Annotated in this window: 42 protein-coding genes (2 of these 42 running past the window's edge); 27 read left to right on the top strand and 15 right to left on the bottom strand. The window is 63.3% G+C overall.

Annotation, left to right across the window (positions count from 1 at the left end; genetic code table 11):
- Positions 1 to 31, bottom strand: partial view of a hypothetical protein gene (locus tag DM806_RS01690; protein ID WP_179041533.1) — the 5' portion only. The gene continues 1,520 nt to the left of window position 1, outside the view; the window shows 31 of its 1,551 coding nt (coding positions 1-31); it begins with the start codon at positions 29 to 31; the stop codon falls past the left edge of the window.
- Between the two features lie 715 nt (positions 32 to 746).
- On the opposite strand from DM806_RS01690, the gene DM806_RS01685 reads away from it, so the two are divergent.
- From DM806_RS01685 to DM806_RS01640, 10 genes are all read left to right on the top strand, one after another.
- The gene (locus DM806_RS01685; protein WP_179041532.1) at positions 747 to 1,688 is read left to right on the top strand and encodes an NAD-dependent epimerase/dehydratase family protein; all 942 of its coding nucleotides are present in this window, start codon (positions 747 to 749) and stop codon (positions 1,686 to 1,688) included.
- A 71-nt stretch (positions 1,689 to 1,759) separates the two neighbouring features.
- Positions 1,760 to 2,356 carry a hypothetical protein gene (locus DM806_RS01680; protein WP_179041531.1) on the top strand — a complete coding sequence of 199 codons (597 nt, stop codon included), beginning with the start codon at positions 1,760 to 1,762 and terminating at the stop codon, positions 2,354 to 2,356.
- 63 nt (positions 2,357 to 2,419) lie between these two features.
- Complete coding sequence (locus tag DM806_RS01675) at positions 2,420 to 3,565, top strand: Vgb family protein (RefSeq protein ID WP_179041530.1); 1,146 nt, start codon at positions 2,420 to 2,422, stop codon at positions 3,563 to 3,565.
- 313 nt (positions 3,566 to 3,878) lie between these two features.
- Positions 3,879 to 4,616, top strand: a complete 738-nt coding sequence (gene cofE / locus DM806_RS01670; protein WP_179041529.1) for a coenzyme F420-0:L-glutamate ligase — start codon at positions 3,879 to 3,881, stop codon at positions 4,614 to 4,616.
- Positions 4,613 to 5,539, top strand: a complete 927-nt coding sequence (cofD, locus tag DM806_RS01665) for a 2-phospho-L-lactate transferase (protein WP_179041528.1) — start codon at positions 4,613 to 4,615, stop codon at positions 5,537 to 5,539. The genes cofE and cofD overlap by 4 nt, the downstream gene beginning before the upstream one ends.
- A complete protein-coding gene (gene cofC, locus DM806_RS01660; RefSeq protein ID WP_179041527.1) occupies positions 5,536 to 6,084 on the top strand; it encodes a 2-phospho-L-lactate guanylyltransferase in 549 nt (182 codons plus the stop codon). Before cofD ends, cofC begins: the two co-directional genes overlap by 4 nt.
- Before the next feature lie 497 nt (positions 6,085 to 6,581).
- A complete protein-coding gene (locus DM806_RS01655) occupies positions 6,582 to 8,861 on the top strand; it encodes a S9 family peptidase (RefSeq protein ID WP_218647287.1) in 2,280 nt (759 codons plus the stop codon).
- A gap of 11 nt (positions 8,862 to 8,872) precedes the next feature.
- Positions 8,873 to 11,614 (top strand): DUF5695 domain-containing protein, encoded by a 2,742-nt coding sequence (locus DM806_RS01650; RefSeq protein ID WP_179041526.1) that lies wholly within the window; start codon positions 8,873 to 8,875, stop codon positions 11,612 to 11,614.
- Complete coding sequence (locus DM806_RS01645; protein ID WP_218647286.1) at positions 11,614 to 13,563, top strand: Svx/AvrXca family virulence/avirulence protein; 1,950 nt, start codon at positions 11,614 to 11,616, stop codon at positions 13,561 to 13,563. The genes DM806_RS01650 and DM806_RS01645 overlap by 1 nt, the downstream gene beginning before the upstream one ends.
- The gene (locus DM806_RS01640) at positions 13,563 to 15,062 is read left to right on the top strand and encodes a peptide MFS transporter (protein WP_179041525.1); all 1,500 of its coding nucleotides are present in this window, start codon (positions 13,563 to 13,565) and stop codon (positions 15,060 to 15,062) included. The genes DM806_RS01645 and DM806_RS01640 overlap by 1 nt, the downstream gene beginning before the upstream one ends.
- On the opposite strand, the gene DM806_RS01635 is transcribed toward DM806_RS01640, so the two are convergent.
- Both DM806_RS01635 and DM806_RS01630 read right to left on the bottom strand, forming a co-directional pair.
- The gene (locus DM806_RS01635) at positions 15,063 to 16,253 is read right to left on the bottom strand and encodes a M24 family metallopeptidase (RefSeq protein WP_179041524.1); all 1,191 of its coding nucleotides are present in this window, start codon (positions 16,251 to 16,253) and stop codon (positions 15,063 to 15,065) included.
- A gap of 9 nt (positions 16,254 to 16,262) precedes the next feature.
- Entirely contained in the window at positions 16,263 to 17,483 is a 1,221-nt protein-coding gene (locus tag DM806_RS01630) for an NAD(P)/FAD-dependent oxidoreductase (protein ID WP_179041523.1), read from the bottom strand.
- A gap of 267 nt (positions 17,484 to 17,750) precedes the next feature.
- Here DM806_RS01630 and DM806_RS01625 point away from each other — a divergent pair, with 267 nt between their 5' ends.
- Genes DM806_RS01625 through DM806_RS01615 form a run of 3 tightly spaced genes read left to right on the top strand, consistent with a single transcriptional unit; the run spans position 17,751 to position 21,412 of the window.
- Positions 17,751 to 18,419, top strand: coding sequence for a GntR family transcriptional regulator (locus DM806_RS01625; RefSeq protein ID WP_179041522.1), 669 nt, complete (start codon positions 17,751 to 17,753; stop codon positions 18,417 to 18,419).
- Between the two features lie 10 nt (positions 18,420 to 18,429).
- Positions 18,430 to 19,845 (top strand): amino acid permease, encoded by a 1,416-nt coding sequence (locus DM806_RS01620; protein ID WP_179041521.1) that lies wholly within the window; start codon positions 18,430 to 18,432, stop codon positions 19,843 to 19,845.
- Positions 19,846 to 19,894: 49 nt separating this feature from the next.
- Positions 19,895 to 21,412 (top strand): glycoside hydrolase family 27 protein, encoded by a 1,518-nt coding sequence (locus tag DM806_RS01615; protein ID WP_218647284.1) that lies wholly within the window; start codon positions 19,895 to 19,897, stop codon positions 21,410 to 21,412.
- A gap of 104 nt (positions 21,413 to 21,516) precedes the next feature.
- Here DM806_RS01615 and DM806_RS01610 read toward each other — a convergent pair whose 3' ends face one another.
- Positions 21,517 to 22,629, bottom strand: a complete 1,113-nt coding sequence (locus tag DM806_RS01610) for a TetR/AcrR family transcriptional regulator (protein WP_372859167.1) — start codon at positions 22,627 to 22,629, stop codon at positions 21,517 to 21,519.
- Positions 22,630 to 22,880: 251 nt separating this feature from the next.
- On the opposite strand from DM806_RS01610, the gene DM806_RS01605 reads away from it, so the two are divergent.
- Together DM806_RS01605 and DM806_RS01600 are read left to right on the top strand one after the other, a co-directional pair.
- On the top strand, positions 22,881 to 25,451 hold the full coding sequence (locus DM806_RS01605; RefSeq protein ID WP_179041519.1) for a TonB-dependent receptor: 2,571 nt from the start codon (positions 22,881 to 22,883) through the stop codon (positions 25,449 to 25,451).
- 14 nt (positions 25,452 to 25,465) lie between these two features.
- Complete coding sequence (locus tag DM806_RS01600) at positions 25,466 to 26,530, top strand: tyrosine-protein phosphatase (RefSeq protein ID WP_179041518.1); 1,065 nt, start codon at positions 25,466 to 25,468, stop codon at positions 26,528 to 26,530.
- Positions 26,531 to 26,631: 101 nt separating this feature from the next.
- Here DM806_RS01600 and DM806_RS01595 read toward each other — a convergent pair whose 3' ends face one another.
- Positions 26,632 to 26,778, bottom strand: a complete 147-nt coding sequence (locus DM806_RS01595; RefSeq protein WP_179041517.1) for a lmo0937 family membrane protein — start codon at positions 26,776 to 26,778, stop codon at positions 26,632 to 26,634.
- A gap of 238 nt (positions 26,779 to 27,016) precedes the next feature.
- On the opposite strand from DM806_RS01595, the gene katG reads away from it, so the two are divergent.
- Entirely contained in the window at positions 27,017 to 29,221 is a 2,205-nt protein-coding gene (gene katG / locus DM806_RS01590) for a catalase/peroxidase HPI (RefSeq protein ID WP_179041516.1), read from the top strand.
- A 55-nt stretch (positions 29,222 to 29,276) separates the two neighbouring features.
- Here katG and DM806_RS01585 read toward each other — a convergent pair whose 3' ends face one another.
- The 5 genes from DM806_RS01585 to DM806_RS01565 form a co-directional block, all read right to left on the bottom strand.
- The gene (locus DM806_RS01585) at positions 29,277 to 32,249 is read right to left on the bottom strand and encodes an amidohydrolase family protein (protein WP_179041515.1); all 2,973 of its coding nucleotides are present in this window, start codon (positions 32,247 to 32,249) and stop codon (positions 29,277 to 29,279) included.
- A gap of 247 nt (positions 32,250 to 32,496) precedes the next feature.
- Entirely contained in the window at positions 32,497 to 33,129 is a 633-nt protein-coding gene (locus tag DM806_RS01580; RefSeq protein ID WP_179041514.1) for a DUF4198 domain-containing protein, read from the bottom strand.
- 15 nt (positions 33,130 to 33,144) lie between these two features.
- Positions 33,145 to 35,217, bottom strand: a complete 2,073-nt coding sequence (locus tag DM806_RS01575; RefSeq protein ID WP_179041513.1) for a TonB-dependent siderophore receptor — start codon at positions 35,215 to 35,217, stop codon at positions 33,145 to 33,147.
- Positions 35,218 to 35,432: 215 nt separating this feature from the next.
- A complete protein-coding gene (locus DM806_RS01570; protein WP_372859164.1) occupies positions 35,433 to 36,170 on the bottom strand; it encodes a DUF3142 domain-containing protein in 738 nt (245 codons plus the stop codon).
- Positions 36,167 to 38,302, bottom strand: a complete 2,136-nt coding sequence (locus DM806_RS01565; protein WP_179041511.1) for a hypothetical protein — start codon at positions 38,300 to 38,302, stop codon at positions 36,167 to 36,169. The genes DM806_RS01570 and DM806_RS01565 overlap by 4 nt, the downstream gene beginning before the upstream one ends.
- Positions 38,303 to 38,626: 324 nt before the next feature.
- Here DM806_RS01565 and DM806_RS01560 point away from each other — a divergent pair, with 324 nt between their 5' ends.
- Together DM806_RS01560 and DM806_RS01555 are read left to right on the top strand one after the other, a co-directional pair.
- The gene (locus DM806_RS01560; RefSeq protein WP_218647283.1) at positions 38,627 to 40,096 is read left to right on the top strand and encodes an ATPase domain-containing protein; all 1,470 of its coding nucleotides are present in this window, start codon (positions 38,627 to 38,629) and stop codon (positions 40,094 to 40,096) included.
- Positions 40,093 to 42,105 carry a hybrid sensor histidine kinase/response regulator gene (locus DM806_RS01555; RefSeq protein WP_179041509.1) on the top strand — a complete coding sequence of 671 codons (2,013 nt, stop codon included), beginning with the start codon at positions 40,093 to 40,095 and terminating at the stop codon, positions 42,103 to 42,105. Before DM806_RS01560 ends, DM806_RS01555 begins: the two co-directional genes overlap by 4 nt.
- A gap of 88 nt (positions 42,106 to 42,193) precedes the next feature.
- On the opposite strand, the gene DM806_RS01550 is transcribed toward DM806_RS01555, so the two are convergent.
- Positions 42,194 to 44,347 carry a TonB-dependent siderophore receptor gene (locus DM806_RS01550; protein ID WP_179041508.1) on the bottom strand — a complete coding sequence of 718 codons (2,154 nt, stop codon included), beginning with the start codon at positions 44,345 to 44,347 and terminating at the stop codon, positions 42,194 to 42,196.
- A 242-nt stretch (positions 44,348 to 44,589) separates the two neighbouring features.
- On the opposite strand from DM806_RS01550, the gene DM806_RS01545 reads away from it, so the two are divergent.
- From DM806_RS01545 to DM806_RS01500, 9 genes are all read left to right on the top strand, one after another.
- Positions 44,590 to 45,111: an RNA polymerase sigma factor gene (locus tag DM806_RS01545; RefSeq protein ID WP_218647282.1), complete on the top strand. Its 522-nt coding sequence runs from the start codon at positions 44,590 to 44,592 to the stop codon at positions 45,109 to 45,111.
- 154 nt (positions 45,112 to 45,265) lie between these two features.
- Positions 45,266 to 46,264, top strand: coding sequence for a FecR family protein (locus DM806_RS01535; RefSeq protein ID WP_218647281.1), 999 nt, complete (start codon positions 45,266 to 45,268; stop codon positions 46,262 to 46,264).
- Between the two features lie 139 nt (positions 46,265 to 46,403).
- The gene (locus DM806_RS01530; protein ID WP_256869037.1) at positions 46,404 to 48,911 is read left to right on the top strand and encodes a TonB-dependent siderophore receptor; all 2,508 of its coding nucleotides are present in this window, start codon (positions 46,404 to 46,406) and stop codon (positions 48,909 to 48,911) included.
- 37 nt (positions 48,912 to 48,948) lie between these two features.
- Positions 48,949 to 50,505 carry a PepSY-associated TM helix domain-containing protein gene (locus DM806_RS01525; protein ID WP_179041507.1) on the top strand — a complete coding sequence of 519 codons (1,557 nt, stop codon included), beginning with the start codon at positions 48,949 to 48,951 and terminating at the stop codon, positions 50,503 to 50,505.
- Positions 50,502 to 50,792, top strand: coding sequence for a DUF3325 domain-containing protein (locus DM806_RS01520; RefSeq protein WP_179041506.1), 291 nt, complete (start codon positions 50,502 to 50,504; stop codon positions 50,790 to 50,792). The genes DM806_RS01525 and DM806_RS01520 overlap by 4 nt, the downstream gene beginning before the upstream one ends.
- A 127-nt stretch (positions 50,793 to 50,919) precedes the next feature.
- Positions 50,920 to 51,222: a hypothetical protein gene (locus DM806_RS01515; RefSeq protein ID WP_256869036.1), complete on the top strand. Its 303-nt coding sequence runs from the start codon at positions 50,920 to 50,922 to the stop codon at positions 51,220 to 51,222.
- A gap of 5 nt (positions 51,223 to 51,227) precedes the next feature.
- Positions 51,228 to 52,019 carry an energy transducer TonB family protein gene (locus tag DM806_RS01510; RefSeq protein WP_179041505.1) on the top strand — a complete coding sequence of 264 codons (792 nt, stop codon included), beginning with the start codon at positions 51,228 to 51,230 and terminating at the stop codon, positions 52,017 to 52,019.
- Positions 52,016 to 54,073 carry a TonB-dependent receptor domain-containing protein gene (locus DM806_RS01505; RefSeq protein WP_179041504.1) on the top strand — a complete coding sequence of 686 codons (2,058 nt, stop codon included), beginning with the start codon at positions 52,016 to 52,018 and terminating at the stop codon, positions 54,071 to 54,073. The genes DM806_RS01510 and DM806_RS01505 overlap by 4 nt, the downstream gene beginning before the upstream one ends.
- Entirely contained in the window at positions 54,070 to 54,435 is a 366-nt protein-coding gene (locus DM806_RS01500) for a hypothetical protein (RefSeq protein ID WP_179041503.1), read from the top strand. Before DM806_RS01505 ends, DM806_RS01500 begins: the two co-directional genes overlap by 4 nt.
- On the opposite strand, the gene DM806_RS01495 is transcribed toward DM806_RS01500, so the two are convergent.
- The 4 genes in view from DM806_RS01495 to DM806_RS01480 are tightly spaced (at most 57 nt apart) and all read right to left on the bottom strand, a layout consistent with a single transcriptional unit that may run on beyond the window.
- Complete coding sequence (locus tag DM806_RS01495) at positions 54,391 to 55,656, bottom strand: hypothetical protein (protein ID WP_179041502.1); 1,266 nt, start codon at positions 55,654 to 55,656, stop codon at positions 54,391 to 54,393. The genes DM806_RS01500 and DM806_RS01495 overlap by 45 nt on opposite strands.
- Before the next feature lie 57 nt (positions 55,657 to 55,713).
- Positions 55,714 to 56,466 (bottom strand): TorF family putative porin, encoded by a 753-nt coding sequence (locus tag DM806_RS01490; protein WP_179041501.1) that lies wholly within the window; start codon positions 56,464 to 56,466, stop codon positions 55,714 to 55,716.
- Positions 56,423 to 57,649, bottom strand: coding sequence for a S8 family peptidase (locus tag DM806_RS01485; protein ID WP_179041500.1), 1,227 nt, complete (start codon positions 57,647 to 57,649; stop codon positions 56,423 to 56,425). Before DM806_RS01485 ends, DM806_RS01490 begins: the two co-directional genes overlap by 44 nt.
- A protein-coding gene (locus DM806_RS01480; protein WP_179041499.1) for an anti-sigma factor family protein crosses the window boundary here: on the bottom strand, positions 57,646 to 57,671 show its 3' end. The gene runs 616 nt beyond the window's last position; 26 of the gene's 642 nt are visible here — the last part of the coding sequence; its start codon lies off the right edge, out of view; the stop codon is at positions 57,646 to 57,648. Before DM806_RS01480 ends, DM806_RS01485 begins: the two co-directional genes overlap by 4 nt.

Raw genomic sequence — 57,671 nt, 5'->3', positions numbered from 1 at the left:
CCTCCAGCAGCCGCACATAATCCAGCGTCATTTATCCACCGGTCCCTGGCCTGCGGCGACAGACATGATGCTCTCCTCTCCATGGTCTTCTTGATTCGTACAGACTTTATAGTCGATCAATATCGTCTGACAATCCTAAAGATGGATGGATTTGCGTCTCTTGCCTGCCGAAGGTACGAGGCGGGTCAGAAGTCGCGGATAATCTTGTTGAAAGGCGCGCCGCACCGGACAGTTGTTCCGGCAGGACATGACGGTCGATGGCTCGTCCACATTCGCATATGGGATCAGCGGCGCCATCGGGACGAACGCCTCATTCTGCGCGACGCGCGGTTCATGGCCGGCTCAAATCAGCAATTGCGTCAGCTCGGGCGCATCGCGCTCGTGCGCACATATCCAGGTCCATCCCGACCGCTCCCCATTGCGATCCATAGCCGGCATTACGTCTTCACCAATGGAGCCATCCCGGCAGAGAGATGGGACCACGAGCGCCTCACCAAAGGAAATATATTGCATTTTTAGTTCGCATACATATCATGTTGACCGATAACGATTCGACATGGAGGGTCAGGCAGCCAAGCAGGCATTTGCCCATTTTGCACATGCGAACGAAAGTTTCCGGGTCAATTCGCGCTTATCTTCCGACATGATCGGAGCAGTACAGCCTTGATACCCGATTGGCGAAGGCATTCCTCGCGGGATGAATCTTCATGCATTCATGTTGCGCGACCGATTAAGAAAGAAACAAAATGAAAGTTCTTGTTTTTGGCGCATCTGGTTACATCGGCAGTCATATAGCCAAACATCTCGTGCAACATGGTCATATCGTGAACGGCTTTGTGCGCAATGAGAGTTCGGCCATAACCGTTTCTGACCTTGGCGCCGGCATAATTTCAGGAGATCTTTCCGATACGGGATCCATCTCTGATATGGTCGGGGATCATGATGCGGTCATCTGGGCTGCCCAACTCATGCTCGAAGAGGAACTTCGCGTCACTTCCGCGTTGATCGACGCGTTGGCGGATACGGATCGTCCATTGATATTTACGAGCGGCACCAGTCTCATGTCGATACCGACAAATGGCGATTGGGACGAGCGCAGTTTTGCCGAAGATGAACCATTCGAGCCTCGCCGCCAGATCGCGCCACGTCTGGAAGCTGAACAACTCGTCCGAAGTTCGGTCGAACGTGGCGTCAAAGCCATGGTCATCCGTCCGCCCATGATCTGGGGCAATGGCGGCTGCCGATTGATATCGGACTTCTATCATTCCGCCCGTGCCACCGGATCGGTTTGCTATATTGGACGTGGCCTCAACGTCTATTCCAACGTCCATGTCGAGGATCTGGCCGAGCTTTACCGATTGGCGCTGGAAAAGGGCCAGGGTGGCGCCCTTTACTTTGCCGTCAGTGGGGAAGTGTCTTACGGCGTTATCGCCCGCACCATTGCCGATACTTTGGGCGTCGGGACACGCAGCATAACCGTGGAGGAGGGCTGCGAGATATGGGATCGCTTCATGGGCCGGATCGTGATGTGCTCCTGTTCGCGGCAGCGCTCGCCCCGTGCCCGCGAGGAACTGGGCTGGAAACCCCGCGAAGACAGGCTGGATATCCTGGATGAGTGCAGCAATCCTGCCTATGCGCTGGAAAGTGAACGCGCATTGCCTTCCTGGGTTCGGCCCGGAACCGGCTGATTTTTCGGGGGAACATGATCGATGATTGGCCGGGTCCGCCATACGGATTTGGGACGATGGAGTTTGGGCGCATGCACGACTGGGTCGAACAGAATATTGTCGGGCGGAGCTTGCACAAGTGGATCGTCGCTGCGCTTTTGACCGCCTCAATGGCGATGTGGATCGGCTGGAAAGTCATCGCACCGGGAGAATCGACGGATAAGGAACCGATCACCATTGCCGACGCGCCCGGTGATTTGCCCAACGCGTCAGCCGGGCCGGAAAATGCGGGCGGTTCATCCAATCCCCTGCCCTCCTCTCTCTCTGCACCCGCCGCGCTTCGGCAGCATTTGGCTTCTGAACCACGCGATCCGTCATGGTCGCCTCAAGCCGAAAGGGCCTTGGACGCCTATTTCAACGATAGCGACAACAGATCGGCTGTCAGGACAGCAGTATATTGCTCTAACGCGCACTGCGTTGCCGCGGGCACGATTGCGGGTTCGAACCAGCCAGCCGCGCTCCGCAATTCCATGCAAACCATTCAGGACAAGGCGACGAATGCGACAAAAGCCTGGTTAGGCTTTGCGCCGGGCGCCACCGTTTCATTTTCGGCAGCCCCTTCCACACCCGGCATCCTCCTGTTCACGGCCTATGTCGCGCGCAAGGAGGAACGGCCAGCCGGTCAGTAGGGCGCGCAAACTTTCAGTCCCTTTCCAATCTTTATTCAAACACAACAAGTGAGGGAGAAGAGCATGAAAGACATTGATGTAATCAACCGCCGACCGGGATCACGCACCGGGAGAAAATGGAAGCTGAAGGCCCTGCTCGTAACATTTACGACAATGATGGGCATAGGGGTCAGCGAACAGGCCTCGATTGCCCAGCTACTTCCCGGACCATCATCGCAAATCACCGATTATGCGCTGCCCAATGTCCTTTCCGGACCTTGCGAAATCGAATTTGATCGACGAGGCAAAGCCTGGATCGAAGAAGTGGTCGGTAATGCGATAACCCGTTATGATCCGTCGAGCGGACAGTTCACCCGCTATCCCTTGTCGCAGCCCGGCGCCTTGCCCGGCGGTATCGAGATCGGTCCCGATGACGGCATATGGTTTCCGGAACTGACGGCCAATCGGATCACCCGCATCGATGCGGTGACGGGTACCAGTGAAAGCTACCCCATTCCCTTCGGACAGATCGTCAGCGGAACGCTCAACATCGGCGCAGCCGTCGCGACGGATATGGCCGCCGGTCCCGACAATGGCATCTGGTTCAGCATGTCGGGCATGGGCGCGATCGGACGGATCGACATTACGACCAAGCAGGTCGAGGTCATCACCCTGCCCACACCGCTGTCGACGGTCAGTGCCCTGACCCAGATCATCCAGCGCGGCCCCGGCAATCTCATGGTCATCTCGCTGGCCGCCGCCAACAAGATCGCCACCATCGATGTGTTCACACGCCAGATCAAGGAGTATACCATACCGACACCCGCCGCACTGCCTCAGGGCGTGACGACCGACCGTGACGGGATGATCTGGTTCACGGAAACCGGCGCACAAAAATTCGGCAAACTCGACGTCAATACCGGCCAGATCCAGGAATTCTCGATATTGGCGTTGCGCGCGCAGATTGGGCTGCAATTGTCGCTGGGCAATCCCTTGCCCTTCCCCGGACCGATCCGCCAAGGATCGGATGGCAAGATATATTTCGCGCAGGGCGGTTTCGAAGCCGGCAACAAGATCGGCCAATATGATCCCCTCACGGGCACCTACAAGGAATTCATCGTGCCCACGGCCGCCGCAGGCATATGCGACATCAACAACAGTCAGGATGGCGCGATCTGGTTCGGTGAATTCACCGGGAACAAGATTGGGAAATTGCGCATCACCAGTTGAAGCCCAGCCTCTTCAGGCCGCCGTTCCCCCAAATGGACGGCGGTCTACTCTTTCTCTTGTCGGACGGCATGTTGATAGGCCAGGCGGCTTTGCACCTCGCCTGCCGGATCCATATGTGACCAAGCTCGTCGACGCCGCTTCTGATGCACAAGAGGCGATGTCGTCTTTCAGGGCGCTAGCAGACGATCATTCCGTCGATCTGAGCATGTGCGATCGCAACCGGGATCGATCCGGCGGGCTTGATTTATTCTTGGCATTATGCCGGGGTGAAGTATGCCATCCCCGAACAGGAGACAGCTATGGCGGCACGGGCATGATCGAGATAATTACGCTTGGCGGTATCCCCGAAGTGCAGGAGGGCGCGCATCTCGACCTGCTGCTGGCCGATGCGCTCCAGGCGGCCGGGCTGGAACGGCGTGACGGTGACATATTGGTCGTGACGCAGAAAATTCTGTCCAAGGCGGAAGGGCGGATGATCCGCCTCGATACGGTCGAGCCGGGGGCCGAGGCGCTGGAACTGGCGGAACTGACATATAAGGATCCTCGTCTGGTTGAACTGGTGCTGGCGGAATCCACTGCTATCGTGCGCGCCGCCCCCCATGTGCTGATCGCCCGGCATCGGCTGGGCCATGTCATGGCGAATGCAGGGATCGACCGATCGAACATAGGCGAGGGTGATACGGAGCGCGCCTTGCTGCTGCCTGTCGATCCTGACGCATCGGCGGCCGAACTGGCGCAGGCGTTGGGGATGCCGGTCGTCATATCCGACAGTTTCGGGCGCCCCTGGCGCATGGGCGTGGTTGCGGTGGCGATCGGCGCTGCCGGGCTTCCTGCGCTGCTCGACCGGCGGGGCGAGCGGGACCGCGACGGCCGGGCGCTGGAAGTGACGCAGATTGCCGTCGCCGACATGATCGCAACCGCCGCCTGCCTGGTCATGGGCGAAGGGGCGGAGGGCGTGCCCGCCGCACTGGTGCGCGGCTATCATGTCGAAGGACCGGATGCGCCCGCCGCCGCGCTGGTGCGCTCCGAAGCGGAGGACCTGTTCCGGTGACGCGCGCCGTCGTCCTGACCGGGGGTGTGGGCGGCGCCAAGCTGGTCCATGGCCTGATCGATGTCCTGCCTGCGCAGGATGTGACCGCGATCGTCAATACCGGCGATGATTTCCGACATCTGGGTCTACATGTCTCGCCCGACATCGACACGCTGATCTATACATTGTCGGGCAAGGCCAATCGCACGCTTGGCTGGGGGCGGGAAGGCGAAAGCTGGGCCTTCATGCAGGTGCTGCGCGAACTGGGCGGGCCGGACTGGTTCCAACTGGGGGACGGCGATCTGGCGCTTCATGTTCTGCGATCGCTGGCTCTGGCGGAAGGCAGGACGCTTTCTGCGGTGACGGCGGACCTTGCGGACCGTTTCGGCATCGGCTGCACCATATTGCCCATGTCCGACGCATCCGTACCGACCATCATTGACAGCGACGAGGGGCGGCTGGAATTCCAGCGCTATTTCGTGGAGCGGCAATGCAGGCCATCCGTGCGCGCCATCCATTTCGAAGGCGCTGTCGACGCCGCGCCCGCGCCCGGCGTTCTGGAGGCGATCGCCGAAGCGAATATGATATTGATCGCACCGTCCAATCCTTTCCTCAGCGTCGATCCGATCCTGGCGATCCCGGCCATCCGCAAGGCTTTGCGGGAACGGCGCGCCCCGGTGGTCGCCGTATCGCCGCTGATCGGCGGGCAGGCGGTCAAGGGGCCGACCGCCAAACTGATGGCCGAACTGGGGCTGGCGGTCAGCAACCAGAGCATCGCGCGCCATTATGACGGGCTGATCGACGGCTTGCTGATCGATACGGGGGATCAGAGGGACGATCCGGGCGTCGCCGTCAGCGCCTGCGCCACGCTGATGAAGGACCGGGAGGACAAGGCGCGGGTGGCCAGCCAGGCTATCTCCTTTGCCACGCGTCTCGCGCAATGAACGGATGGACGGCCATCGTCCCGCTGAAGATGGGCGCGATGAGCAAGTCGCGCCTGACATCGCTATCCGAACCTGGCGCGCGCGAGGCGCTCGCGGCCGAGATGGCACGCCGGGTTATCAGTTGCCTGTCGACCCTATCCGCGATCGACCGGACCGTCCTGCTCTCGCCCGCACCGCTGGCAGACTGCAACGCCATATGGATGCGGGATGAGGGCCGGGGGCTGAACGCGGAAATTGCATCGGCCCGCGACGCCCTGGCCCCCGCCAGCATCGCCATCATCTTTGCCGATTTGCCCATGCTGACCAGCGCCGATGTCGATGCCCTGCTAAAGAGCGCCGCGGATGGCGGAGCGATCGCGCCCGATCGCCATGGCAGCGGAACCAATGCCCTGGCGCTGGTCGATCCTGCCGGCTTTGATTTCCATTTCGGTACGGACAGTTTCGCCCGCCATCGGGCGCAAAGGGCAAGGCTTGCGGTGGTGCGCATGCCGGGGCTGGCCAATGATCTCGACACGCCCCAGGATCTGCGGCTCTTTACCCAATGACGTGTTTGCAATCAACACACCGCCAATAGCGCCGTCTGCGATGCTCTGGGCGCCCTTTTGCATCCTGGCCATGTCGGCCAAGCTTCACGATCATGGCATGACCATGGAATATTACATGTCCAGCTCCTCCGAACATGCTCTGCGAGGTCACACGAGAACGACCGTTTCACTACGTGGGCGACCCGTTTGCATTGTCCAAGCCGAGCAGTTCCATTGGCGCCCGTCGGGTGCGCGTCCAATCATAGCAATCCATCCAGAAGATGAATCTCTTTTCACACCACATGTGAATCCTCACGGGTCTTAACGACACGCGAAAGATGGAAGAAGGTCGATCATATATCGTATAATTTTATTGACGACCCGCATCGTTGCGGTCATGACTGCGGCCTCTTTCCTGAAATGATAGGTGGCGCGCGGTCGTGGGCATGTTCCGTTTCCCAGTATCGAAAAACATCAGCCTACTGGCCTTGGTTTGCGCTCCAGGTCTTCCGGCAACCGTGCTGGCGCGCCCAGCGCACCCGGTCGCGGCTACCTCGCCGGACATCGGCGCACGCTATGCCCTGTCGGACAAGTTCAATGGCCAGAATCTGAGCGACCTGATCGACAATGGAGATGTCGCACCGCGCTTCGTGGGTGGGGGCAAAGGATTGCTCTACCGCACAGGCAATCGGCTGAACCAGAGTTACACCTATGTCGACCTCGCCACGCTGGTGAAGGCGCAGGTGACAACAACCGCACAACTGCTCGCTGCTCTGATCGCTGCCACGGGCAAGCCGGTGGATGCCGACACCGCAAAAATCGCCGAAGTCGATTATGATCCGGCTACCAAAACCCTGCGCTTCGCTGCCCTCGACGGCCGCTGGACCCTGGCCGCAACCGGCAAGGCGGAGCGGATCGTGGAGGACAGGAAGGACGACCTCTCCCTTCGCTCCCCCGATGGCCGCTTGCGCATCGTCGCCCGCAATTTCAACCTGATCGCGATCGATACCAAGTCCGGTCGCGAAGTCGCGCTCACCAGCGACGGCACGCGCGAGCAGCCCTATGGCCGCTCCATTCCGCAACTCGCCGACATATTGCGCGAAGGCACCGAGGAACCGGACATGCCGGTATCGGGCGCATGGTCCCCCGACGGCCGCTATCTGCTCAGCTGGCGGCTCGACACGCGCGACGTGAAGAAACTCTCCATCACCCAGCAGAACCCGCCGGGCAGCCTCTATCCGCGCAGCTTCTCCTATGTCTACCCGCTCGCTGGCGCGGAGAAGCTGCCGCAGGCGACCCGCTTCGTCATCGACATCGAACAGGCGATGAAGGCGGGCAAGGCGAAGATCGTGCCGCTCGCCATCCCATCGGAATCCATTCTTTTCCCTTCGCCGCCCGACATGGGCTGGGTGGGCGGCAAGCCGCGCATCCTCTGGACCGAACGCGGCTACAAGCAGCAGGCCGTCTATCAGGCCGATCCCGACACCGGCGCCGCGCGCATCGTCGCGCATGAAGCGGTGACGCCGCTCGTCACCGTTACTTCCAGCATGATCCTGCCTGCGCCGGACCTGGGCGGAGAACTCTCCATCTCCGAACGGTCCGGCTGGGCGCAGCTCTATCTCGTCACCCCTGATGCGCCTGAAGGCGGGAAACCGCTTACTCGGGGGGAATGGGAAGTGCTGTCGGTCGACCATGTCGCCGGGGACAAATCTTCTCTGGTCGTAACCGGCGTCGGCCGGGAAAAGGCGCGCAATCCCTATTGGCGTGCGCTCTACCGCGTATCGCTCAGCGGCGGCGACCCGACCGAACTGACCCCTGAACCGCTCGATCATGACACAAGCCTGTCAGACGACGGCAGATGGATCGTGGATCAGATGTCCAGTCCGACCAGCCCCACCCGCGCCGTCCTGCGCGATGCGCAGACCGGCCGCATCGTCATGGACCTCGCCACCGCCGACGACAGCCGCCTGCGCGCGGCGGGCTATACGTCGCCCGAACCCTTCAAGGGTGTCGCGGCGGACGGCCACACGCCGATCTACGGCATGATCTTCCGCCCGGCGCATTTCGATCCGAAGCGCAGCTATCCGGTCATCGACAATGTCTATACCGGCCCGACCACGACCGACGTCCCCGCCACCTGGAACGATGCGCATCGCGTGTCGGGCAATGCCGTGGCGCAGATCGGCGCGATCGTGGTGATGATCGACGGCACCGGCACATCCCGCCGGGGACAGGCCTTCCGCCTGCCCGCCTATCAGAATCTGGGCGAAGTGGGGCTTGACGACCATATCGCCCTCATCCGTCAGATGGCCGCCAAATATCCCTATATGGACGTCAACCGCGTGGGCGTGTTCGGCGGATCGGCGGGCGGCTACGACACCGCCCGCTTCGTGCTGCGGCGACCGAATTTCTTCAAGGTCGGCGTCTCCTCCTCCGGCAATCACGACCTGCGGCTCGACAAGACATGGTGGCCCGAAGTGTCCATGGGCAACCCGGACGAAGCCACATGGGAGCGCAACAGCAACATGTCGGTCGCAGGCAATTTGATGGGCAAGCTGCTGCTGATCCATGGCGACATCGACGACAATGTGCCGGTGACGGAAAGCTTCCGCCTCGCCAAAGCCTTGATGGACGCCGGGCGCGACGTCGATCTGGTCGTCCTGCCCAATACCACCCACCGGGTCTATCAGCCCTTCTTCTGGAAGAAGCTGCGCGACTATTTCACGCTCAACCTGCTGGGCGAAACGCCGCCCGCCCTGTCGGCGCCGCAAGTCGCCCGCACCCCCGCCGCGAAATGACGAGGACGACCATGATCAAGAAACTCCCCCTGATCGCCCTGCTGCTGGCGTCGGTGCCCGCGCTCATCCCGGCACAGGCCGCCTCCGCCGAAGCCCAGCCCGTAAAGAAGGTCTTCCCGCCGATCGCGAAGACCGCGTTCAAGACGCCGACCTTCGACCTGGCGCTGCGCACCGACACGCAGACGCTGGCGCATCTCTCGCCGATCGGCGACGCCGCGTTCGACTTCGTCCCTGCCGCACGCGAGGCGGAACGCGCAGGTGACGGCTATGTCCATATCGGCGATATCCACATCCGCCTGAAGAGCGGCGACAGCGCATGGCAGGACTTTTCCTCCGCCCATGCCCGCAAGCCGATCGTGAAGCTCGCCGTGCGAGGCAATGTGCTGGCATCCGCCGACATTACGGCGTCGATGGGCGCCGGCATCCCGCTGCGCGTCGAGCGGCAATGGATCAACGACAATGGCGTCCTCGCCCTGCGCTTCACGCTGGTCAACACCAGCAACGCCCCCGTCGAGATCGGCGCGCTCGGCATGCCGATGGTGTTCGACAATATCATCCTCGACCGCGATCTGGATCAGGCGCATGCGCAGGCCAGCTTCGTAGATCCTTATATCGGTCGCGACGCCGGCTACTTGCAGGTGACGCGCCTCAACGGTCAGGGTCCGGCGCTGCTGGTCCTGCCCGAAAACAACAGCCCGCTCGAAGCCTATCGTCCGGTATTGGAGGCCCGCGCCGCGCCCAAGGATGATATCTTCACCGACCGCAGCCCGCGCACGCAGGTATCCGAAGGCTTCTACGACTGGACCGTCGCCAGCAAGGGCTTCGTCGAGAAGGAATGGGCCAAGGCCGGCCCGCAATGGAATGACGCGACCAGCATCATGCTGGCGCCCGGCCAGAGCCGCACCATCGGCCTGCGCTTCGTCACCTCGCCCAGCATCCGCGCGATCGAGGATACGCTGGTCGCCAACAAGCGCCCCGTCGCGGTCGGCATCCCCGGCTATGTCGTGCCCACCGACCAGTCGGCCAGGCTTTACCTAAAATCCGCCAGCCCGGTCGCGAAGATCGAAAGCTTCCCCGCCGGCGCGCTCACCGCGACGCCGGCCGAGAACGGCACCGGCTGGGCGCGCTATGACGTGAAGGCATCGGGCTGGGGACAGGCGCGCCTCACCGTCACCTATGCCAACGGGCAGGCCCAGACCGTCAGCTATTATATCACCAAGCCGCTGGAACAGGTGATGGCCGATATCGGCCATTTCACCACCACCAATCAGTGGTTTGAGGGCAAGGACGATCCCTTCCATCGCTCCCCCGCCATCCTCTCCTATGACCGGGAAGAGAACAAGATCCTGACGCAGGACGGCCGCGTCTGGGTCGCCGGGATGAGCGACGAGGGCGGCGCGGGCAGTTGGGTCGCGGCCGCGATCAAGCAGCTCGACAATCCCAATGCGGAGGAAGTCGCCAAGCTCGAACGCATGGTCAACGAAACCGTGCTAGGCCATCTTCAGGTCGCCGAAGGGCCACAGGCCGGCGCGGTCAAAAAGAGCCTCTTCTATTACGACCCAAAAGAGTTCCCGGACTATTACGACCCGGCGATCAACTGGAAGAACTGGACCGCCTGGTCGAAGAAGGATTCGGACGATCTCGGCCGCTCCTATAACTACCCCCATGTCGCGATCGGCCATTGGGTGCTCTATCGCCTTGCCCGCGACAGTCAGGGTCTGGTGAAGCAGCATGACTGGCGCTTCTATCTCGACTGGGCCTATCGCACTTCGGTCGCGATGATGCGCGACGCGCCCTATTATGCCCAGTTCGGCCAAATGGAAGGCGACATCTTCCTCGACATCCTCAAGGACCTGAAGCGCGAAGGCCTGACCGCCGAAGCGATCGAAATGGAGAAACTGATGAAGGGCCGCGCCGATCACTGGCGCACGCTCAAATATCCATTCGGCAGCGAAATGGCCTGGGATTCCACCGGCCAGCCCGAAGTCTATGCCTGGATGCGCTATTTCGGCTATCAGCCGCAGGCGGACGTCACCAAGGAAGTGATCCTTGGCTATGATCCGACCATCCCGAGCTGGGGCTATAATGGCAATGCCCGCCGCTATTGGGATTTCCTCTATGGCGGGAAGGTGTCCCGCATCGAGCGGCAGATTCACCATTATGGTTCGGCGCTCAACGCCGTGCCTTTGTTCGACGCCTATCGCCAGAACCCGGACGACCTGCATCTGCTGCGCGTCGCCTATGGCGGCATGATGGGCGGCATCACCAATATCGACCAGCAGGGCTTCGGCTCCGCCGCCTTCCATAGCTGGCCCGACATGATGAAGTGGGACGCGCTGACCGGCGATTATGGCATGGGCTTTTACGGCCATGCGATCGCGTCCGCCACCTATGCAGTCAAGGACAAGGATCTGGGCTGGTTGGGCTTTGGCGGCAAGGTCACGGACGACGCCGGCAAGATCCATATCGCGCCGCAGGATGGCGCGCGCCGCCGCCTGTTCATTGCGCCCGCTGGCCTGTGGATCACGCTGGAGGCCGGCCGCATCGCCAGCGCCGATTATGACGCCGCTTCCGGCAACGTCGTGCTGACGCTAGACGCCGCTGATGCGGCGACAGCCGAGGCCCGCCTGCTGTTCGAAACCACGACGAAGGACGGCAAGCCCTACGCCATTGACGGCGGCACGGCGGATCGGGGTGGCTATGCCATCCCGCTCACCACCGGCGCCACCCGCATCACGCTGACGCCGCGCTGATGAAGATGCACCGCGCCCTCCTCGCTTCGGCTCTTGGTCTGACGATGGGGGGCGCGGCGCTGGCCGCCCTGCCCCGGCCGGCAGCCGATCGCTGTCCTACTAACGGTCCGGCTGCTATGCTGGCCCGCAACTGCTCATCGGCACTTGCCGATAGGATCAGCCCGGCGCAACAAAATGTCGAAACAAGCGGGAAACATGCGAAGTTAAGCCCCGGAAATCCTATTTGCGCCACTGCCCCCTGGACCGTGGCGGCAACTGATCCCAGCGACAAAGCGAACGGTGCGCTCCCCCTCCAGATGGAAAGCGCGCATGTCGCCTTCCACTGGAAGCCCGGCACCGTCGATCCCGCCGACGCCAAAGCAGCGGCCGCGCATCTGGAATATGTCTGGGCCTATTTCATCGACACGCTGGGCTTCCCGATGCCCCATTGCGGCGATGCCACCAAGTACAAGGTCAATGCCTATATCGGCGTCGATTATGGCCTGACCGGCGGCACGGATTCGCTCGGCCATATGGGCATGTGGATCGGGCCGGGCGCGTTGAAAGACCGGTTCGGCCTCGCCCATGAACTGACCCACGCCCTTCAGGCCGCGACCGGCCGGCTGATGGACTCGCCTTACACCGGCTGGATGTTCGAAAGTCATGCCAACTGGATGACCACCCAGTTGCCGGAATTTCGCGACAACACCCATTGTTCGGTGCTGCTCAAACAATATCCGCATCTCTATTATGGCTCGACCCGGTCGCGCTACTGCAACTGGCAATGGTTCGAATATCTGAAAGACCGCCACGGCTATGACGCGGTTAATGCCCTCTGGCGCACCGCACCGGGCAAGGACGATCCCGCGCGCCTGACCGCCGATCCCTTCACCGTCCTGAAAAGCAATATGGGCTGGACGCAGGATCAGTTGAACGACGCCTTCGGCGACTGGGCGCTGCACAACGCGAACTGGGACTATGCCAATGGTGCGGCCTATCGCCGCAGCTATGGCGGCTACGACCAGTCCACCGGGCCGGACATATTGGCCGCAACCGTGCTGGACCCGATCGACGCCGCCAAGCGCCGCTACGCCGTGCCTGACATGTGGGCGCCGCAGCGCTGGGGCTATAATATCGTCAAGCTGAACCCCGATGCCGGCCAGTCGCGCGTTAGCCTCACCTTCCGCGGCATCGTGCAGCAGGCGTCCGCCGTTACCAAGCTCCCTGGCCTCGCCGACGAACCCGACACCATCCCGCCGCCTGCCTCCGACTGGCGCTGGGGCGTGGTCGCCGTCGGCGCGGACGGCAAGAGCCGCTATAGTCCGCTCCAACGCGGCGCACGCGCGCAGACGGCGATCGCCATCCGTCCCGATGACAAGGGCCTCTATCTCGTCGTCATGGCGACCCCGTCACAGATGCAGAAAATCCGCTGGGACCAGCCCTATTATTCCATCTACCGCTATCCCTGGATGGTCGAACTGGACGGCGCACGACCCGACGCGCCCGCGCCCATCCCTGGCGGCCACCGCCATCCCAATGGCGGCGGCTGGGTCGGCCCGGACGCAAAGGTCGCACCAACGGCCTATGTCGGCCCCTATGCCCGCGTCCTGTCCGGCACCGTCGCCGACCGGGCACGGGTCGAAGATCATGCCGTCGTCACACGTCAGGCACAGCTACAGGATGATGCCGTGATCGCCGGCCTCACCGTCCTGCGGGGCGACACCATATTGCGCGACCATGCCCGCGCGGCGACCTCGATGCTGGGCATCGGCGAATATGAGAAGGGCATCATCCTGTCCGGCACGGCGCAGACGATCGGCGACGTCGAACATCGCGGCGGCCAGTTCGACAAGGGCGTCTCCTATGGCTTCGTCGATCAGGCAGCGGCGACTGACCCGAAGCGCGGCGCGGCCCTGACCGCACCCGTCACCGAAGTCACCGCCAAGCCCGACTATCGCTGGATACCCTGATGACGACGCCCGTTGCGCCCACCGACGCCGAGACGCTCTGGGGCCATCCCAAGGGGCTATACGTCCTCTTCTTCACTGAATTGTGGGAGCGTTTCTCCTTCTACGGAATGCGCGCGCTGCTGATCTTCTATCTGACGCGCCACTTCCTTTATTCGGGCGAGCAGTCGGGCCTGCTCTACGGCTCCTATCTCGCGCTGGTTTTCCTCTCGCCGATGATCGGCGGCTATCTGGCCGACCGCTGGCTGGGGCAACGCAAAGCGGTGCTGTTCGGCGGGCTGGTGATCGCCAGCGGCCATATCATCCTGGGGGTCGAAGACTTTCTCGGCACATCGGCACAGGCCATCTTCTGGATCGGCCTGTCGCTGATCGTCGTCGGCACCGGCTTCCTGAAAGCCAATATCTCCGCGCTCGTGGGCAAGCTCTACGCCCAGCATGATCCGCGCCGGGACAGCGCCTACACGCTCTTCTACATGGGCATCAATATCGGCGGCGCGGTCGGCCCGATCATCTGCGGGCTGCTGGGCGAGACTTTGGGCTGGGGCTATGGCTTTGGCGCGGCGGCGATCGGCATGATCGCGGGCGTCATCGTCTTCGCCCGCGGCAAGCGCCATCTGCTGGGCGGCGGTGAAGCGCCCGATCCGGCCGCGCTGGCCAAACCAATCGTTGGGGTGAAGCGCGAATGGCTGATCTATGGCAGCACAATCCCACTGACCTTGCTGAGTTGGGTGCTGTTGGTCTCGCCCAAACTAACCGGCACCCTGCTTGCGGTCGGCGGCGTGCTGATCGGCTTGCTTCTGGTCTGGATCGCGCTCGCCCGACTGGAGGGCGAGGAGCGGCGCAAGCTGCTCTATGCTCTGGCGCTGGTCGTCATCCAGCCGGTCTTCTGGGGTCTGTACGAACAGAGCGGATCGTCACTCAGCCTGTTCATCGATCATCATGTCGACCGCATGATCCTTGGCTATGAGGTCCCCGCCTCGGTGTTCCAGGCGCTGCCGCCATTCTTCGTCTGCCTGATCGCCCTGCCCTTCGCGGCGCTCTGGCTGCGTCTTGCGAAGGCGGACCGCATGCCCACCCCGCTCAGCAGCTTCGCATTCGGCATCATCATGGTCGGCGGCGGCTTCGTGCTGATGACGCTGGCGCAGTTGGTGCCGGCGGACCAGAAAGTGCCGCTCACCTTCATCTTCCTGCTCTTCCTTTGCCACGCGATCGGGGAAATGTGCCTGTCGCCCGTTGGCCTCTCCGCCATGTCCCGCTTCGCTCCGCGCCACATGGTGAGTTTCCTGATGGGCACCTGGTTTCTGGCGACGGCGGCGGGCAATTTCAGCGCGGGGGTGATCGCATCGGTGATCGAGGCGATGGGCGGCGGCGCCGATGGCGGCGACCGGGCGATCATCCTTGATGCCTATCTGCGTATCGGCCTGGTCGCCGCGGCGATCGGCGCGCTGGTGCTGGTGGCGAATATCGGGGCGCAGCGCGTGCTGCGCCCGGCTACCCGATAGTCAGGCTGCAAAAGGCCGGTCGATCGCCGCCTGCGGCTGGGTGAACCATTGCGCGCCGGTGGCGGTGACGTGGAAATGATCCTCCAGCCGGATGCCGAAGCGCTGCGGCACCACGATCATCGGTTCGTTGGAAAAACACATGCCCGGTTGCAGCACCGTCTTGTCGCCGCGCACCAGATAGGCCGGTTCATGGATCGACAGGCCGATGCCATGGCCAGTCCGATGCGGCAGGCCGGGCAGGCGATAGTCGGGGCCAAGGCCGGCCTTCTCCAGCACCGCGCGCGCCGCCGCATCCACGCTCTCGCACGGCGCGCCGGGCACGACCGCATCGAAGGCCGCCTGCTGCGCTTCCTTTTCCAGCGCCCAGATGTCGCGCGCCTGCTGGTCCACAGGCCCGAAGGCATAGGTGCGCGTGATGTCGGAATGATAGCCCTCGATCGTGCAGCCAGTGTCGATCAGTACCAGTTGCCCCTCCTCCAGCGCCCGGTCGCCGGGCAGGCCGTGGGGGTAGGCCGTCGCCTCACCGAACTGGACGATGCAGAAGCTGGAGCCTTTCGCGCCCAGCCGGCGATGCGCCTCGTCGATGAAGCGGGTCACTTCGCTGGCACGGATGCCGGGACGCAATATCCGCGCTGCCGCGGTGTGAACGAGGAGCGTCATAGACTTGGCCTGCTGCATCAGCGCCAGTTCGGCGGCGGACTTGACCATGCGGCATCCGCTAATGACCGGGCTGGCGTCCACCAAAGTCGCGCTGCTCCCCTGCCGCAGCCGCTCGGCGAAGTGGAAGGGCAGTTCCGGGTCGATCGCCACCGTCCGCACCCCAGCCTCGGCCAGCGCATCGATCACCAGCGCCACCGGATCTTCATCCTCCTGCCACGACCGGATGTCGGCGCTGACGGCCAGGTCCGCCTCCAGCGTGCCGATCTCGAAATGCGGGCAGATGATGATCGGCGTGCGCCCGGGCAGCAGCAGCATCGCCACCAGCCGCTCGCTCTGTCCCCAGGGCACGGCCGAAAAATAGCGCAGCGACGCCCCGGCATTGACCAGCAGCGCCTGTGCGCCGATGCCGTCGGTCAGCGCCTGCGCCCTGGCGATGCGGTCCAGCCGCTCGTCCGCCGCTATGGATGCGGCGCGGTCGGCCCAAGGGTGCAGGCGATCCAGTTCGATCTCTGCGGTTGATCCACCAATCATATGATATCCTTATGCGAAACGCCGAATGTCGAACAACGAAATAGACAATCGCGGCGCCTTTTCCATGATCAGCGCTGTCATCAACTGCGCCGTGATGGGCGCCAGTGTAAGCCCCAGATGCTGATGGCCAAAGGCATAATAGAGATTGTCCGCCTTGTCCGAACGACCGATCGCCGGCAGATAGTCGGGCAGGGTCGGACGACATCCCATCCAGCGCGTGAACGGCCCACGGATCGGCAGGCCCAGTTCGGCGACATGGCGTTCCAGCCGATCCCATTTGCGCGGATCGGCTGGCGCATCGACCCGCCCCAGTTCCACGAAGCTGGCCGCCTGAACGCAGTCGCGATAGCGGGTGACGATCATCGACCGTTCTTCGAACACGACCGGCGGCAGGTCCGCAGGCCAGTCCGCCGCATCGGCGCGGATATGATAACCGCGCTCGGCGATCATCGGCACCTTGTGACCCAGCGCCTCCATCAACGGACGGGAACGGACGCCTGCGCAGAGGACCACCCGCTCGGCGTCGATGCCGGGCACTTCGATCCGGCCGCCGACGCGATGCAGGGTGGCGCGGCGCGCGACGATCTCGCCACCCTGCGCGGCGAAGGTCAGGCGCAAGGCATGACGAAGCGCGGCAAGGTCCGCAACCTGGCCGCTGCCGACAAAATGGATCGCACCCGCCGCCGGTCGGGCGCACAGTCCGGACAGGCGCGCCAGCTCCGCCCGGGTAGCGTCACGAAGCTGCGCGGTGCCTGTGTCCGCCCCTTGCCAGGCCGATCGTCCGGCAACAGCGGCCTCCGTCTGCTGCCACAGGACATAGTGCCCGTCCTGCCGTAACAGGCCCGGCTCGCCAATCCGCTTCACCAGCGATTCCCAGGCGGGCATGGCCTGCGCCATCAGCCCGCGCAGCGCCGCCCTGCCCTGTCGAAAGCGTGCCGGCCGCGCGGCCGCCATCAGCCGCAGGCCGAAGGGCAACCATGAAGGGATGGCCGACAGCGGAAAGTCCAGCGCTCCGCCGCGCCAGAACAACCGTCGCGGGACGCTGCGCAACAGGGCAAGCGACGCCAGCGGCTCCACCTGCTCCACGGCGATATGCCCGGCATTGCCCCAGGATGCCGCCAGCCCCGCCTCATCATCATCCACCAGCACGACCGACTGCCCGGCATCCATCAAGGCGATGCCCGTGGCCAGGCCCACCACGCCGCCGCCCACTATCGCTATACGCCCCACAAAAACTCCATTGCATCATCCCGCCGATATCGTATACCGTATATCAACTGAGCAAATTGCGCACAAGGCCCGACTCTATATGGACCCATTTCGTCTTCTCTCACCTGTGCGGCAGGCCCAGCCTTCGCCGCGCGCAGGAGAGATGACATTATTGGACAGACCGACAACAGGCGCGATTTTGCGGTGCAATAGGCGATTATCTACCGTATACGGTCGAGATATGACGCATTTTTCATGCGTCGCAGCGATCTATATGGAGACAGACAGGTGACAATCGTCGTCCGCACGCTTTCCGAACGTATTTTCGAGGTGATCCGGGAGCGGATCATCGAGGGGAAGCTGCCCGACCGCGAGCCGGTGCGGCAGGATGCGCTCGCAGCGGAACTGGGCGTCAGCAAGATTCCGCTGCGCGAAGCGCTGGCCCGGCTCGAGCATGAAGGGCTGCTGACCAGCCAGGCCAATAGAGGCTGGTTCGTGCGGCCCATGTCCGCCGATCAGGCGGAGGAAATCTACCTGCTGCGTCTTGCAACCGAGCCGGCTGCCGCCGCCTTTGCCTGTAGCCGCACGACGGAAGAGGACAGGCAAGCGGCGATCAAAGCGTTCGATCTGCTGGATCATGCCGCCAATGACGACCTGAATGCGGTTGCCGTGCGCAATCGGGAATTTCATGTCGCGCTGGTGCGTCCGGGCGAGCGGCTGCTGACGACGCAACTGGTCGAGCGGCTGGAAGTGCTGGCCGAACGCTATGTGCTGGCGCATCTGGCACCCGCTGGCCGCGGTGATCGCGCCCATCTGGAGCATCAGGCGCTGCTCGACGCCTGGCTCGCGGGCAAGGCCGATGATGTCCAGGCGCTGCTGACCAGCCATATCGCCAGCACGCTGGACGATCTGCGCGCGCAATTCGCCGCCAGCCACACAATGATCCGAAAGCCATAAAGGGGAAAATATGCTCGGACCACGCAAATCCATCGAGTCACTCGCCAGGCGCGAGTCCGGGCATAGTCTGGCCAAGACGTTAAGCTGGCCGCATCTGATCGCATTGGGCGTCGGCGCGATCGTCGGCACCGGCATCTACACACTGACGGGCGTGGGGGCCGAGCGCGCCGGGCCGGCCGTCATCCTCGCCTTCGCTATTGCCGGCGCGGTCTGCGCCTGCGCCGCACTCGCCTATGCCGAAATGGCGACCTTGATCCCGGCAGCGGGCAGCGCTTACACATTCAGCTATGCCGCAATGGGCGAAACCGTCGCCTGGATCGTCGGCTGGAGCCTGATCCTGGAATATTCGCTGGCCTGCTCCACCGTGGCGGTCGGCTGGTCGGGCTATCTGGTCGGCTGGCTGCAATCGGCGGGCATCCATCTGCCTATGATGCTGCTGGTCGGGCCACATGGCGGCGGCCTCATCAACTTGCCCGCCGTGCTGGTCGCGCTGGGCGTGATGGGCATGCTGGTCGCCGGCACGCGCGAAAGCGCGACGCTCAACATCATCCTCGTCATCATCAAGCTGGTCGCGCTGTCGATCTTCGTCGCCATGGCGCTGCCTGCCTTCCAGTCGGCCAACCTCGATCCCTTCATGCCCTATGGCTTTGCCAGCACTGAGATCGGCGGCGAGAAGCGCGGGGTGATGGCGGCAGCGGCGATCGTCTTCTTCGCCTTTTACGGGTTCGACGCGGTCGCCACATCGGCCGAGGAAGCCAAGAATCCGGGCCGCGACCTCACCATCGGCATCATCGGGTCGATGCTGGTCTGCACCGTGATCTACATGGGCGTCGCCATTGCCGCCGTGGGCGCCCTGCCCTTCCAGCAGCTTGCCAATTCACCCGAGCCGCTGGCCCTGGTGCTGCGCCAGCTAGGCCAGCCGGTCGCGGCGCATCTGATCGCGCTTGCCGCCGTCATTGCCCTGCCCTCCGTCATCCTGGTGATGATGTACGGCCAGAGTCGCGTCTTCTTCGTCATGGCACGCGACGGTCTGCTGCCGCGCAGCCTGGCCAAGATCAGCCCGCGCACCGGAGCGCCGACCCGTATCACCTTGCTGACCGGCATATCGATCGCACTGGTCGCCGGCATCTTCCGCCTCGACGAGATCGCCGAACTCGCCAATGCCGGCACGCTGATCGCCTTCATGGCGGTGGGGGCCTGTCTGATGATCCTGCGCCGACGCTCGCCCGAACTGCCACGCCTGTTCCGCTGCCCGCAACCCTATGTCGTTGGCACGCTGACGATCCTGGGATGCGCCTATCTGCTGTTCAGCCTGCCGGACACCACCCTCGTCCGCTTCGGCGCCTGGAACGTGATCGGCCTGCTCTTCTATGGCCTCTACAGCCGTAGTCGCAGCGGCGCCCGGCGGGATGCCGCCACCGCCTGACGGTGGCGTCTTTCCCTTTTCGTTCAACATTGTCCCAAAGGAAATCGCGATGACGCGCGCCCTTTTTGCTGCCACTGCCCTTGCCACTATCACCCTCTGCACGACCATGCCCGCATCCGCAAAAACCGCCTTCGACGGCGTCTGGCTGTTCGACAAGGCTCCCCCGACGCCCGGCGTCACGATGATGGAGGTGAAGAGCAAGGGCGCCAAGATCGAGGGGCGCGTCACCACATTCTGGTATGGTCCGGTCGAGATGATGAACCCTCGCGTCGAGGACGGGAAGCTGCTGTTCGAAGCGCGCAACATCAATGATCGCAACCATCCGACCCGGAGCTGGAGCGTCACGCTGAAGGACGGGAAGCCGCATCTGGAAGGCCAGATCTGGGAGAGCAAGATCGCGATCGACGGCTATCGCGGGACCGCGAAGGACGCCAAGGCCCGCGCTTTCCGCTTCACGGCGCTGCCGCCGCTGGGCCAGCCCATTCCAGCCAAGCTGGCCGCGACGCCGCCGATGGGCTGGAGCAGCTGGAACAAGTTCGCCGAGCATATCGACGACAGGACCGTGCGCGCCATGGCGGATGCGATGGTGTCGAGCGGCCTGCGCGATGCCGGTTACACCTACATCAATATCGACGATGGCTGGCAGGGGAAGCGCGACGCCGATGGCGTGCTGCAGCCCAACGACAAGTTCCCGGACATGAAGGCGCTGACCGACTATGTCCATGCCAAGGGGCTGAAGATCGGCATCTACAGTTCGCAGGGGCCGCGCACCTGCGCCGGCTATGAAGGCAGCTATGGCCATGTCGCGCAGGATGCGAAAAGCTTTGCCGACTGGGGTTTCGACTATCTGAAATATGATCTCTGCTCGGGCGAATGGTTCTACGCCGACGCCGATACGGTCAAGCGCAGCTATCATGAAATGGGTGCGGCACTGCAGGCGACCGGACGGGAGATGATCTTCTCGCTGTGCGAATATGGTCGTTTCGACGTTGGCAGCTGGGGCCGCGACGTCGGCGGGCAGTTGTGGCGCACGACCGGCGACATCACCGACGATTATGAAACAATGGCGAAGATCGGCTTCGACAAGAATGGCAACCCTGACCATGCCAGCCCGCACGGCTGGAACGATCCCGATATGCTGGAAGTCGGCAATGGTGGCATGAGCGCGGACGAATATCGCACCCATATGACTTTATGGGCGATGTCGGCCGCACCACTGATGATGGGCCACGACCTGCGGAAAACCGATGCCGGAACATTGGCGATATTGACCAACCGCCATGTCATCGCGGTCGATCAGGATACGCGCGGCGTGCAGGGCAGGGCCGTGCGCAAGCAGGGCGCGCTGGAAGTCTGGGCCAAGCCGCTGGCTGATGGCCGCGTGGCGCTGGCGCTGTTCAATCGCGGCTCGGAAAGCAGGTCGCTCGCGCTGATCGCCGAGGATGCCGGGTTGGGCACGGTCACGCAGGTCGAGGATCTGTGGTCGGGTGCCACTGCGACCATGCTGCCCGCCAGCTACAGCGTCCCGGCGCACGGCGCGGTGATGATTGTCGTGAAAGGACAGTGATCCGTCACGGTCCGCAGACGTCATCCATTGACGGAGAAAAGGAGCGACACGCCATGGCGTGTCGTGACGAGCCATGCATGACGGCCCTGCGACCATGGCACGCGTCACAGCAGGGCCGCCAACGCCTCCATTTCCTCGCGGATCGCTGTCCGGGCTTCATCGGCGGAACTGTCGGCATGACGGCGCGCAAGGGCAGACAGGAAACCGGACAACAGCGCCGTTTCCAGATAACTGGAGTCCGGCCGGCCTGGCCGCAGCAGTTGCAGCAAATGGCGCGACGTCGCCCCCCTCAGATAGCGTAGCTGCAGACCAAAGGGGCGCAGGGCCGGGTCACGCGCGACGGCCAGATGCAGCGCGTCGATACCTCGGCCGCCCAGCGATCCGGCGATAAAATCGGCAATGCCATCCAACATCGCCGCCGGATCGGCCGGAGCGATGGAGGCGGTACGGGCGTGCAAGCGGCCAAGCGCACCGACATAGACCGCTTCGAACCCGGCCTGCAGCAATTCGGCCTTGGTCCGCCTTTTGTGAGAGACGACGCCGAGCGTCAGATCGGCCCGATCCGCCACGGCGCGATGCGTGACTGCGGACGGGCCGGCTTCCTCGATTAGGGTGGCGGCAGCCTCCGCGATGCGAGCGGTCGTGCCATCATGTTCGGGCACGTCGGGCGCCGTGGACAACGCTTCACGACGAGCAAAATCGCGCCAGGGGGCCGGTGGCACGGGCTGGCCGGTCAGCCACGCACCCAGGCCGCGCGCATATTCGCCCAACCCGGCCCGATCGACCGTGCGCCGCCAGTCGATCATGTGGAGGAAGGCCTCATTGTCGAAAAAGCGTTCGATCAACCTGGCATGTCTGGCAAGGCCGAAACGGGCGCTCGCCCGGCGCCAGAAATCCGCCCATAATCCGCACCAGCCCGCCCGCACTTGCGCACTTGCGCGACTGTCGGTGCGCAGCAACTGGCCCTCCCGCCATGCGAAGGCGATCTGCCTTTGTCCCATCACCCAATCGTCCACCGTGGCGGCGAAGAAGGCGACGAAGGCGGCGGGATCGGCGGGCAGGCCGTCCAGCTGGGCGATTCGATCATCACCCCACAGCCGCGCGCGCACCTGCGCCTCTTCCTGCGCGGTTTCGAACAACCGTTCCAGAGATCCAAAGTGATGATAGATGGAAGAAACCGGCGCAGAGGCAGCAACGGAGATTTGGCGCGCGGACACGACTTCGCCGCCGCCATGTTCCCAAAGGTGGAAAATGGCCTCTACCAGCTTGCTAGATGATGATTTCTTTTCATATTTTATCATTGGCTTCAGGGGTCCGGCGCGTCGGTGACATGCGGAAATATAGCAAGGGCGGACCGACCAGGCGAGCGGATTTGCCTGGCGCACACCCATCCCGGATTCCGGCGCGTCGTCACATTAGTTACATACAGGCGTTCTAGGCGCCCGGCGAACCAACCGGGGGACACATCATGACATTGCCCATCGCGACACTCCTGCGCACCACCGCCATCTGTGGCGCGATCGCCCTCATCCAGCCTGCCATCGCTGCCGATCAGCCGACGACCGCTGCCGTTCCGGCCGCCGGGGAAGAGGATATGGGTGAGATCGTCGTCACCGGCGCCATCCTGTCCGCACAGCAGGAGTCGATCGGACTGAAACGCGACGCGCTCAACATGACGGATATTGCCGCGTCCGACTCCGTCGGCCGCTTTCCCGATCAGAATGCCGCCGCCGCCCTGTCGCGCCTGCCGGCCGTCGCGGTGCAGCGCGACCAGGGTCAGGAACGCTATATCCAGGTCCGCGGCGCGCCCAACCGCTGGACCAGCGTCAGCATCGACGGCATTCCGATGGTGGGCGTGGACGAAGGCGGTGACACCCGCGCCTTTCGTTTTGACGCCATTCCTGCCGTGCTCCTGTCGCAGATGGTCATCAACAAGTCCCTGACAAGCGATCTTCAGGCCGACGCGGTAGTCGCGACCATCGACCTGCGCACCTATTCGCCGATGGAGCGCAAGGGGCTGCATATATCGGGCGACGCCGGCTATGGCATGATGGACCTGGGCGGCGGCGAACAGCGTCAGGGTTCGTTGCGCCTCTCCTGGTCAAACGATAATTTCGGCGTGGTGTTGGGCGGCTCCCATTATCGCCGCAAGCAGTTGACGGACAATCGCGAGGTTGGCGCCTATGACGCCAGCGGGCCGACCGAATTCGACGTGCGCCAATATAAGATCGAACGCTGGAACAACGGCCTGTTCGGCGGTGTAGAATATAGCCCGGCGGACGGCCAGCGCCTCTATGCCAAGGCGATCTTCTCCGAATTCAACGACAATGAACAGCGCAATCAATATGAATTCCGCCTGGATCGCGCGACGGGCGGCGCCCGCACGCAGGACAGCGGCACGCTGACCGGCGTTCCCCTGCGTGGCAGCTTCAACTTCGGCGAGTATCGGAACCGCAACTATATCGGCACAGTCGGCGGCGATTATGAAACGGACGATGGCCTGACCGCTTCCTTCAAGTTCAACTATACGCGCACCGAAAATACCAGCTATCTGCCACTGGTGCAGGCATCGACGAGCGGAGCGAACAATCTGTCGCTCAGCTACGACAACAGCGATCCCAATTTCCCGATCGTGACCATCAATGGTGTTTTCAATCAGGCCAGCCTGTCGAACAGTGGCGCCTATATGATCGCGGCGCGGCAGGAGACGGTGTCGGACAGTTATACGGCCAAGTTCGACATCGCCAGGGAAATGGGCGACTTCACCTTTTCCGCCGGTGGCCTCTATGCCGACCGCACGATCAACGGCACTCTCTTTTCCACCTCGAACCTGGCCTATATCGGCGCCTTGGGCGCCAGCGTGGGCCAGCCGTTCGACATCAACTCCTATGTGACCGGCAAGGCGTGGGACACCGGCTTCCCGCTGGGTGTGACGCTCAATTATGTCGATAATGTCGCCATGCGCCGCGACATAGACAGCCTGCTCGCCCGGATGGAGGCTGCCGGCCTCTACGACCCGGCGCTCGACAACCCCGACAGCGATCGGTACGCCCAGCGCGAAAAGACGCTGGCCGGCTATGTGATGGGCAAGATCGAAAGCGGCGCGCTGACCGCCATAGGCGGCGTGCGCATCGAACGTTACAGCATGAACAACAAGGGCACTGTGGTGGCAGGCGACATCGCCACGCCGCTGACCTATGACGACAGCAAGGTCGCCTTCTTCCCCAGTCTGAACCTGAAATATGCCGCAACCGACAATCTGGTGCTGCGTCTGGCCGGTCAGCGCAGCGTGTCGCGCCCGGCCTATGGCGCGATACGCATCGGCGCATCGATCAACGACACCAACAGCCCCGGCACGATCGGCGGCGGCAACCCGGCGCTGAAGCCCGAATATACCTGGGGCGCGGACGCCAGCATCGAATATTATCTGCCGGGCAACGGCATGATTTCCGTCGCGGCGTTCCACCGCTGGGTCGACAATGTCCTGTACCAGAACCAGGCCGTGGTCGGCAGCGACTTCTATAATTTCGGCGGCATCGACCGGTCCAGCTATCTGCTGAGCGGCACCTATAATGGCGAAAGCGGCAAGCTTTACGGTGTCGAGTTCAACCTGCTGAAGCAGTTCGATTTCCTGCCCGGCGCGCTGGACGGTTTGGGCTTTCAGGGCAATGTAACCCTGCTCGACGGCAGCTTCGACACGCCGACCGAAAAGGGCATCGCCTTCCAGGGCATGTCGAAGACGATCGCCAATGCCTCGCTCTTCTACGAGAAATATGGCATCTCGGCCCGTGTCAGCTATCAGTGGCGTTCGCACTGGCTGGACACGCTGGGGGGCATGGGCAGCGGCGAATATCGCCAGGGCTATGACAATCTCGACATATCGCTGCGCTATGCGCTGAATGAGAATCTGACCTTGTTCGCCGACCTGGCCAACTTGACCAACGAAAAATACATAGCCTATCAGGGCACGCCCGCCACGCCGACTGAAGTCGAGCAGATCGGGTCGCGTTACCTGTTCGGCGTCCGCTTCAGCTTCTGAGAGGAAACAGGATCATGCGGATCACCCTCACCTTCAGCCTGGCTCTCATCGCGCTCTCGTCGGCAACGCCAGGGATCGCGCGGGAAGCGGCAAGTCTGACCCGCATCGACGCGCAGAGCGTTGCTCTGGAACGGGGCGACATCGTTCCGACCGGCGTCTGGATCAGCAAGGACGACCGGATCGATAACGCCGATCAGAAGGTCGATGTAGCAATCGTCAGGGCCATAGCGAAAGGCGAGAAGATCACGCTGCCGATTCCCGCCAGCGAGCGCCGCTATGTCCTGCTCAAGGACAAGGGCGGCAAGGTCGCGGTCGCGGGCGAACGTGTCCTGCCGATCGAGCAGGGCAGTAATTTCCGCGACATTGGCGGCTATGTGACGAAAGATGGCCATGCCGTCCGCTGGGGCAAGGCGTTCCGGTCAGGCGCCATGCCGCTGTTCACGGAGGCCGATTATGCGCTGGTCGGGCAACTGGGCATCGGATCGGTCGTGGACCTGCGTTCGCTGGAGGAAAGGGACGTTGCGCCCGACCAGATTGACGACCGCACCGGCGCCTTGTTCATCGCCAATGATTACAAGATCGCGCCGTTGATGGCCAATTTTAGCAAGGGCAATGGCGAGAATGTCTATAAGGGCATGGAAAAGATGCTCGTGCCGCAATTGCGCGCGCTCTATCGCCGGATCGAGGCGAATGAGGGCGCGGTCGTCTATCATTGTTCAGCCGGTCAGGATCGCACCGGGATGGCGACGGCCATCCTCTATGATGTACTGGGCGTGGACAGGGACACGATCTTGAAGGACTATCATATGTCGACCGCACTGCGGCGGCCACAATATGAAATGCCCAAGGTCAATCCAGCCGATTATCCGAACAATCCGATCCTGAAATATTATTTCAGCGCTGATGAAAAGAAGCGCGCCGTTGCGGAGCCGCTCTACACGCCGACCGGCGCTTCGCATCTGGCGCAATTCTTCACCTATATCGACAGCGAATATGGCGGGTCGGAAGGCTATATGAAGAAGGCATTGGGGCTGACCGATACCGACATCGCCAAATTACGGGCAGCGATGCTCGATTGACGGCAGAATGATGGACGTCGCCTGTGAAGACCCATGCAGGCCTTCACAGGTGGCTATTCTACAGGCAGCACTGGGATGGCGCGGTGACTGTCGCGGCAAAACTAGACACGGCGCCCTGTCACCAGCTGATAAACGAGCACGATCACTGCCACCACCAGCAGCAAATGGATGAGGCCGCCGCCCACGGGTACGATAAACGCACCAAGCGCCCAGAGGACGAGGAGGATGAGCAGGAGGGTCCACAACATCATATTTCTCCCTAAACATATCAGAGTCATCAAACAGTTTACGATAAGCGTTGGTTCCGGCGCGGCGCTGACCGCGAGGGTCCAGCCTGAACGACAGCCTCGCCTGCATCGTTGCACTATCAGCGGCTAGGATTGTAACTGTCAGCGGATTTTCCAATTTCTGCTCCAGCCGTGCACAGGCCTATAAGGCCGTTAACAGCCGTAGGGTAGCGGCTGGCCCAACGAGAGGAGTCGATCCATGGACGCGAAAACGAGCGGAAGCCCCCTGAACGATCCAGGCAAGCAGCCGGCGGCATTGCGAACCCTGCTGGGGCGAACCAACCGGGACTGGTGGCCCAATCAGCTGACGCTGGACATCCTTCAGCAGAATGGCCGATCCGGCAATCCGATGGGCAGCGACTTCGATTATGCGAAGGAATTCAAGAGCCTCGATCTGGCGCAGGTTAAGCGCGACCTGACCGCGCTGATGACCGACAGCCAGCCCTGGTGGCCGGCTGACTATGGCCATTATGGCCCCTTCTTCATCCGCATGGCCTGGCACAGCGCGGGCACCTATCGCACCGGCGACGGGCGCGGCGGCGCTTCGTCGGGCACGCAGCGTTTCGCGCCGCTCAACAGCTGGCCGGACAATGCCAATCTGGACAAGGCGCGCCGCCTCCTCTGGCCGGTGAAGCAGAAATATGGTCGCAAGCTGAGCTGGGCGGACCTGATGATCCTGGCCGGCAACGTCGCGATCGAATCGATGGGCGGACCGGTGTTCGGCTTCGGCGGCGGGCGCGAGGATGTGTTCGAGCCGGAGAAGGACATTTATTGGGGTACCGAAGAGTTCTGGGTCGGCCAGGAAGGCAATGAAACACGCATTCAGCCCGAACGGGAAATGGTACTGGAAAGCCCGCTCGCGGCGATCCAGATGGGCCTGATCTACGTCAATCCTGAGGGTCCAGGCGGCAATCCCGATCCGCTCCAGTCGGCGCGCGACATTCGCGAGACGTTCGCCCGCATGGCGATGAATGACGAGGAAACGCTGGCGCTGACGGCCGGCGGCCATACGTTCGGCAAATGCCATGGCGCAGGCGACGCGTCCAAGGTCGGCGCGGAACCGGAGGGTGCGGATATCGCGCAGCAGGGGCTTGGTTGGCAGAGCGGGCATGAAAGCGGCATCGGCGACCATACCATCACCAGCGGCCTGGAGGGGCCATGGACCCCGACGCCGATCCAATGGTCGATGAACTATTTCCGCATGCTGCTCGACTATGACTATGAGCTGGTCCGCAGCCCTGCGGGCGCGCAGCAATGGCAGCCGAAGAACCAGAAGCCGGAGGATATGGCGCCGGGCGCGCACAGCCCCGAACGGCGCGTGCCGACGATGATGACGACCGCCGACATGGCGTTCCGCGAAGACCCGAAATATCGGGAAATCGCCGAGCGCTTCTACAGGAATCCGGATGAGTTCGCCGACGCCTTCGCTCGCGCCTGGTTCAAGCTGACCCATCGCGACATGGGGCCGAAGCCCCGCTATCTGGGACCGGACGTGCCGGCGGAAGACCTGATCTGGCAGGATCCGATCCCGGCGGGACAGGCGCTGAACGACGCCGATGTGGCGACGCTGAAGGGCAAGATCGCGGCCAGCGGTCTCAGCATCGGCCAACTGGTCAAAACCGCATGGGCGTCGGCCGTCACCTATCGCGATTCCGACAAGCGCGGCGGCGCCAATGGCGCGCGACTGCGTCTGGCCCCGCAAAAGGACTGGGCGGTCAATGAACCGGCCGAACTGGCCAAGGTGCTGGCGGTCTATGAAGGCATCAGGGGTGAGTTTGGCGGCAAGGTCAGCATCGCGGACCTGATCGTGCTGGGCGGCAATGTCGGCGTGGAGCAGGCGGCGAAGGCGGCCGGTCATACGGTCAGCGTGCCCTTCACCTCCGGTCGCGGCGATGCGACGGAAGCGCAGACCGACGCCGACAGCTTCGACCCGCTGGAACCCCGCGCCGAGGGCTTCCGCAACTATCTGGAGGTCCGCTTCAGCGTGCCGACGGAAGAGCTGCTGGTCGATCGCGCCCAGTTGCTGGGTCTGAGCGCGCCGGAAATGACCGTGCTGGTCGGCGGCCTCCGCGTGCTGGGCGCCAATCATGGCGGTAGCGCCCATGGCGTGCTGACCGAGCGGCCGGGCCAGCTGACCAACGACTTCTTCGTCAATCTGCTCGACATGCGGACGGCGTGGAAGGAAGTCAGCGACCGGGGCGACGAGGTGTTCGTCGGCACCGACCGCGACACCGATCAGGAAAAGTGGACGGCGACCCGGACCGACCTTGCCTTTGGTTCCAACTCGCAGTTGCGTGCGCTGTCGGAAGTCTATGCCGGCGCGGATGCCGGCGACAAATTCGTCACCGACTTCGTCAAGGCCTGGGCCAAGGTCATGGACGCAGACCGTTTCGACCTGAAGTGATCGATGACCGCCGCCGGGATTTCGGTCCCGGCGGCGATCGTTCCTATTTGGTCTGTTACTGGGCCGCGCCGACCAGTTCCCCGACATCATGGGTGACGCCGTTGGCCATGACCTTCCTGACCTTGAACGTATTGGCGATGTCCGCGCGCGGGTCCCCATCCAGCAGGACGATATCGGCGAGCTTGCCTGCCTCCAGCGTCCCGGCGTCCAGATTGAGCGCCTTTGCCGAATTGACCGTTGCGGTCTGGAGCGCCTGGAAGGGTGTCAGGCCCGCATCGACATAGGAGGCGATCTCCGCATGGAGATTGGTCGCGATCATCGTGTCAGTGCCTGCAACGACATGGGTGCCAGCATCATAGATCTTCTTGAGGCTGATGAGGCCGCCCGCCAGTAGCGGCCGGGTGAAGACCGCCATCGGATCATTGGTGCCGGTGACGGTTTCGCGCGCCCAGCTGGGATAGAGGTTGACGCGCGGATCGGTGCGATAATCGGGATGTTTTTCCAGATAGCCGGTCAGCGCGCCGAAATTGGTCGGGGTCAATGTGCGGCCGCTGCGGCCGAATAGCTGGATGACATCCTCATAGGCCATGCCGCCCGGTCCCTGCTTGGGGGAGTATCCGCGCCGACTGGTCGCGCCCAGATGTTCGGTGCCGTCGACGCCGGTATAGGCGGCCGGGAAGATTTCATGGCCAGACACCGGGATGCCCATGTCATGCGCCGCTTCGACGATCCGGCGCTGATACAGGTCGGGCATGCGGACATAGCTTTTGACGATGTCATATTTCAGCACCCGCGCCCGTTTCAGCTCCCGTTCCAGATGGGCCGGGCCGGACACGGCGATGCCCATCTTGTAATAGACGCGCTGCCATTCGAGCAGAGGTCCGCCGACATAGAGGCGTGGCGACAGGCGCACGCCCGCCTCGGCCGCCTCGCGATCCTCGACCGCATCATAGACCTGGGTGCCGGGATCGCGGACCGTGGTGATGCCATAGGCCAGCCAGGCCTTTTCCAGATTCGAGCCGAAATCCTTCTGAACATGCGAATGGAATTCGATCAGGCCCGGAATGGCGGTGAGGCCGGTGCCGTCGACGAACTTGCCATCCTTGTGCAGTGCCGCGTCATGATCGCGTATCTCGGCGATGCGATTGCCATCGACGATGATGTCCTTGTCATGCTGGGTCGTGTCGGTGACGGAATCGACCAGATTGCTGACATGGATGACGGTGCGGCCGGCCGGCTTGGCGAGGCGGTAGCTGAGGTCGATCGGCACGTCGGCAATGACGCCGGTGGCGACATTGATCGTCTTCAGCCTGTCGTCCGCCTGATAGAGGATCGTGCCGGAATCCGCCGTCCATGTGGGGTAGAAGGCGGTGCTGGCGGTATAGCTGCGCACCGGCCCCAGCGGCCTGGCGTCCTTGTCCACCGGCCAGATCTTGAGCAGTCCTTCATAAATGCCCGCCATCTTGGTGCCGTCGGGCGACCAGGCGGGGCCGCTGCCGCTGCGCGTGTCGAGCGACATATTGGGTTCGGGCAGCTGCCAGAAGGCTTCGCCCTTCCCGTCCGCCGGGATCACATAGACCTGGTTCGTGCCCTCGCGGAAGCTGTTGGAAAATTTGTAGGACAGGCTGATCGCGACATATTTGCCGTCCGCCGACCAGCTGGGGCTGCCCGGCTGGCCGAGCGAACCCTGGAGGCGCGTCACCTTGCCGGTGGCGACGTCCACGACGCAGACGCCCGCGACACCCCAGCGGCCGTCGACGTCGATGAAGGCGACGCGGGTGCCGTCGGGCGACCAGGCCGCGCCCAGGGGCTGGGTGTCCATATTGGTGAGCTGCCGATCCTTGCCGGTCTTCAGATCCTTGATCCAGAGCTGCGGCAGGCCGCCAATACGATCGGAACTGAAGACGATGCTCTGGCCATCGGGCGACCAGGCGGGATCGGCGTCGAGCGCGGCGTCCTTCGTCAGATTTTCCGGCGTGCCGCCCTTGGACGAGACGACGTAAAGATCGCCCACCGCAACGAAGGCGATGCGGCTGCCGTCGGGCGAGATATGCGGATGGACGATGCCCAGCGCCTTGCGCGGCTCGGTGGAGTCCCAGTCCCGCTTGGCGCGGGTGTAGCTGGGGTGGACGACCTCCAGCGTGGCGGCGAAATCGACGGTGGACAGGGCGTTGCCGCTGCGGCGACGGATCTTGCCGTCGGAGACATAATAATAGCCGCCCTTCCCCCAGGAGATGCGGAAGGGGAAGACATTTTCCTTGCCGCTGACCGGCTTGCCGTCGATTTCCAGATGGCTGCCGGCACTGTCGGCCACGACATAGGCGAGTTCACCGGACGGGCCGAAGGACGGAGCCTCGGCCTTGCCCTTCACTTGCCTGAGCAGGCTTTCCTGCCCGGTAGCGAGGGTGGTGACGTAGATGGCGCTCTTGATCATCCCGTCCCCGCCCGAATAGGCGATGCGGGCGCCGTCGGGCGACCAGCTGGGCAGGCGATCCTCGCGCGGATTGCTGCTGACCTGCTTCATCGCGCCGGTGGCGATGTCCAGCGTCCAGATGTCGTAATTGCCGCTGCGGTCGGAGGAGAAGGCAAGGCTCTTGCCATCGGGGGAGAAGACCGGATCGCGATCGTCATGGACGCCGTCGGTCAGCTTCTTCATGTCGCTGCCATCGGGCTTGATCGTCCAGAGATCATAATTGCCGTCGCGATAGGCGAAATAGGCGAGGCGCGAACCGTCCGGCGACCAGACGGGCTGGCGGGCGTCGTTGAAATAGTCGGTGATCCGCTTCGCCTTGCCGCCCTTGGCCGGGATGATCCAAAGGCTGCCCTGAAGGTCGACGGCGAGCCATTTGCCGTCGGGGGACACCGACACGGCCATGGAGGTGCCTTCATGGACGTCGAAGGCGGTGGGCTTTTCGCCACCGGGTGGAGGCAGATTGGCGGGCGGCGGCAGGTTGGCAGGCTGGGCAAGGGCGGGCGTGGCGGCGCCGAGCATGAGGGCGAGCGCGAGGGTCTTGAACGAAGACGTCATGTCGGATGATCCCCTGTTCCGTGCCGGCGACTATGTCTGCCGTTCGTAACCATGGGGAACGAAAGAGGGTATGAAATCCGCAACTTGATCGATCGGGAATGCAAATGCGAGAGAGGTGGATACCTATTTTCCTCGCTTAACTTCGCACATTTCCCGTAGATTTCGACATAAAGTTACGCCGCCGCGATCCTATCGGAAAGCGGCGGCGTGGAGCATAGCAGGGCCTGTCCCGATAGGACAGCGTGGGTCAGTCGTTCGCGAAGCTGAGCGACGCCATGTGATAGATGGTCGCGACCTTCTGCCCGGCGAGGGTCAGGTCGCCCTTTTCCTCATGCGTGGCCGACAGGATGTAGCGGCCCTTTTCCCGAAGCGGCAGCGCCACCTTGCCCTGGGCGTCAGTGGTGAAGGCCTTGGACCATTTGTCGGGCGTGAAGACGGTCAGCTTCGCATTGGCCACCGGCTTGCCGTCTCGGACCAGGGTGAAGCTGTCGGCGCCGGGCGCGGTCGGCACGATCTCCAGCGGCAGCGCGGCCTTGGCTTCACTGCGGCCGGCGCGGGCATAATAGATCACGCCTTCCTTCTTGCCCTCTTCACCCCAGGGCGCGAAGACGCTGTCGTCGATGACGCGCACGTCGCCGGCGGGCGCGGCAACCTCGATATAGCCCGTCTTGCGGACCTGCGCGGCCGAGGAGGCCGGGACGAGGCGCGGCGCCTTCAGATGTTCGAATTCGGGATCGCCGCCGGCGGGCATGACTTCGCCCGGTTCGCCCAGATAGATGCGTGCCGGACCGCTGCCGTCGCGCTCGACCCAGATTTCATGCGCCTGCGCCAGCGAGGGCAGACAGGCGATCGCCAGCAGCGCGGAAGTCCATTTCATCATCTTTCCTCTCCCTTGTCAGAACCGGATGCCGACCGTGCCCATGACGTTGCGCGGGGCGCCCATGAAGCAATCGCCGCGGGCCAGGCAGGAGGCGTAATATTTGTTGTTGAGCAGGTTGGTCGCATTGATCGCGAAGCGCCAGTTCTGCCAGTTGATCTCCGCCAGACCGTCGACCGTGGTGCGCGACGGGGTGACGATCGACCAGAGAGAACTGGTCGATATGCTCTTGCCGCTGTAGACCACGCCACCGCCCAGACGCAGCTGGGCTTCGTCGACGAGGCCGAAGGTCTTGGTCGACCAGATCGAGGCGGTGTGGCGCGGCATATAATCGAGGCTGGTGTTCACTTCGGACTTGAGCTTGCTGTAGCCATAATTGGCGAGCAGTTCGAAATTGCCGGGCAGGGTGTGGCTCGCCTCGATCTCGAAGCCCTTGGTCGTCAGTTCGCCCGACTGGGTGATGGAATTGAGCGGGCCATAAAGGACGCGGTTGCGTTCCTTGATCTTGAAGGCCGTGACCGTGACCAGCGTGGCCGGGGTCGGCTGCCACTTCACGCCCGCCTCGAACTGGGTGCCGGTCTGCGGTGTGAAGGGATCGCCGACGACGCCGCCCGGTCCCTGAAGATTGCCCGCCACCGGCAGGAAGCTTTCGGTGTAGCTGAAGAAGGGCGAGATGCCGGCGCCGATTTCGCCGATGATGCCGGCGCGGAAGGTGGTGGCATTGTCCTTCTGACCCGAGGAACCGGTGACACGGTCGCGGCGCGCGCCCAGCACGACCGAGACGCGATCGAAGAAGCGTATCTGGTCCTGCACATAGACGCCCAGCTGCTTCTGCGATTCATAGGCGAAGGGGCCGGTGGGATCGTAGGTCAGCAGCGCATCCTGGTCGATGTCGTAGAGGTCGACCGTCTCGAAGCCGCTGGCGTAGCGCTTGCCGACCTTGTTCCAGCTATAGTCGATGCCGACGAGCAGCTTATGCTCGATATTGGCGCCGGTGTTGAAGTTGAACTGGAGATTATTGTCGGTCGAAAAGACGTTCATCTTCGCGTCGCTCGCATCGGCATAAAGGCCTATGGTACGGCCGTCATCGCCATAGACCGAGAAGGGATCGAGCGGATTGGAATAGCTGTCGGCATAGTGCGTGAAATATTCAAGGTCGCTGTCGATATAGCGGGCCTTGAGGCTGAGGCGCACATTGTCCGAGAAGTTGTGCGTGATCGACCCGCCGCCCTGCAGCGACCGGCCATTGTAACGATCCCAGCCGGGCTTGCCGACGAACGCATATTGACCGAGCTTGCCGGTGGGGTTCGCGCTGTTCGGACGGAAGGTGCCGACGATCGGCAGGAATTGCGAGGTCGAGCCGGTGTCGTCCTCCTGATAGAGACCCGTCAGGACAATGTCGGTGTCGGGGGTCGGCTGCCAGCGGATCGATGGCGCGAACATCACGCGGTCGTCGGGCACATGATCGACATAGGTGTCGGCGTCGCGGACGCGGCCGACGAAGCGGACCGCGAGATTATCCGCCAGCGCGACATTGACATCGCCCATCGCTTCCTTGCGGTCGAAGCTGCCATAGACGAGGTTCAGTTCGCCGCCCGTCCTGAACTCCGGCGTCTTGGAGACGAGGTTGACGAGGCCGCCGATCGACCCCTGGCCGAACAGCACCGACGCCGGGCCGCGCACGATTTCCACGCGCGAGAAATTATAGGGGTCGGACGTGATGCTGGCATAATAGCTGAAGATGTCGCGCATGCCGTCGCGGAACTGGAGCGCGTCGATGCCGCGCACGTTGAAGCCGTCAACGCGGGTGTCGCGCCCATAGGGATTGGCCAGCACGCCGGCGGCATATTTGACCGTGTCGCTGATGCTGATCGCACCCTGCGACAGATACTGGTCGGCGGTGATGACCTTGATCGGCTGCGGCAACTGAATGAGCGGCGTTTCGGTTTTCGTGCCGGCGTTGGCGGCGGTGACGACGATCTGGTTTTCGTCGCTCGGCGCGTCGGCGGCATCCGCTTCGGCGGCGTGCACGGCCGGATTCCACAACGCGATCAGCGCAGCCCCACTCAACGCCATAACCCGGATATTCATGTCACGTCCCCTTTTGCGACTCATTTGCGATCGCACGTAGCGATAATGCGACCGAATCGCAAATCCGGAGACATGAGGATCGCAAGAACGTCCGCGCACGGCTCTTCGCTCGTGACAGGAGACCCTGCCCTCCCCCCCCCCCATCGGCAGTGGCCTGCCTTGGCGGGGGCAGTTCGACAGCCCTCAGCGCGTCCTGACGCCGCGCATGACAGAAATCATCCGCGCGTGGATTTCACGCTGGACAACAGAAACACGACATAGCCTCGAAATTGGGGATGCCGGGCCAATATGGGCGGCGCCTGCCATGCCCCGCCCTCGACCAACGCCACCCGGAAAGGGATCGGGAAATCCTTCATTCGCCGGAAATACTCCTCATAGCCCGCTATGGTCGTTCGCCCCTGATAGGTCTGCACCACCACTTCGTCGATCTGCCCGGCCAGAGCCGCGAGCGCCCGCGGATCGCCATGCGCGCTCCAGTCCATCAGCCCCGTGATCGACAGCCGCCACTGGCGCGGCAGCCGCCGGCGCAGATCGTGCAGGAAGCGGGCATAGCCGTCGATGCCATGCGTGGCCGCATCGAAATCCACCTGGAGGCCCGCGACCTGATTGCCGGCCTCCTGCCAGCGACGCAGGTCGTCGAAAATGGCCGCATAGGTCGCGTCATTCCAGTCCAGCCGATCCGCCCTGACCACCAGCCATAGGGTCTTGCCCGGCAAGCGGGGCAACCCCATGCGCAACCGTTCCAGGCGGGACGGACCGCCGCGCCGGACCTCTCCATCAAGGAGATAGACGATCCTGGGCCGCACATCCCTGGCCGGGTGGACGCCGGGCCACAGGTAGAAGGCCTCATAGGCGGCCGGATCGACGCCGACCGCATCCGCCTGACGCTGGCAACCGGCCAGCGCCATGGACGCCAGCAGCGCCAATCCCCATCCATGGATGCGTGTCTTCACCAGTAATAGCGCAGCGACTTGGCCCAGCGGCTGTCGGGATAGCGCTGTTTCAATTCGGTGAACCATGCCTTGCGATCGGCTTTGGGCGCTTGCGCCGCTTCCATCTCTTCGAAGGTGAGATTGGGGCCGCTGCAACCATTATAGCCTGATGGCGCATAACACATGACCGCGCGATACAGGGCATAGGCGCGCTCTTCGGCCGCGGCGTTCCTGTCGGCGATGATCGCCGAGTAGATATCCGAGCGCGACGTAGACCGACCGGGGAATCCATCGGGGACATTTCCCAGCGACACCCTGTCCTTGTCCGCCTTGAACAGGCCGAACCCGTCAAACCCGTTCAGGCGATAAAAATCGCCCAGGCACAGCTTCGCCCTGCGATCGGCCGGAGAGCGGGCGAGCATGGCAGCGGTCTGGGCTATGGCCGGGCAAGCAAAGCCGTCGGACCATTTGCCCTTGCGGAACAGGCCGACGGGAATCTTGTCCTGATAGGCGAAGTCCCATAGCCCGCCTTCCCCGTCCGCATTGGCGGGAACCAAGGCAAGATCGGCGGCGAAATCGGCAAAACTTCCCCTGGTCAGATCCTTGTAGAGCAGGGTGAAGCGGGCCACGTCGCGCTCATGCGACGGGCGGGAAGCGTCTTTCGCGCTGCCGCGCAAGATGACCGGGGTTGCGACGGTTTGCAGCAATATCCGGCGCGTGCTGCTGTCGGTAATGGGTGATCCCGGCGCGAAGACCTGATCCAGCCGCCCGTCGCGCTGCCAGCGAATGGCCAGCCCCAACTCGACGAGCGGTCGTTCATAAAGCGGGCTGGCCCCGCCCAGCAAGTCGCGCCAGAAGCCCGCCTCATTGGGATCGCGCGCCTGGCCCAGCGCCATGCCGCGCAGCATCTGGCGGCTGAAGCCAAGCGGCGTGAACCGCTTTTGCCGCGCCGCGTCGGGCAGAAGGGTCAGGATCGCCTTTGGATCTTCCCCTGCATAATAAGCACGGGTCGCCAGAAGCAGCCCGTATAGATCGGGATGCGCGGCGAACTGCCCCTTTTGCGCTGCGAGCATATTGGCGGACAGGGCGGGCTTGGCGTCCTGCGCCCGCATCCGTTTGAGGTCGGCGACCGCCAGCAACAACGGCGCATCGCCCAGTCCATCGATGATCGCGCCCGCATCCTGCCGTTCCAGCAGCTTGATGTCGATTTCCTCGGCAAGATCGGCGGCTGCCTCGTCATGGCCCGGCGTCGTTGCGAGGAGTTTCTCATAACGGCGGGCAAGGGCCGCCATGTCCCCGCTCAGCCATGCCACGCGCCGCGTCAGCCCCTGCGCCGATGCCGCATAATGCCCCCTGGGATAGGCTTTGAGATAGGCAGCGATGGCATCGCGCGCCTCGGCGAGGGCGGCGCGGTCGACTTTTTCCGGCCCGGCAAAATCGCCATATTCATTCACCGCTTGCGCAACAGCGGCGCGCAGGCCGATGCGGATCGGCATATATTGTGCGGTTTCCGCCACCCAGCGGCTACGGGCGCGCGCCAGCGGGGCAAAGCCTTGTCTCGCGGCCGGCCAGTCGCCCCGGTGGAACGCGTCGGCGGCCTTGAGATAGGCCAGATATTCGCGGCCCGGCTTGCTGGAGACGGCAATATCGGTCCAGTTCACCTCGCCGCAGCCCGTCCGTGCGCGAAGCCGGCGTAGGCCGGCGCGCTCTGCCTCTGAGAGGCCCGGCTCGGCGGCGAGCGCCGCGTCAAAGACCGGTCCTGCGTCGGATGACAATGCGCAGGCCGGGGCATTCTCTTCCCGCTGGCCGGTCACGGCCGGTTGAGGCCAATAGGCGGCGCGCAGGCCCGGCCATGTCATGAAGGACTGTCCGAACTGCGGATCGTTCACATCCATGGTCTCAACAGCGGGTTTTTCCTCTACAGGGCCAAGGCTGCGCATCAGCAGCAGCAGATTGATCCGCGTATCGTTGCCCGGATTGATGGCCGCCCGTCCCCCGCAGTCATAGTCGGGCGACGCCAGCTGCCAGGACGGCGAACAGGATGAGTCAGCGCAGGCCCATAACGCCCCGCCCAGTCCAACGCCGGACAGCACGACCGTCGCAACCATCACAGCTATCGGATGTTTGCGACGAAATGCGATGCGATAGCCCATATGGTCCTGCCGATTGTCTTCTTTGATCGTGAAGCAGGAAATTGAACAAAAGATGGCGTGCAGGCAATGGTGCATGGTCAGTCCCAGGCCAATCCCGCCCCCTAAATGGTGACAGCGGAAGGCCGGCTGATCGTCAGACATCATATTGCTGCAAATCATGAGCAAAGACCGGAGGTAACGGCAAAAAACCATGACAGACCACGGAACCGCCCCTGATCTGGATCAGTTTATCCGGGCATTGGCCGGCGTCGTTGCTGTGCTAGTCAGTGAGAATATCTTGCTGCATGGGATCAGAATGTGACGAACGCCTCTACTGAGCTTGCCTTGACCGGCGTTTCCGGACTCGATGACATATTGGTGGGCGGATTGACGCGCGGCAGAGTCTTTCTGCTCGAAGGAAGCCCTGGTACGGGCAAGACCACCATAGCGACACAATTTCTGATGGAAGGCGCGGCGCGGGGTGAGACATGCCTCTACGTCACCTTGTCGGAAACCGAGGACGAGATGCGCGACGGCGCATTGTCGCACGGCTGGGATCTGGCCGGGATCGACCTGTTCGAACTGGTGCCACCCGAAAGCCTGCTTGATGAAGAGCAGCAGCAGAGCCTGCTCTATTCCTCCGATCTGGAGCTGGGCGAAACGACACGGCGTATTTTCAAGGCCTTCGAGCAGGTGAAGCCCGACCGGGTGGTGCTGGACAGCCTGTCGGAAATCCGGCTGCTCGCACAAAGCTCGCTGCGCTACCGGCGCCAGATATTGGCGCTCAAACATTATTTTTCGACCCAGAAGGCGACGGTGCTGATGCTGGATGACCTGACGGCCGACACGCTCGACAAGACGGTTCACAGCGTTGCCCATGGCGTCATCCGGCTGGAGGAGCTTTCGCCGGAGTATGGCCCGGAACGGCGCAGGATGCGGATCATCAAATATCGCGGACGGCGCTTTCGCGGCGGGTTTCACGACTTCGTCATCGATACCGGCGGCGTCCGCGTCTTTCCCCGCCTCGTGTCCGCCGAACACAAGACCGATTTCGTCCGCGACCGGCTTCGCAGCGAGTCGCCGGAACTGGACGCGCTGCTGGGCGGCGGCATCGAACGTGGATCGAGCGTTCTGGTGCTGGGGCCGGCGGGTACCGGCAAGTCGCTGCTCGTCCTGACCTTCGTCGCGGCGGCCATTGCACGGGGCGAGCGCGCGGCCATGTTCGTGTTCGACGAGGAAATCGGCTTGCTGTTCAATCGCGCCCTGGGCCTGGGCATCGACATGCAGGCCATGGTGGACGCGGGAAATCTGGTCATCGAACAGGTCGATGCGGCCGAATTGTCTCCTGGGGAGTTCTCCCAGCGTGTCCGCACCTGTGTCGAACGACATGGCGTCAGGACGATCATCATCGACAGCCTGAACGGTTATCAGGCGGCGATGCCGGAAGAGAAGGCGCTGGTCCTCCATATGCACGAATTGCTGCAATATCTGAACCGGCAGGGCGCCACGACTTTCCTCACCGTCGCGCAACATGGCCTGGTGGGCGACATGAAGGCGCCGGTGGACGTCACCTATCTGGCCGATACGGTCGTGCTGCTGCGCTATTTCGAGGCGTCGGGCCGCGTGCGCCGGGCCATGTCGATCATCAAGAAGCGCACCGGGGCGCATGAGGACACGATCAGGGAATTCAAGATCGGCCAGTTCGGCATCCGCCTCGGCGAGCCGCTGACCGGCTTTCAGGGGGTGCTGCGCGGCGTCCCGACCTTCACCGGCGGACAGGGCAGCCCTTCGCTGCTCGAAGATGAGAAAAGGTGATCCCGCACCTTTCCGAACGTGCGATCATCCTGGCGCCACGCGGCCGCGATGCCGCTATCGCCGCTTCGATCCTGGAAGAGGCGGATCTTCGCTCGACGATCTGCACATCGCTGCGCCATCTCGTGAGCGAACTGGAGAAGGGCGCCGGCTTCGCCCTTCTGGCGGAGGAAGGGATGCGATCCGACAATCTGCATCCCCTCGCCCAATGGCTGGACGCGCAGCCCGAATGGTCGGATTTTCCCTTCGTTCTGCTGACCCAGAGAGGCGGGGGCATCGAACGCAACCCGGCCGCCAAACGCTTCCTCGACATGCTTGGCAATGTCACCTTCCTTGAACGGCCTTTCCATCCGACGACCCTGGTCAGCCTGGCACGGTCCGCATTGCGCGGACGGCGACGCCAATATGAGGCGCGCGCCCGGCTGGAAGAACTGCACCGGGGGGCGGAACGCTATCGCTCGCTGTTCGAATCGATCGACGCCGGATTCTGCATCGTCGAAATGATATTCGACGACCGGGGGGGACCGGCCGACTATGTCTTCGTGGAAGCCAATCCGGCGTTCGAACGGCAGACCGGCCTGCAGGATGTCGTGGGCCGATCGATGCGATCGATCGCGCTAGGGCATGAGCAGCATTGGTTCGACATCTACGGCAAGGTCGCGACGACCGGGGAGCGTGTTCGATTTGAACAGCAGGCCGAGGCGCTCGGAAAGATCTGGTATGATGTCTATGCCTTCCGGGTCGGCGAGCCGGAAGCCAGGCGGGTGGCCATATTGTTCAACGACATTTCCGATCGTCGCCGGGTCGAACTGGCGTTGCGCAGGAGCGAGGAAAATCTGCGCGCACTCAACGAGACTCTGGAACAGCGCGTGAAGGAACGGACGCGCGCGCTCGAACAGGCGCAGGAAGCATTGCGGCAATCGCAGAAGCTGGAGGCGATGGGGCAATTGACCGGCGGCGTCGCGCACGACTTCAACAATCTGCTGACACCGATCGTCGGGAGCCTCGACCTGTTGCAGCGCCGCGGCATCGGCGGCGATCGCGAACAAAGGCTGATCGAAGGCGCCGTGCAGTCGGCGGAGCGGGCGCGCATGCTGGTCCAGCGTCTCCTGGCCTTTGCGCGGCGGCAGCCATTGCAGGCGACGGCGATCGACATCGGCAATCTGGTCGGGAATATGGCAGACCTCATCGCCAGCACCTGCGGTCCCCGGATCCGGCTGAAGCTGGATCTCGCCCCGGACCTGCCGCGCGCCAATGCCGATGCCAACCAGATCGAGATGGCGCTGCTGAACCTGACGGTCAATGCCCGCGATGCGATGCCCGACGGCGGAGCATTGACGATCGGCGTGGCATGCACGGACATGGCAGACCCGGAAAAGTCCGGTTTGCGGGCCGGCAAATATATCCATCTGTCCGTGACGGACACCGGCATCGGCATGGATTCGGTCACGATCGCGAAAGCGATCGAGCCCTTTTTCACGACGAAGGGCATTGGCCAGGGCACCGGCCTTGGCCTGTCGATGGTTCATGGCCTCGCCGCCCAGCTGGAAGGCGCCATGACGATCGACAGTGCGCCAGGCCGCGGAACCGCCATCCACCTGTGGCTCCCCGTGACGGAAGAGGCGCCGGACCAGCCGCCGGCCGGGCCGGATATCGAACCGATCACCGCGGACAGAGGAACGGTGATGGTCGTCGATGACGAGGAACTGGTGCGGGAGAGCACCGCGCACATGCTGGGCGAGCTTGGCTATCATGTCATCGAAGCCAGGTCGGCGGAAGAGGCGCTCCATCTGCTGGAAGAAACCGAGGCGATCGACCTGCTCGTCACCGACCATCTCATGCCGGGGATCACGGGGACGGACCTTGCCATCCAGGTGCGGGCGAAGCACCCGACCACCCATGTCCTGATCGTGTCGGGATATGCGGAAAGCCAGGGCATCGCTGCGGATCTGCCCCGGCTGACCAAGCCTTTCAAACAGAGCGACCTCGCCAAGATCCTGTCTCAGCTCTGATCGCCGAACAACTTATCCGAAGTCGTGCAGGCGCAGCCATGAACGGTCGACATGGGCGTTGGCCGCGGTCACGTCTTTCCATCCGCCATCACAAGGCGCCGCGCAGCGTGACCGTGAAGGCGCGCGGCGTTCCGTAGCGGGAACTGCCGATGGCCAGGCCCGAATAATAGGTCTTGTCGAAGATATTGTCCGCATGAACCGCCAGCGACAGCCGATCCGAGAAGCGATAATTGGCCATCAGGTCCACGATCGCCAGGCTGCCCTGCGTGTAGATTTCGCCGTTGGGGCCTTCGCCATCGGCGGTCGTCCTGCCCTGCCAACGCAGATTGCCGCCCAGAGTCAGTCCGTCCAGTTCGCCCGGCAGCTTGTAGGAGGTGAACATCTTGAAGCTGTTCTTCGCGATCTGCGGAAGCTGGCGCACGCCGTCGCGATCCTCTGCGCGCGCATTGGCAAAGCCGCCCGCGACACGCCAGCCGGGCAGGATCTCGCCATTGACTTCCACTTCGAAGCCGGACGACTTCATGCCTGACACCGCGTGATAGGCGGCGCTTCCATCCGGTGCGAAGATACCCGCGCCATCCGCCAGGGCATAATTGTCCTGCTTCATGCGGAACACCGCGGCGCTGGCGCTCAACCGGCCTTCGAGAAAGTCCGCCTTGAGGCCGGCTTCATATGTATTGCCTTCCAGCGGGGCGAGCATATCGCCATCCACCGTGCGGTTCGTCTGCGGTTCGAAGACGCTGGCATAGCTGACATAGGCGGAAATGGTCTTGGTGAAGTCCAGGACGATGCCGGCATAAGGTGTGAACACCGCCTTTTCATTAAGGGCCGGGGTCCACTCCCTGGCGCCGGCGCTGTCGAGCGAATAGCTGTCCTGCTTCCACCAGGTCAGGCGTCCACCCGCTATCACTGAAAGCGGCGAAATGGGCTTCAGGCGCACGACGCCGGCGGCGGCGCTGGTCTTGACCCGATTGCCGGAGCGGCCGTCGGACGTCGTCAGATCGGGCTTGAGCGTGCTGCCGGTCTCGAAAAATTCAAGCGCATTGATCGACCGCGCATAGTCGCCGCGATACCACCAGCCCGGATAGGTCGTCTGGTCGTCGTCGAACTGCGCATGGCTCAGCGTCAGCGCGACATGCTGTTCCTGCCCCAGCGCCTCGAAACTGCCGCGCAGGTTCGCATAGACTCCGGTAAGCGTCAGGTCGGATGCCCAGCGAGCGGAATAGAGCGTACCACCAAGTCCGGTCTGCTTGTCGATCGCCGTGCCGAAGAAATAGCCGATGGTTTCGTCATAGGAACCGGATTTGTGTTCGGCGTCGATCTGCAAGTGCCAGTTCGGATCGAAATCATGGGCGAGCGAGGCGAAGAGGTTCAGGCTCTTCCTGCTGAAATCGGACCAGTCGGCGCCACCATTGGTCGATCGCTTGAAGTCCGTTTCCGTACCATCGGTATAATAGAGCGGCACGCCGCCGCGCGATGCGCCCTTGTTCCGGAAATTCTGATATTCGATCCCGGCGGTCAGCAGCGTGTCCGGCGTCAGATCGGCCTCGACCACGCCGTAAACTGCCTGGCGCTTGGCATGTTCGCGGTCGATGAACGTGTCATTATCCTGCCAGGCGCCCGCGACGCGAGCGCGAACATGCCCGTCCGATGTCAGCGCGCCGCCGACATCACCCTCGATCCGGTACATGTTCCACGATCCTGCCGTGGCGGAGATGCTGGCGCGCATCTCGGCGCCCGGACGCTTGCGGATCATGTTGATCGCCGCGGAAGGCTGGCCGGTGCCGGTCATCATGCCGGCCGATCCACGGATCACCTCGATCCGCTCATAGGCAATGAGGTCGGCGGTGTCCTCGGTGAAGCCGTAGATGTTGCTCGGGCGTGCAACGCCATCGACCAGATAATTCTGCACGGCGAAACCGCGCGCGGCATATTTGGTGCCGTCCGTGCCAAGCGCGCTGGAGCGGTTGGACTGGATGCCGACGATCTGCTCCATCACTTCGGAGATATCGTAAAGCCCCTGTTCCTGCATGCGGACGCTGTCGATGACGGTGACGGATTGTGGCGTTTCACGGGACGACAGGCTGAGACCGGTCGTCTCGGTCTGACCCGTGACCACGATGGAATCCGCGCTGGTATCGTCCACAGGCGCCTGCGCACGGGCATTGGCGGAGCCGAATAGAATGAGGGCCAAAGTCGACGATAGTGAGTGACGGAAAAGAATCTTGGTCGTGAGAGACATGCTGCACCCCCGGAAAACGCGATGGGCCTGACATGGCAGTCATCGCTGTGCGCGGCGGCCTTTAGTGCGATTGATTCGCATATGCAACAGTTGGGAAACAATTTTTGGGAAAAGCGTCGGCGATTATCGGGCCGGTCTTTTCAGGCGCGGGCGAATTCAGCTGCCAATCCTGGCGTGCAGCTCGACTGGCCAATGTCAATGGTATTGAGAATCGATCGCATTTAAGCTAGGCGCCGCGCAGGATGTTTCAGGGACAGATGATGGCGGGACGATTGACCGCGACTTTCCACGATTATTACGCCGATCTGGTCCGCTATCTCACCCGGCGGACCGGCGATGCCGGGCGCGCTTCCGACATCGCGCAGGAAACCTATGTCCGCATCGCATCGTCCGAAGCGGACATGAGTGCCGTCGAAAATGACCGTGCCTATCTCTATCGCGTCGCGGGCAATCTGGCGGTCGACAGCCTGCGCCGCGAATATCGTCAGTCGACCTGGTTATCCGGCGAGGAACCGGGCGACGATCTGGTCGATCCCGCGCCTTCGCCGGAGCAGGTCGCGATAGGCAGGGATGATCTACGTCGATTGGATGCCGTGCTGGATGGATTGCCGCCCAAGGCGCGGCTCGCGCTGCTCCTGTTCCGCGTCGATGGCTTGTCCCACGCGGAGATTGCCGCACGCCTGGGCGTGTCCAGCAGCATGGTCGCCAAATATATCGGGCAGGCGTTGCGCCATTGTCGCGATGCGATGTGGCAGGACCAATAAAGGCTCGCCCCGCCCCTCGGCAAAAATTTTGCCGCACTGCTGCAATTCTGAGCGAGCTGGAACGTCTTGGTCAATGAAGGCACTTTTGCCTCTGGACCGGGGACCGCCTGCTTGCCTGCCCAAGCCCTGATGAACGAGCCGTCCGGAGCCTGACATGGAGGATGGCCCGTCCCCGTCCGATCGGCTGACGCCACGCAACCGGGCGCTCAGCGACGAAGCGATCGACTGGATCGTGCGCCTGAGATCGGGCGAGGCAACCGACAAGGACAGGGAAGACTTTGACGCCTGGTGCATGCGTTCTCCCGCGCATGCGGCCGCCATCGACGAAGCGGCGGAGATATTGGCGAAATTAGGGGATAGCGGCAGCGCACGGGATCACCGCATGACCGGCGCTGCACTGCGCATCTCGGCTCCGCTGGCCCAAAGCCACGCAATCAACCGGCGCATGATATTGGGTGGCGGCATAGCCGCCGGCCTCGTCGCAGGGCTGGGGTCCAGCGGGATATTCGGACCACCTTCCCGCTTGCTGGCCGACTATGGCACCGGCGTCGGCGAACGTCGGCGCCTCAGACTGGCTGACGGCAGCACCATATGGCTCAACACCGCATCGGCCTTGTCCGTCGCTCTCTCCGGCAGAGAAAGGCGACTGACCCTTCATGCCGGGGAGGCTCTGTTCGAGGTCGCAAAAGACCGCCATCGCCCCTTCATCGTCGAGGCCGGCAGTGGCGAGGCGGAAGCATTGGGCACCATCTATTCCGTGCGGCGGCACGGCGATCTGGCCGAAGTCGCGGTACGCGAAGGACGAGTCGCCGTTCGCAGCGGCCGCGACAGCACGCGCCTGGTAGCCGGGCAACGACTGACCTTCGGCGAAGGCCTGCTGGGCGCGGTCCGATCGGCAGACATGACGGCCATGGCCGCCTGGGTTCGGGGCAAACTCATATTCAACGACCAGCCGGTAGCGGACGTCATGGCGGAAATGGAACGCTATCATCATGGCCGCATCATCGTACTGGGCGACCGCCTGCGCAGCCTGAATGTCACGGGCGTGTTCGCGCTGGACGATCCTGAAAGTCTCTTCCGCTCTGTGGCTGGCACGGCGGGCGCGCAGGTCATTCAGATGCCGTTCCTCACCATCCTCCGGTCGCCTTCCTGATCGGCATGCCAAATATTTTTGCGGTCCGACTGTAAAAACGCCTCCCCTCAAACGTCTAAGATAATGAGAGGCATTTGCATTCAACGCATTATTGATCGTGACTGCAATGCCCCGGCATCAAACGGGGGTTCTGATTTCCATGCATTCTTCCTTCGCCGCGCCGTTGCCTCGCGCCATGCGCGCGCTCCATGTGCTGCTGTCGTCTGCCATGCTTGCCAGCCTCATGGCCCCCGCCATGGCGCAGGCCCAAACCGGCACAGCGGCACGCGTCAATGCCGCGATGCGCCGCTTCGATGTGCCCGCCCAGCCGCTGGACTCGGCTTTGACGGCGGTGGCCGATCAGGGAGGCATCCAGATCATCCTGATGTCCGAAGGGGTGGCGGGCATCCGCAGCAACGGCGTGTCGGGTGCGATGACGGTCGAGGAAGCCCTGTCGCATGCCCTGACGGAATCCGGCTTTGCCTGGCGCTATCGTGAAGCACGCGTCGTCATGATCGAAAAGCTGCCCGACGCACAAGGCACGGTTCAGAAGGGCGCGGTTCAGCTAGGCGCGGTTCGGGTTGAGGGCGCGGGAACCGCCGGCGCGGGAACTAGCAGCGATACATACGCCCCGACCAGCGATCCGGCGGCGACCGAAGGCACGGGTTCCTACACGACCCGCAGCATGGGCACGGCGACGAAAATGGCCCTGTCCATTCGCGAAACGCCGCAGGCCGTGACCGTCATCAGCCGCCAGCGGCTGGACGACCAGGTCATGACCAGCATCATCGATGTCGTCCAATATACGCCGGGCCTGTTCCTCAGCAATGCCGACGGACCGGGCCGACCTTCGTTCCAGGCGCGGGGCCTGAGCGTCGACAATATCATGTATGACGGCCTGCCGATGCGCTTTCAGGGCTGGGTCGTCGGGTCGATGGCCAATATGGCGCTGTTCGACCGGGTGGAGGTGGTGCGCGGCGCCACCGGTCTCGTGACCGGCAGCGGCAACCCCTCCGCCGCCATCAATCTGGTGCGCAAGCGGCCGACCCGGGATTTCCAGATCAAGGGCGAACTGGCGGCGGGCAGCTGGGACAATTATCGCGGCGAGATCGATATGTCCGGCCCGGTCGACGATGCCGGCCATCTGCGCACCCGCCTGGTCGGCTCCTATCGCGACAGCGGCACCTTCCGCAACGGCGAGAAGGTGAAGCTGGGCGTGTTCCACAGCATCACGGAATATGATCTGGGGCCTGACACCTTGCTGATGGCGGGCTATACCCGTCAGGACGACAGCTATAATGTCTTCTGGGGCGGGCTTCCGGTCAGCCCGACCGGCCAGCATCTGGACCTGCCCCGCTCCTTCAAGCCCAGCTATGACTGGGAGATCAAGCAGCAGAAGTCCGACACGCTGTTCGGCGAGATTTCCCACAATTTCGGCCGCGACTGGAAACTGCGTCTGGCGGGCATGAAGGTGTGGCAGGACGCCATCTTTTCCGGCACCACCATCGTGCGCAATGCCAACAACAGCCTGACCCACAATGCCTATCAGGCGACCTATGACGAGGATCAGGTGGGGCTGGACGCCTATCTGTCCGGGCCGGTCAAGCTGTTCGGTCGCGACCATGACGTGACGCTGGGCGCCAGCCATCGCAGTTCGATGCTGCGGACCCAGAATTACAGCGGCGGCGGCCTGATCCCCGGCACCATCGATCTCGACAATTTCGATCCGTCCGCGGACACCAAACCGAATTTCCTGCCCACCACCGTCAGCAAGGCGATCACGAGCCAGCAGGGAATATATGGCTCCATCCGCCTCAATCCGGCGAACATGCTGAAGCTGATACTGGGCGGCCGCCTCGATTGGCTGGACTATGACAACAGGACAGGCACGGGCGATTACCGGATCAAGGCGAACAAGACCTTCTATGCCGGCCTTATCCTCGACATCGATCGCCATCATTCCATCTATGGCAGCTTCACCGACATCTTCCAGCCGCAGCAGAGCACGCTGAGCTTCGCGCCGACCACATCGGAGCAGGCCGTGCTCAAGCCGATCGTCGGCAAGAATTACGAAGCCGGCGTGAAGGGCGAATATTTCGACGGCCAGTTGAACGCCGCCATCGCGCTGTTCCGCATCGACCAGACCAACCGCGCGTTCGTGCCGATCGACCAGACCGGCTGCCCCACCTTTCCCGCCAGCAATTGCGCGATCGCGGCGGGACTGGTGCGCAGCAAGGGCATCGACGCGGAGATCCAGGGCGCGCTGACCCCCGACTGGCAGATTTCGCTCGGCTATACCTACACCAGCATCCGCTACGTCAAGGACACCAACCCGGACAATCAGGGGCGCAACTTCTCCACCTACCAGCCGCTGCATATCGCCAAGCTGATGACCAGCTACAATTTCGGCGATCTGCGGATCGGCGGCGGCCTTACCTGGCAGAGCCGCATCTATCAGCAGCGGAACGGCTATCGGAACCAACAGAACGCCTATGCCATCGCCAATCTGTTCGCCGGCTACAGGTTCAGCGAGCATGCCGACCTTCAGGTCAATCTGAACAACATCTTCGACAAGAGCTATTATCGCATGGTCGGCAATGCCGGTTCGCCCTACGACACCTATGGTGAGCCGCGCGCCGTGCTGGCCACCCTGCGCGTGAAATATTGATCATGCAGCAGCATCTGTTTCTCGCCGAGCCTCCACGATGAAGGCCGGCCTGCGCCAGTCGATGGCAGCGCTCCACACCTGGACCGGACTGGTACCGGGATGGATATTGTTCATCGTGTTCCTGTTCGGAACCGTTGCCTTCTTCAATGAAGAAATATCGCGCTGGATGCGCCCTGAACTGACGGCTGCCCCCATATCGTCCCGCGCACTGGATGCAGCGGGCGCCATATTGAAGGACAAGGGAGCGGGGGCCGCAAGCTGGAACCTGTCCATGCCCGCGCCACGCGACGGCGACGGGTTCGGCATATCCTGGATTCCGGCCGGGGGCAGCTTCAAGGACCGGCAGAAACTGACGCTCGACCCCGTCACCGGCGCGGAAACGGCGGTGCGCGATACGAAGGGCGGCTTTTTCCTCTATCGGATGCATTTCGACCTTCATTACATGCCGGTGATGTGGGCGCGCTATCTGGTCAGCATTGCCGCGCTGGCCATGCTCGTCGCCATCCTCAGCGGCATCGTCACCCACAAGAAGATCTTCACCGACTTCTTCCTGCTGCGTTTCGGCAAGGGGCAGCGATCCTGGCTGGACGCGCATAATGTCACGGCTGTCCTGGCGCTGCCCTTCTATCTGATGATTACCTATACCGGGCTGGTCACGCTGCTGTTCACCCTGATGCCATGGGCCATCAGCGCGAACTTCCCAGACCGCGAGGCCTATTATGCCGAAGCCTTCCCGTCCGCGCCCGAAGTGGAGCCGAGCGGCCGGCAGACGGCGATGCTGCCCTTCAACGCGTTGCTGCGCCGCGCCGAACAGGCGAAACCGGGCCTCTATCCCTCGGTCATCAGCATCCGCAATCCGGGGGACAGCGAAGCGGTCGTCGAAATGTACATGCGGTCGGATACGCTGGGCGGCGCACGCGAACCGCTGCAGATGCGCGCGACGACGGGCGAGATTATTAGCATGCGCGAGCCGCGCGGTCCGGCTGCGGCGACGCAGCAGGTGATGATCGACCTTCATGCCGGCCGCTATTCAGGCATCGTGCTGCGGTGGCTCTACTTCCTGTCGGGCGTCGGCGGCACGGTCATGGTCGGCAGCGGCCTGATATTGTGGACCGTCAAGCGCCGCGCCAAACTGCCCGACCCGACCCGACCGCATGTCGGATTTCATCTGGTCGAGCGGCTCAATATCGGCTTCATTGTCGGCGCGCCGGCAGGCATCGCCGCCTATTTCCTGGCCAACCGCATTCTCCCCACCGACATGGCGGATCGTGCGGACTGGGAAGTGAACAGCCTCTTCATCGTCTGGGGCGGGCTGTTCATCTGGACGATCGCCCGACCGGCCAAACGCGCCTGGAGCGAGGGCCTTGCAGCCGGGGCGGCACTGTTTGCCCTGGTACCCATCGCCAGCGCGATCACAACGACCCGCGGCCTGCCGGCCAGCCTGATGGCGGGGGACGCATTATTCGTCAGCTTCGACCTCGTCTTGCTCGCAACCGCCGGGTTCTTCGCCTTCGCTGCCCGGAAGGTCACCCGCCACCAGCCCAAATCCGCGCCACGTCGCAAGCAGCGCGCGCTTGAGGAGGCGATGGCATGACGCATGTCGCTGTCCTCCTCCTGTCGCAGATCGGCTTTGCCATGCTGCTATTGGCCATGGCCCGCCACCAGCAGGAATGGCTGTGCCGCAAACTGTCCAGTTCGCTGTCTGGAATGATGCGGACGGGCGGGATGATGATGCTGGTGCTGGGCTTCCTTGCCGCCGGGATCGGCCTTGGCTGGGGCTATGGCACGGTGGCTTGGTGCGGGTCGCTCAGCGTCGCGGCGATGATGACCATCATCTTCAACCTGCATCGCGAGAAGATCCTCGCCCGGATCCGGCGATGAGCGCCGCGTCCCACCGATCCAGCAAAGGAGCCATGATGCTGAAGACCATCCCTGCGGCTGTCGGGATCGCCGGCCGGAAAGCCGCCAGGCTCCAGCCTGTCGCCCTGCCCGGTTTGGGAGCGGATTGATGGCGCGGCCAGCGCAATTGTCCGATGCCTGGCGCGACCGCCTGTCGATGCTGTCGCGATGGGCTGCGGTGACATTGGGCGCCTATGCCCTGACGGTGTTCGTCACGGCGGCCCTGTCGGTCGTGCTGGCACGGACCATGGGCCGGGTGGAGGCGGTGACAGCCGCCACGATCGCGAGTTTCGCTGTCTTCGCCTTTGCATCGATGGCCGCTTTTCATGCCCGGAGCGCCCTGCGCGCATGGACCTGGCTCATCCTGTTCGCCGGGTTTTCGGGCCTGATCCTGACGATATTTTCGGAGTGACGGTGATGACCGCCCGATCCCTTTCATCAAAACGCCAGGACCATGCAGCGGCTTATGCCGAGCGGGTCGCGTCCGTCACGATCATACCGGGCCGCCCAGCGCCCGCCCATAGTCGCTACAGCGACCAGGCGATGCCGCTTCGCACGCGGCTCGCGGGCATGGGTGGCGTCGCGGGCATCGGCCTGCTGGTGCTGGCGGGCGGCATGGTCACATGGCGGACCTATGTGGCGCCGGCCAAGCCCGCGCCCCTCAGCCTGTTCGACATCGCGCCCCCGGCGGCGCCCCCCGAACCGGTGCATGAGGTGCCGCCGGGACCGGAAAAGGTGCAGAAGGAAGAACAGAAGCGAGAACCCGACCGGCCCAAGGTGGAACCGCCCAGGATCAAGGTGCCAAGCGCGCACCTGTTGCCGGTGGTCGCCGCCAGGCCCACGCCCGATCCCGGCCCGCCGGTCCCGGAAACGACAGCCCCCCAAAGCCAGCCTGTGCCCTCCGCGCCGCAGCTATCGACCGGCAAGCCGACCTGGGAAGGGCTGGTGCTGGGCGCGCTCAACAAGGTCAAGCGCTATCCCCGCGATGCGCATTTCGCGCGCCAGCAAGGCGTCCCCTATATCCGCTTCGTCATGGACCGGGAGGGCAAGGTGATTTCCGCCAGGCTTGAACGGTCATCGGGCTATCGTTCGCTCGATCAGGAAGCCTTGTCGCTGCCGAAACGCGCCCAGCCCCTGCCCAAGCCACCCGAAGATGTGAGGGGCGATACCATAGAACTTGTCGTCCCGGTCGAGTTTTTCATGCGATGAGCCTTTCACTCCTGTTCTCCAGCCTCGCCGTCGCGGCGGGGACGACCGCCAATGAGCCTGTCACGCCGGAAATCGCGGCCCGGCCCACCCACCCTTCCGTCATGGCGGTCATTCCCGATCCCGTTTACCCCGCCGAATTTTATCGTGCTTTCCAGCCCCAGACCGCGCTCGACATGCTGGAACGGACGCCGGGCTTCCTTCTGTCCGAAGGCTCCAGCCTGCGCGGTTTCGGCGGCGCCGCCGGGAATGTCCTGATCGACGGACAAAGGCCCACGGTCAAGGCCGGCGGCATTGGCCAGGTGCTGCGACGCATCAGCGCATCGCGGGTCGAACGCATCATATTGCTGCGCGGCACCGACGCCGCCGAGGCGCAGGGGCAGACGCTGGTCGCCAACGTCATACTCCGCGCCGACGCCGCCGGATCGGGCAACGCATCGCTGACGCTGCGCCATACTGCCGACGGGCGCATCGCGCCGGCCGCCCAGTTGAGCCACGCCCGGCGCATCGCAGGCTGGCAGACCAATATCGAACTGTCGGGCGAAGTGGTGCGCTATCCGACCGGCGGCCTGTATCATGATCACGACGCGACGGGACAACTCACCCAGACCCGTTTCGAACATATCAAGGGCAAGGCGCCCGAATTGGGGCTGGCCGCTTCCACGTCCGGCGCGGTCGCAGGTGGCGCCTTGACGGTCAATCTGCGGCTCAACAAGGATGGCTATCGATCCGACCGTGCCATCGACATCTTTGCGGGGCCACGCGACGGCATGCCGCAGGCGATCCGGCATATCGGCTATGAGGAAAAGGGAAAGAGCGGCGAACTGGGGCTGGACTGGACCCGCGCCCTGGGGGCCGGCTGGACGACCAAGTTGATCGGCCTGGCCCGGCTGGAGGACGGTCGGACCGATGAAAATTATGTCGAGCCGGGCTATCAGGGCCTCTCGTCGCTGAAGCAGAAGCCGCTTGAACTGGTGGGTCGCACCACGCTGACGCGAGAGGGCGATCATGCGGTTCGGCCCGAACTGGGTGTCGAAATCGCCTATAATCGATTATCCAGCCGCCTCGATTATGCGGAGAATCATGGCGGAGGCCTGCTGCCGGTCAGCCTGGCCAATGCCGATACACGCGTATCGGAACTGCGCGGCGAAGCCTTCGCCAATCTGACGATCGGGGTTGCGCGCAACGTCAACATCGAAAGCGGCATGGCGTTTGAAATGTCACATATCCGCGTGACAGGCGACTTTCCCAACGAACAGAGCCTGTCCTACTGGAAACCTTCCGCGGCGCTGGTCTGGTCGCCATCCGGCAAGACGCAGATACGCATCGGCGCACGCAGGACGGTGGATCAACTCGATTTTGGCGATTTCGCCGCATCGGTCAATCAGGCCGATGGCCGTCCGCTGGGCGGCAATGCCGGATTGCGCCCGGCGCGTGTGACCCGGGCATTGGCGCGGATCGATCACCGCTGGGGGAAGGGCGGCGCAGTCGCGGTCGAATCCTATCATCAATGGCATCAGGGCCTGCTCGGCTATCTGCTGCTGCCGTCCGGCGACGAGGCGCTCGGCACGATCGGCAATGCCCGGCAATGGGGCGTCACGGCCCAGGCAACCCTTCCGCTCGACGCGGCGATGCGCGGCGCCCGCCTGACGCTCGACGGCACGGTGCGCGGCTCGCACTTCCATGACCCGGTGACAGGCGGCGCAAGGGATATGGACGACATTTCCCCGCGCAGCCTGACCGCCGAATTCCGCCATGACGTGCCGGCGCTACGATCCTCCTGGGGGATCAACTATAGCGCAGCCGAACGCGGCGCCGTCTATTATACGGGTGAACGTCTCATCTGGCATGATGATGCGTTGTGGGGCGCTTATGTGGAAACCACCGCCTTTACAGGGTTCAAGACGACATTGAAGGCCAGCGCCATCAATGGACAGGACACGCATCGCCTTCGCCGCTTCTATACGCCCAGCCGGTCGGGAATAGCCTCCGGGCTGGAGCGGCGCGATCAATGGCAGGGCGCCGTCATTTCCTTGACGCTGGCGCGCGCATTATGATCCGCACGACGCTACCCCTGCATCGCCGGACCCGCGTGGAGCGGCGGGTTCTCGACTTCATCCGAAATCGTGAGCTGACGCTGGAAGATCCACATGCCGTGCGCTGTTTCACGCTGCTGCGTCAGCTGGCAGAACGGCGAGGAATGATGCTCCATCCACCCGGCACGCCCTATATCAGTGAAAGCGAACTGACGCTCCTGTCCTGGATCGCGAACGGACAGCGCGTGAGTGAACCGCCTTTACCCGACGACGATTGCAGACTGGCCATCGTCATGTCCCATATTGCGATGCTGCTCAACCAGATGCGGCTCCGGCTGTCACCGCTCACATTGCATAGCGTTCGCGTTCGCCAGGCTCGATGATCGGTTCGGAACGCCGTCATGCCCTTGCAACGCCATCCACACCGCCCGTGCCATGGCTTCATTGGCGCGGGCGTCGGGATGAAAGTCAGGGAAGAGACGCCAGTGACGGTCGAGCGGTACGACGACATGGGGCATCCCCGTTCCTCTGAAAAGCGCCGTCCGCAGCCTATGCGCCTGTGGCTGTTCGGGTTGGAAGATCGGCACGAGGATGATCGGCTGCGCGCCCCGCGCACGCACCATGGCGACATCCGCCATGAGGAGGCAGCGATCATTTTCCACCGTCTCCCGAACAGCGGAAGGGCTGTGATAGGGGAAGAGCACACGGCTGAGATGACTGAGACGCCAGGTCGGTTCCGGTGCGTGCCTGCGTCCGAAGCGATCCACCCATGGACGGCTCCTGTCGAGATCACGGCTCATCAGGTCAGGCCCGAAAAGGATCACGACGGCCACGGGCCGCCGGAATTTCGGCAGCTCCTGCTTCAACAGGAGATGGACCTGGCTGGCGGAATAGGCGGGGACGGAAAGATTGGCGCTCTGGATGCGGCTGCTGCTCTCTACCCGACCGGCAACGGTCTGGGACCAGTCCAGGCCTTTGCCGAACAGGATCGATTCACCCAGAAACATTATCGAAGGCGCATGTCTGCCGATCGTCCTGCCATGGGCAGCGACGCGATAGCCGTGTCTGTCGAGAAAATAGACCGGCCGGGACGGATAATCCAGATCGACGCCGCGCCGCGCCGGGATGTTGGCCCAACCCAATAGCGGGTCGGTGTGACGCAGCGGCTCGTTGACCGGGTTCCAGGACTGGCTCGCGCGTCCATTGACGGCCCGGATCAACGCCTCGCTCACCGGAATCGCCAGCAGCACCGCCAGGCCGATACCAGCCCCGCGCAGGACGGGGTCGGCCCGCCCGTTCGCCCTGATCCGGCCGATGCGCGGACAAATCACCAGCAGCACGGCTGCAGCGAGAAGGACCAGAATGATCCGTTCGATCCGGACGATCATCATCAACCAGTCGCTCGATACCAGAATGTCGGGAAGGACGTGGCGCCCGGTCCAATCCTCATCCATGTGGATTGCAAGAAACAGGCATGCCAAGCCGATACCGCCAGCCAGAATCTGTGCGATGCGCAGCGAGAAGGCGGAAATGCGTCGTCGGCCGGGCGCCGTCACCGCATCGGCCCGATCCAGATCCTGTGCCGGCGGAAATGACAGGGACATGGCTGCGCACCTGATCGATCAAGGACGATCATGGGTGTCACCCAAGCCACGGACGGTTCAAAAGCCGGCGATCATGGCCACCGCCAGCGCGCTGCCTTTCCTGTCCCCATAGGCATGATGGCGGGAACCCCCTTCCCTGTAGCCCGACCAGGCGATGTCCAGGTCGACCGGTCCCAGGCGGCGGCGCACGCCGATCCGCCAATCCGGAACGGTCCGGCCGCCTCCGTCCGGCTGATCGCGCAGATGCGTCAACATGCCCGCATGTCCCAGCAGGGACCAGTCTTTGGCTAATGGCAGATGGCCCTCCACCTCCATGTAGAGCGTCGGCGCGTCCGCACGGAAATAGGCCGGCGAAAAATAGATCCGGCCGGAAACATTGCCGCCGACAAGGCCGACATGGACCTCGCTATAGCTGCCGCGGCCGTGGATGCCGGAATAGTCCGAATATTCGCCATGGACGGCGCCGACATCGATCACCCGACCCGAGGGAAGCTGCCGGGCGAACCCCGCATAGACCTTGACCGACAGGGGTTTCAGTCCTTCATCCTGCGTGGCGACGGCGGCCACTGAACCGCCTAGATAGAAGCCGCCCGTCCCGTCATGGACAAGCTCCATCTCGATAGCCGGTCGATGATCGCTTACATCTCTCCCGCGAAACAAGGCCCGGCTGGAGACGGAGAGGCTTCCAGCAAATTGCGCGATCGCCGGAACAGATGTCACGCCCATCGCAAGCATGGCCACCAGCCGGGCAGCGCATCCGACAAGCCTAGTCGCGGCTGGCCGCAGCGAGGGAGCCGGGGCAGCGTCCATGGCATCCTCCCCTTCCGCCCTGCACCGTTGCAAGCGCATCGATGGTTCCTCCCCCCGACATGACGAGCATCGGTCGGCCATGTCTATGGCCCTCACGCTGCTCGATCAATGCGATCAGGCCGCTGACATGGGCCGCCGCATAGGATGTCCCGTCGACAAGGCCCCAGCCGCCGCCCGGCTCGGTCGAAGGAATATCCCGCGCCGGCGCGACATATATGGTCCGCCCCTTGTCCGGCTGCGGCGCGCCGGCGACCGCAATGACGCCGGGATGAGAGGCAGGAAATCCGCCGTCCGCCCGCGCCGGATCATAGGCGGCGACGAAATTGGCACCTTGCGCCATTCCGGCATCCAGCAGCATTGCGAGCAGGCGATCCGGCGGCCCGCCCAGGCTCAGATTGACGACACGGGCCTTATGCTCGATGGCGAAGCCAAGCGCCTTGGCGAGGGCGAAGCTGTTGCAGACCGCAGCGCCCGTCACCCGATCCTGCTCCTTGCAGGCTCGCAGACCTATCAGGCGGGCAGCGGGCGCGATCCCGGCTATGCCGGACCGATTGTCGGCACGGGCGGCGATGATGCCGCCCACCTCCGTTCCATGTCGCTCAGCGGAAAGCGCGCTGCCCTCGACGAAATTCACACTGGCTTTGATCTGTCCTGCAAGATCGGGATGATGCATGTCGATCCCGCTGTCTATCACCGCGACCGCGACGCCGCGGCCGGTCGCAAGCCGGTGGACGGCATCCAGATGCCAGAGCGTCGCCGCCGGCTGCGCGCGATAGAGCGGATCGTCATGTCCTGCTGCACCGCCAAGCGTCTGATAGTCATGCATGGGTTGCGCCCATTCGACCTGCGGATCGCCGGAAACATGCTCCACAACCCCTTCGACGGAGGCCCCCGCGGGCAATTGCATCACGAAGCAATTTAACCGGATGGCCGGCATCATCCAGTCGCTTACCAGCGTCAAACGATGATCGCGGGCAATGCGCCTGGCCTGGCGCACGGACTGGCTCCGCCCGATCCGGTTGCCATAACCGCCGTCATAGCCGCCGCCAGGCCGGAAATGGGGGACCGGCATCCGCAGCATTACAAGTATCTTCTGCCCCTCGGACGCCCTTGCCGTCGGCCAGGCGCTCAGCAGCGCAAGCGCCGCGACAAGGACGAAAGGCCGGGTCAACCGGCGGATCATTGCGCGCGCCTGCGGTCCATGG

The sequence above is a fragment of the Sphingobium lactosutens genome (assembly GCF_013393185.1).
GTDB lineage: Bacteria > Pseudomonadota > Alphaproteobacteria > Sphingomonadales > Sphingomonadaceae > Sphingobium > Sphingobium lactosutens_A.
This window is presented reverse-complemented; position numbering and strand designations above follow the sequence as displayed.

Bases quoted from the DNA above. Each gene is read 5' to 3' on its own strand.
- cofE (WP_179041529.1), top strand. From the start codon at position 3,879: ATGATCGAGATAATTACGCTTGGCGGTATCCCCGAAGTGCAGGAGGGC.
- DM806_RS01530 (WP_256869037.1), top strand. From the start codon at position 46,404: ATGCATTCTTCCTTCGCCGCGCCGTTGCCTCGCGCCATGCGCGCGCTC.
- DM806_RS01595 (WP_179041517.1), bottom strand. From the start codon at position 26,778: ATGTTGTGGACCCTCCTGCTCATCCTCCTCGTCCTCTGGGCGCTTGGT.
- DM806_RS01485 (WP_179041500.1), bottom strand. From the start codon at position 57,649: ATGATCCGCCGGTTGACCCGGCCTTTCGTCCTTGTCGCGGCGCTTGCG.
- DM806_RS01545 (WP_218647282.1), top strand. From the start codon at position 44,590: ATGTTTCAGGGACAGATGATGGCGGGACGATTGACCGCGACTTTCCAC.
- DM806_RS01680 (WP_179041531.1), top strand. From the start codon at position 1,760: ATGCACGACTGGGTCGAACAGAATATTGTCGGGCGGAGCTTGCACAAG.
- DM806_RS01675 (WP_179041530.1), top strand. From the start codon at position 2,420: ATGAAAGACATTGATGTAATCAACCGCCGACCGGGATCACGCACCGGG.
- DM806_RS01565 (WP_179041511.1), bottom strand. From the start codon at position 38,302: ATGGGCTATCGCATCGCATTTCGTCGCAAACATCCGATAGCTGTGATG.
- DM806_RS01600 (WP_179041518.1), top strand. From the start codon at position 25,466: ATGCGGATCACCCTCACCTTCAGCCTGGCTCTCATCGCGCTCTCGTCG.
- DM806_RS01550 (WP_179041508.1), bottom strand. From the start codon at position 44,347: ATGTCTCTCACGACCAAGATTCTTTTCCGTCACTCACTATCGTCGACT.
- DM806_RS01620 (WP_179041521.1), top strand. From the start codon at position 18,430: ATGCTCGGACCACGCAAATCCATCGAGTCACTCGCCAGGCGCGAGTCC.
- DM806_RS01520 (WP_179041506.1), top strand. From the start codon at position 50,502: ATGACGCATGTCGCTGTCCTCCTCCTGTCGCAGATCGGCTTTGCCATG.
- DM806_RS01515 (WP_256869036.1), top strand. From the start codon at position 50,920: ATGGCGCGGCCAGCGCAATTGTCCGATGCCTGGCGCGACCGCCTGTCG.
- DM806_RS01525 (WP_179041507.1), top strand. From the start codon at position 48,949: ATGAAGGCCGGCCTGCGCCAGTCGATGGCAGCGCTCCACACCTGGACC.
- DM806_RS01640 (WP_179041525.1), top strand. From the start codon at position 13,563: ATGACGACGCCCGTTGCGCCCACCGACGCCGAGACGCTCTGGGGCCAT.
- DM806_RS01615 (WP_218647284.1), top strand. From the start codon at position 19,895: ATGACGCGCGCCCTTTTTGCTGCCACTGCCCTTGCCACTATCACCCTC.
- DM806_RS01510 (WP_179041505.1), top strand. From the start codon at position 51,228: ATGACCGCCCGATCCCTTTCATCAAAACGCCAGGACCATGCAGCGGCT.
- DM806_RS01605 (WP_179041519.1), top strand. From the start codon at position 22,881: ATGACATTGCCCATCGCGACACTCCTGCGCACCACCGCCATCTGTGGC.
- DM806_RS01490 (WP_179041501.1), bottom strand. From the start codon at position 56,466: ATGGACGCTGCCCCGGCTCCCTCGCTGCGGCCAGCCGCGACTAGGCTT.
- DM806_RS01685 (WP_179041532.1), top strand. From the start codon at position 747: ATGAAAGTTCTTGTTTTTGGCGCATCTGGTTACATCGGCAGTCATATA.
- DM806_RS01580 (WP_179041514.1), bottom strand. From the start codon at position 33,129: ATGATGAAATGGACTTCCGCGCTGCTGGCGATCGCCTGTCTGCCCTCG.
- cofC (WP_179041527.1), top strand. From the start codon at position 5,536: ATGAACGGATGGACGGCCATCGTCCCGCTGAAGATGGGCGCGATGAGC.
- DM806_RS01505 (WP_179041504.1), top strand. From the start codon at position 52,016: ATGAGCCTTTCACTCCTGTTCTCCAGCCTCGCCGTCGCGGCGGGGACG.
- DM806_RS01650 (WP_179041526.1), top strand. From the start codon at position 8,873: ATGATCAAGAAACTCCCCCTGATCGCCCTGCTGCTGGCGTCGGTGCCC.
- DM806_RS01635 (WP_179041524.1), bottom strand. From the start codon at position 16,253: ATGATTGGTGGATCAACCGCAGAGATCGAACTGGATCGCCTGCACCCT.
- DM806_RS01575 (WP_179041513.1), bottom strand. From the start codon at position 35,217: ATGAATATCCGGGTTATGGCGTTGAGTGGGGCTGCGCTGATCGCGTTG.
- DM806_RS01645 (WP_218647286.1), top strand. From the start codon at position 11,614: ATGAAGATGCACCGCGCCCTCCTCGCTTCGGCTCTTGGTCTGACGATG.
- DM806_RS01535 (WP_218647281.1), top strand. From the start codon at position 45,266: ATGGAGGATGGCCCGTCCCCGTCCGATCGGCTGACGCCACGCAACCGG.
- katG (WP_179041516.1), top strand. From the start codon at position 27,017: ATGGACGCGAAAACGAGCGGAAGCCCCCTGAACGATCCAGGCAAGCAG.
- DM806_RS01500 (WP_179041503.1), top strand. From the start codon at position 54,070: ATGATCCGCACGACGCTACCCCTGCATCGCCGGACCCGCGTGGAGCGG.
- DM806_RS01495 (WP_179041502.1), bottom strand. From the start codon at position 55,656: ATGTCCCTGTCATTTCCGCCGGCACAGGATCTGGATCGGGCCGATGCG.
- DM806_RS01585 (WP_179041515.1), bottom strand. From the start codon at position 32,249: ATGACGTCTTCGTTCAAGACCCTCGCGCTCGCCCTCATGCTCGGCGCC.